Below are 54987 nucleotides of genomic sequence, written 5' to 3' on the forward strand. Positions count from 1 at the left end.
ACTTTCCGACATTCGAGCCGGTACCGAGAATCATCAGGGCGGGGGTGGATTTGGGCGCGGCCATGGCGCTTGCTTAGGCGGCGCTCAGGGCGCGGGCAAGCAGGCGGCGATGGAGAGGGAGGGTCACCGGTTCACGCCAATATCCCGCAGCTCCAAAGGGGCGAAGAAACCGCGGGCGCCCGTCGTGAACCGGCGAAACGGAGATAAGCATTGACCGCTGATGAATGTCAACATTCATCATTCCATATTCTGTCAGGAGCATGAGGGCTTGCTTGAGCCGGTGCACAGGGCAGCGGGACATGGTAGAGGCCCAAGCTCTCTCGCACCCAAACTCGACAAGATTGCGATGAACCCGATCTTCTCCGCCCTTCAGACCAGCGTCTTCGAAGTGATGTCGCGGCTCGCGCGCGAGACCGGCGCCGTGAATCTCGGCCAGGGCTTTCCCGACGACCCGGGGCCCGAGGATGTGCGGCGAAAGGCCGCCGAGGCGGTGATGAACGGCTGGAACCAGTACCCGCCGATGATGGGCCTGCCGGAGCTGCGTCAGGCCTGCGCCACGCATTACAAGCACTGGCAGGGCCTTGATCTCGATCCGGACAGCGAGGTGATGATCACCTCGGGGGCAACCGAGGCGATCGCCGGCGCCCTGATGGCGTTGATCACGCCCGGTGACGAGGTCGTGCTGTTCGAGCCGATGTACGACGCCTATGTGCCGCTGGTGCGCCGGGCCGGCGGCATCCCGAAATTCGTGACCCTAACCCCGCCGGCTTTCGGCCTGAGCGAAGAGGCGCTGGCCAAGGCCTTTTCACCAAAGACCCGGGTCGTGCTGTTCAACAACCCGCTGAATCCGACCGCGACGATCTTCAGTGCTGCCGATCTCGATCTGCTCGCCGATTTCTGCATCCGGCATGACGCCGTCGCGATCTGCGACGAGGTCTGGGAGCATGTCGTCTTCGACGGCCGCAGGCATGTACCGCTGATGGCGCGGCCGGGCATGCGCGAGCGCACGGTGAAGATCTCGTCGGCCGGGAAGATCTTCTCGCTGACCGGGTGGAAGGTCGGGATGGTGATGGCGGCGCCCAATCTGATGCGCGTGCTCGCCAAGGCGCATCAATACATCACGTTTACCACCCCGCCGAACCTGCAGGTTGCAGTCGCCTATGGGCTCGGCAAGGATGATTCCTATTTCGACGGGATGCGCGCCGATTTCCAGCGCTCGCGCGATCGTTTCGCCAGCGGGTTGCAGGGTCTCGGTTTCAGCGTGCTGCCAAGCGTCGGCACCTACTTCCTCAATGTCGACATCGCGCCGCTCGGCGAGACCGACGACATCGCGTTCTGTCAGAGACTTGTCACGGAGAACGGTGTCGCCGCGATCCCGGTCAGCGCCTTCTATGCGGAGGGCGCCGTCAAGACGGTGGTGCGCTTCTGCTTTGCCAAGCATGACGCGACGCTCGATGCGGCACTTGAGCGGCTCGCGGACTGGAGGAAAGCGGCCTGAGCCGCGGAAGCCCCGCTCTCAGCTCTTGCGTAGTGTCTCGACCAGCCTGCCGGCCTTGATCAACGGCGCCTCGAGGCGCTTGGCATTCGCGGCGTGTCCACTGGCCCGCAAGGCTTCGATCGCGGACATGATCTGAGCGAGGGCCTGCTCGGCCAGGCCCCGATCACGGCGGCGTTCGGCGAGATGCAGGGAAGCCTGTCCGAGACTGGCCGTGGTTGCCGCCCAAAGGGAGGGGACGGTCTCGCGCCGGCGCTCCTCAAGCGCGGCAGCGAACAAGGCGATGGCCTCTTCGAGCACGACGGGCTCGCTATAGCGCTCGCCCATGGCCGCTAGCACCCCACCCATCTGATGCTGCAACTCGGCCCAGCGCAGAGGCTCCCGCGCCCTGTCGACGGTCTTGGCAACCCTGTTGAAGCCGTTGAAAGCCCGCTCGAGCAGGGCGAGGTCCTTCCGGCGCGAACCGAGATCGGCGCGCGCGCGAGAAATCAAGTGCTCGGCCTCGAGCCAACGCGCCTCATCGCGACTTCGATCCCAGCGAGCAAGGACATCGGCGAACGCTGCAACCGCTTCCTCCAGCAGATCATCGTCCGCGCTGGCCTCACCCAGCATCGAGGCAAGTCGGCCAAAGCGGACCTTCAATCCATGCCAGAGGGCCGGCGCTTCATCCCGGCGGAGGTCTTCTAATGCCGCCCGGCAACAGCCGAGCGCCTCGACGCGTAGTTTGCCATCGCCGGACATCTCCGCGAGGCTCTCGAGCACGGCAGCGAAAGCGTCCTGGGCCCCGGCAAAGGCGACCGTATCCTCGAGGCTGTCGAAGCCCTCGAGCAAACGGCGCAGCAAGCCAGTGGCCGCGTCATAGCCGTCTCGCCCACCGAAATCCTCGCTGATCCGCGCCAGCGCTTTCGCCTGGGCGAGAGCCAGATCCCGACTGCGATCGAGATCGGCCAGACCGATTAGCGCAGACGCTTCGCCATAGCGGGCAGCGGCCTCGCGATAGGCCTCCAACGTCATGCGCAGAAAGCTGATCGCCGCCCGGTCGGTGCGGTTCCCGCCGGCCGTGAGCCGCTGGGCGACCGTCAGCGCCGAAAGATCGGTCGAGCCGCCGATCACTTGGAGCTCGGCCTGAGCCAGCGCCTTGTCCGCATCGGCGAAGCGGCCGGCGGCAAGCGCTGCGGCCGCCTCGCTTCGCAGATGCCGGGTGGCCTCGTCGCCAAGTGGATCGCCGAGTCGACCTGCTACTGCGAGGAAATCCTGCGCCTTGCGGTCAAGCAGCGCTTCCCCAGGAAGCGCTGCGCCGGGTCGGCGCAGCCAATCGGCGACCATGGCCGGCAGCGCCACTGCCGGCAGGCCGTAGCGCACGGTGACGCGCACTAGGAGCGGCGCGATCTCCTCCGACCCGCTGATGGCATCCTCCCGTTCCAGATCAGCACTGGCGTCTCACTTCGCGGCGATGACCGCGATCTCGACCGTGAACTGCGGCGCGGCAAGCTTGGCTTCGACGGTGGCGCGACCGGGAGTCTGGCCGGCGACGACCCACTTGTCCCAGACGCCGTTCATCTCTGCGAAGGTCGACATGTCGGAGAGCCAGATATTGACCATCAGCAGCTTGGTCTTGTCGGTGCCGGCTTCGGCCAGCAGGCCGTCAATGATGCCGAGGATGTCGGCGGTCTGCTCGGCAACGCTCTTGCCGGCAGCCTTATCGGCGACCTGACCGGCGAGATAGACGGTGTTGCCATGCACGACGGCCTTGGACATGCGGGGGCCGATACCGATGCGCTGGATGCTCATGATCAGATCTCCTGAAGTAAGGGGCTTGCTGGTAGCCCGAGACATCCGCACACGCAAATCTCAAAATCCAAAAAGGTGAGGCAGCGCTCGCACATAAAACCGATACGCGTCTTGCCTGAGCCCAAGGCTATGACGCTGCGACCCAGCCGGCCCAGAGCGCAGCGTAGCGTGCAGCCTTGCCGATGAAGACGAGCAGCGTGAAGCGGCCGAGTGGGTAATTCAAAGTGCCGGCGACGACCGTCAGCGGGTCGCCGACAATCGGCAGCCAGGCAAGAAGCAAGGACGGCCAGCCAAAACGACCGAACCAGGCCTGGGCGCTGCCGAGTTTCGCAGGGTCCGGGCGCAGCCTGGCCGGCAATCTCCCCAGCCCGCCTCGCGTGATCAATCGACCGATCCACCAGTTGAGGACCGAACCCGCGGTGTTCGCGAGGCTCGCGACCAGGAACAGCGTCAGCGGTTCGGCACTCCCTGCCGCGAGCAGGCCGACAAAGACGGCTTCCGACTGCGCCGGAAGGATCGAGGCCGCAACGAAGGCGGCGCCCGCCATCACCGCGAGCGCGGACAAAGCCTCCATGCCGGTTTCTCAGAGGCGGCGCAGCGCGACCTGCTGGATGCGATGGCTCGCGCCCTTGGTCAGGATCAGGCTGGCGCGCTGGCGCGTCGGCAGGATGTTCTCCTGCAGGTTCGGCATGTTGATCCCGGTCCATAGATTCTCGGCGATCGACAGGGCCTCCTCCTCACCGATCTCGGCATATTTGCGGAAGAAGGAGCGAGGATCGCGGAAGGCGGTCTGGCGCAACGTCATGAAGCGGTTGACGTACCAGCGGTGCAGGTCGTCCTCATGCGCGTCGAGATAGACCGAGAAATCGAAATAGTCGGAGACGAAGGGGATGACCTTGCCGTCCTTCGGCATCCGGCTCGGCTGCAGAACGTTGAGGCCTTCGAGGATCAGGATATCCGGCCGCTCGACAGTGACCTGCTCACCGGGAACGACATCGTAGACAAGATGCGAATAGACCGGCGCCAAGACCGCAGGCCTGCCGGCTTTGACATCGGAGAGGAAACGCAGGATCGCGGAACTGTCATAGCTTTCCGGAAAACCCTTGCGCTGCATCAACCCGCGCCGCTCGAGTTCGGCATTGGGCAGCAGGAAGCCGTCCGTGGTGACGAGTTCGACCTTGGGCGTGTTCGGCCAGCGCGAGAGCAGCGCCTTCAATACGCGTGCCGTGGTCGACTTGCCGACTGCGACCGAGCCGGCGACGCCGATGATATAGGGAACCTTGACCTCGGCTTCTGCCAGCAGAAAACGCTGCGTCGCCTTGAACAGGCCTTGCGTGGCCGCAACGTAGAGCGACAGCAGCCGCGACAGCGGCAGGTAGATCGCGACGATCTCGTCCAGCGAGATCGGATCATTGATCGATTGCAGCTTGGTCAGGTCGTCGACCGAAAGCGTCAGCGGCGTATCGGCGCGCAGATGCGCCCACTCGTCCCGCGTGAAGGTCCGATAGGGTGAAACCAGATCGGGATCGGCCGCGGCCGGGATCAGACGTTGGTCCATGCTGCCGCGATCCGCATTCCAGACTTCGAGATTCAAGGCTCGGATATCCTCGACTGGACTCTGAGCATGCCGCCTTTTCGAAAGCCGGATCCGGCCTTCGGCAACATGGCTCAGGGTTTCCTCGCCGCCTTCTCAGCCAGACCGGACCGGGCGGTACGGGCCTCAAGCTGGCTCAACACATCTTGCAATGCAACATCGCGCGACGAAAGCACGACCAAGAGATGATAGAGCAAATCGGCACTTTCGGCGATCAAAGCCTGCTTGTCGCCTTGCACAGCTGCAATCACGGTTTCGACAGCCTCTTCGCCGAGCTTCTTGGCGGCGCGCTCCGGCCCGCCAGCCAGGAGCTTGGCGGTCCAGGACTCTTCGGGGGAGGCCCTTCCCCGCTCGGCGACGATCTTTTCGAGATCGGACAGTGTAAAGCCGCTCATCGCTCAATCCAGCCGCATCGCCAGCCCTGCCGCCGCCATATGGGCTTTGGCCTGGGGGATGGTGAAAGTCCCGAAGTGGAAGATCGAGGCCGCCAGCACGGCACTGGCATGGCCCTCCCGCACGCCGTCGACGAGATGGTCGAGCGTGCCGACACCGCCGGACGCGATGACGGGCACGGAAACCGCATCGGCAATCCGGCTGGTCAGGTCAAGATCGAAGCCTGCCCCGGTGCCGTCGCGGTCCATCGAGGTCAGCAGCAGCTCGCCGGCGCCGAGCGAGACCACCTCGCGGGCATAGGCGACGGCATCGAGCCCGGTCGCATTGCGGCCGCCATGGGTGAAGATCTCCCAGCGCTCCGGCGCCACCTTCTTGGCGTCGATCGCGACGACGATGCACTGATCGCCGAACTTTTCCGCCGCTTCCTTGACGAAGGCACGCCGCTGCACGGCCGCCGTCATGATCGCGACCTTGTCGGCCCCGGCCAAGAGCAGCTTGCGGATATCGTCGACCGTTCGGACGCCGCCGCCCACGGTGAGCGGCATGAAGCAGGCCTCTGCGGTGCGCGTCACCACATCGAACAGGATGCCGCGATCCTCATGGCTCGCCGTGATGTCGAGGAAGCAGAGTTCGTCCGCGCCGGCTGCGTCATAGGCCTTGGCGGCCTCGACCGGATCACCGGCATCGACGAGATCGACGAATTTCACGCCCTTGACGACACGGCCGTCCTTGACGTCGAGGCAGGGAATGATGCGGGTCTTCAGGCTCATGCCGCCTTCCCCTTGTCCGCCTGAGCGATCCGCGCCAGCGCTGCGGCCGGATCGATGCGCCCATCATAGAGCGCGCGGCCCGTGATCGCGCCTTCCAGGATGGCGGCGTCGGGGGCACAGAGGCGCTCAATATCGGCCATCGAGGCGAGCCCGCCCGACGCGATCACCGGAATGGTCAGCGCCCCGGCGAGCGCGATCGTGCCGTCCCAGTTGATGCCCTGGAGCATGCCGTCGCGCGCGATGTCGGTGTAGATGATCGCCGCGACACCCACGTCCTCGAAGCGGCGGCCAAGATCAACCGCGGCAAGCGAAGAGGTTTCGGCCCAGCCTTCGACCGCGACGAAGCCGTCGCGCGCATCGATGCCGACGGCGACCTGGCCCGGAAAGGCCTTCGCCGCTTCGCGCACGAAAGCCGGATCCCGCACCGCGGCCGTGCCGATAATGACGCGGCGCACGCCCTTGGTGAGCCAGCCCTCGACGGTCGCGATGTCGCGAATGCCGCCGCCGAGCTGCACCGGAAACGCGACCCGGCCGAGGATGGCCTCGACAGCTGCAGCATTCATCGGCTTACCGGCAAAGGCGCCGTCGAGATCGACGACATGGAGCCATTCGAAACCCTGCGCCTCGAATTCCGCGGCTTGCGCAGCCGGATCGTCATTGAAGACGGTCGCCTGGGCCATGTCGCCTTGCTTCAGGCGAACGCAGCGACCGTCCTTGAGATCGATGGCGGGGAACAGAATCACGGTGTCCATCCCAAGAAATTGGCAATCAGCTTCAGTCCGAGCTTCTGGCTTTTCTCGGGGTGGAACTGCGTACCGGCGATGTTGCCGCGCACCACCATGGCGGTGACGGGCCCGCCATACTCGGTCAGCGCCAGCACGTCCTCGGCCCGCTCCGGCGTCAGCGCGTAGGAATGCACGAAATAGGCATGCAGGCCGCCCGGGCCGGTCTCGATGCCGGCGAGCAACGGATGCTCGTCCTGCGCATGCAGATTGTTCCAGCCCATATGCGGGATCTTGAGGCTCTCGTCGGTCGGCCTGATCAGGGCGACATCGCCCGGAATCCAGCCGAGGCCGTCGGTCACCGTGTATTCGAGCCCACGGCTTGCGAGGAGCTGCATGCCGACGCAGATGCCGAGAAAGGGGCGCTGCTTGCCGCGGACGACGTCCTCCAGAACCTCGACCATACCGGAGACGGCATCGAGCCCGCGGCGACAATCGGCGAAGGCGCCGACGCCCGGCAGGACGATGCGATCGGCCGCACGCACGACCGCCGGATCACTGGTGACGCGAATAGTGGAGGCAATGCCGGACTCGGCCGCCGCACGCTCAAAGGCCTTGGCGGCCGAATGCAGATTGCCGGATCCGTAATCGATGATGGCGACGGACTGGGTCATCGGCCTTGCGCCTCAGGAAAGAGTCCGATCACCGGGACTGCGCTTGAAGACTGGAAACGCGCAGGAACCGGCGCGGCTTCGCGCGGAGCCGGCGCGGGCCGGCTTTCGAGAGCCCGCTCGAAATAGCGTCGTTCGGCGCTCGCGAGATCGGGGGCCTCGATCACATCGGCAAGCCGCCAGCCTTTCCGCAGCAGCTTGCGCGCGATCAGGTTCCGGCCTTCGAGCCCGAGGAAGAGCCCGATGACGAATTGCGCCAGCAGCGCCGCACCGCTGGCGAGCCCGAGATCGCTCTGCGCGTAATACACGGCAGCCCAGACCAGCGCGAAGACGAGCGTCGCCAGCCAGAGCCGCTTCGCCAGCAGCCAGAAGCCCGTGAAGAGGAAGGCTGCCCAGGAGAATGTCTCGGGCAGGAGCCGCGCCTGCTCGATATCGTCGCGCTCGCTGCCGGAACCGGGCGGCGGAATCAGGACCGTATAGAACGCCATGTCATGGCCCCTTATAGCGCGCCCTTGGTGGACGGCACGCGGCCGCCTTCGCGCGGATCGACCTCGAGCGCGTGACGCAACGCCCGCGCCAACCCCTTGAAGCAGCTCTCGGCGATATGATGGGCATTGTCGCCGTAGAGTGTCTCGACATGCAGGGTCAGGCCCGCATTGATCGCGAAGGCCTGGAAGAACTCGCGCACCAGCTCGGTATCGAACGTGCCGATCTTCTCGGCCTTGAAGCTCGTGCGGAACACCAGAAAGGGCCGGCCGGAGACGTCGACGGCGACGCGGGTCAGCGTCTCGTCCATCGGCAGATGCACGTCGGCGTAGCGGCGGATGCCCTTCTTGTCGCCGAGCGCCTGCTTTACCGCCTCGCCGAGCGCGATGCCCGCATCCTCGACCGAGTGGTGATCATCGATATGGGTGTCGCCTTTCACCGTGACCGCAAGATCGATCAGCGAATGGCGGGCAAAGAGATCGAGCATATGGTCGAAGAAGCCGACGCCTGTCGCGATCTCGGCCTTGCCCGTGCCGTCGAGCGAGAGCTTGACCGAGATATCGGTTTCATTGGTGCGGCGCTTCACTTCGCCCGAACGCATTTGAAAAGCCCTTGTGACCTTGCTGGCCGGTGCTTTAGCGCGCTTTCCGCTCGACTGAAATCAGCCGAGCGACAAGAATTCGCGCCAAAGTGGCTGCTGAAGCATGTTCTCGTCGCAAAAGTGCATCCCACTTTTGCGGGACATGCTCTAGCAGCGCGTTGACGCTCACGCCACCCGGCCGATTGTGCAGCGCCTGAAAAGCCCTACATCTGGCGGACGGCCGGAAACACTGGAAGACGCTCTGATGGATAACGACAACAAGGCCCCCGTGATGCACGCCACCACCATCCTGATGGTGCGCAAGGGCGGGCGCGTGGTGATCGGCGGCGACGGGCAGGTCTCGCTCGGCCCGACCATCATGAAGGGTAACGCCAAGAAGGTGCGCCGCCTCGCCAAGGGTGCGGTGATCGCCGGCTTCGCGGGCGCAACAGCCGATGCCTTCACCCTGTTCGAACGGCTGGAGACCAAGCTCGAGCAATACCCGACGCAATTGCTGCGCGCCTGCGTCGAGCTCGCCAAGGATTGGCGCACCGACCGCTATCTGCGCCGGCTGGAAGCGATGCTGCTGGTCGCCGACAAGGAGGTCAGCCTGCTGATCTCCGGCACGGGCGACGTGCTGGAGCCGGAAGCGGGCGAACATGGCTCGGTGATGGCCATCGGCTCCGGCGGCAACTTCGCCCTGGCAGCGGCGCGCGCGCTGGTCGATGTCGAGCCCGACGCCGAGACGATCGTGCGCAAAGCGATGAAGATCGCCGGCGACATCTGCGTCTACACCAACCACAGCCTCGTCATCGAGAGCCTCGACATCGCCTGATGTCCGCTGACGCCCAATCGGAAGTATCCATGACCTCTTTTTCCCCCCGTGAGATCGTCTCCGAGCTCGACCGCTTCATCGTCGGCCAGAAGGATGCCAAGCGTGCCGTCGCCATCGCGCTGCGCAACCGCTGGCGCCGTCAGCAGCTCGAAGGGCCGCTGCGCGAAGAGGTCGCGCCCAAGAACATCCTGATGATCGGGCCGACCGGCTGCGGCAAGACCGAGATCGCGCGCCGGCTGGCGCGCCTCGCCAATGCGCCCTTCCTCAAGGTCGAGGCGACCAAGTTCACCGAGGTCGGCTATGTCGGCCGCGACGTCGAATCGATCATTCGCGATCTCGTCGAGATCGGCATCAGCCTCGTCCGCGAGGCCCGGCGCAAGGACGTCCAGGCCAAGGCGCATCTTGCGGCCGAGGAGCGCGTGCTCGACGCGCTGGTGGGGTCGACGGCCAGCCCGGCGACCCGCGATTCCTTCCGTCGCAAGCTGCGCGCAAACGAACTCGACGAAAAGGAGATCGAGGTCGAGATCGCCTCTGGCGCGAGCTCGACCCCGATGTTCGAATTGCCCGGCATGCCCGGCGCCTCGATCGGCGCGATCTCGCTCGGCGACATGTTCGGCAAGGCTTTCGGCCAGAAGGGCAAGCCGCGGCGCATCCTCGTCAAGGATGCCTATGGCCCGCTGATCGCCGAGGAGAGCGACAAGCTGATCGACCAGGACGCCATCGTCCAGGATGCCATCCGCGAGGTCGAGAATAACGGCATCGTCTTCCTCGACGAGATCGACAAGATCTGCGCGCGCGACGGCCGAGCCGGCGCAGATGTTTCGCGTGAAGGCGTACAGCGCGACCTGCTGCCGCTGATCGAGGGCACCACCGTTGCCACTAAACACGGGCCGGTGAAGAGCGACCACGTCCTGTTCATCGCGTCGGGTGCCTTCCATGTCTCGCGCCCGTCCGACCTGCTGCCCGAGCTGCAGGGACGCCTGCCGATCCGCGTCGAATTGCAGCCGCTCGATGTCGAGGATTTCAAGCGCATCCTGACCGAGACCGAGGCGAGCCTGATCAAGCAGACGGTCGCACTGATGGCGACCGAGGAGGTCACGGTCGACTTCACCCCGGACGCGATCGACGCCATTGCCCGCATCGCCGTCGCGGTAAACTCCACCGTCGAGAATATTGGCGCGCGGCGGCTCCAGACTGTGATCGAGCGGATTCTCGACGAGATTTCATTCACGGCCACAGACCGCTCGGGCGAGACCGTCACGATCGACGCGCCCTATGTCGAAGCGCGGATCGGCGACCTCGCCAAAAATGCGGATCTGAGCCGGTTCATCCTGTGATGCAGCCACCGGCGGAGCCGAGTCCTACCGGGTCGCGCCTTGCGCGCGATTCGGCGGTGGTCGGCGCTGCCACGGTGCTGTCGCGCCTGCTCGGCTTCGCCAGAGATGTGCTGATCGCGCGCCTGCTCGGTGCCGGTCCGGTCGCGGATGCCTTCCTGGCAGCCCTGCGCCTGCCCAATCTGGTCCGGCGCGTGCTCGGCGAAGGCGGACTGAATGCGCCCTTCGTACCGCTCTATCTCGACATCAAGGCTTCGCGCGGCGAAGCGGCGGCTCGTGGCTTCGCCGGAGAAGCCACGGCGCATCTCGGCCTGCTGCTGCTGGTGCTGATCGCATTCGGCGAAATGTTCACGCCCTGGCTGGTGCTGGGGCTGGCCGGCGGCTTTGCGAACGAGCCCGAAACGCTGGCGCTGGCCACCCATTTTACGCGGCTGATGCTGCCCTTCCTGCTGCTGACGACGCTCGCCGCATTGCTGGCTGCACTGCTCAACGCCGAGCGCCGGTTCACGACGGCGGCTCTCGCGCCGGCATTGATGAACGCCATCCTGCTCGGCGTGCTGCTGGTCCAGCTCTCGCGGGGCGCAGAGGCCATGGTGAGTGCCAGCCTGCTCGCCATCTTCGTCAGCCTGACCGGGTTCGCCCATCTCGGCCTGATCCTGCTCCGATTGCGCAAGATCGGGCTGCCGCGCCTCAGTCTGCGCTGGTCGCCTGACATGAGCCGCCTCGTGCGCACAGGCGGCGCGACCCTGCTCGCGGCATCGAGCGCACAACTCGTCCTGCTGGTTGCGATGCAGATCGCCTCGACAGAAGGCGGAGCGGTCGCGGCGCTCTATTACGCCGATCGCATCTTCCAGCTGCCGCTCGGCTTCGTCGGCGTCGCGATGGGCACCGTCGTGCTTTCCGAAATGGCGAGCCATGAGAGTGCGCGGGACGATGCCATGCTCGGTCGTGCGCTGGGGCTCGGGTTGGCACTTGCCGTGCCGGCGGCCGTCGCGTTGGCCGCGCTGGCCGAGCCGATCGTATCGGTGCTGTTCGAGCATGGCCGATTCGGCGCCGAAGATCGGGCGCGCACAGCAGGAGCCCTGGTAGCTTTCGCGCTCGGACTTCCGTTCGCGGTGATGGCAAAGGTCTTCGGTCAGGTCTATTTCGTTCGGCGCATGCCACGTATCCCGCTGCTTGCTGGACTTGCCGCCGTCCTGGTGGCCGTTTTCTCCGGCTATGGCGCTGCGCCCGGCAAGGATGCGGCGACCGTCGCCGCCCTCGCGGCAAGCCTCGCCTTTGTTGCCCAGGCCGTTCTGCTGTCGCTCCATCTGCGGCGCCAGGGCCTGTGGCAGCCGAGCCTTGCAAGCCTGCGGCCGATCATCGCCATACTGGGTGCCAGCGCCACCATGCTGGGCGCGCTCCTCCTCCTTCTGCCGGCGCTGACGACCTCGCTCGCCCCGGGCGAGCCCCTGCTGTTGCGGATTGCGTCCCTGGCCGCGCTTTGTCTCGGCGGCCTCGCGGTCTATGGCCTTACTGGCGCCCTCTTCGGCGCTTTCGGCCTCCCGCACTTGCGCCTTGCCCGCGCTTCCGCCAGAACGCCGCGTTCCTGATACCCGCTCGCGACAATGGAGCGCCTGATGGCCGAATTTCCCCAGCGCGTCTTTTCCGGCATGCAGCCGACCTCGACGCTTCACCTCGGCAATTATCTCGGCGCGCTCACGAACTGGGTCGCGATGCAGGAGAGCTATGACTGCGTGTATTGCGTGGTCGACATGCACGCTATCACCGTCTGGCAGGACCCTGCCGAGCTGACGCGTGCCATCCGCGAGGTCACAGCGGCCTATCTCGCCGCCGGCGTCGACCCGAAGAAGAGCATCATCTTCAACCAGAGCCAGGTCGCGCAGCACGCCGAACTTGCCTGGGTGTTCAACTGCGTTGCCCGCCTCGGATGGCTCAATCGCATGACCCAGTTCAAGGAAAAGGCCGGAAAGGACCGCGAGAACGCCTCGGTCGGACTCTACGCCTATCCGAATCTGATGGCGGCCGACATCCTGCTCTACAAGGCAACACATGTGCCGGTCGGCGAGGACCAGAAGCAGCATCTCGAACTGGCGCGCGATATCGCGCAGAAGTTCAACAATGACTTCGCCGAGCAGATCGCCGCTCGCGGCCTCGGCACCGGCGAGCTCGGCTTCTTCCCGCTGCCCGAGCCGATGATCCAGGGCCCGGCGCCGCGTGTGATGAGCCTGCGCGACGGCACCAAGAAGATGTCCAAGTCGGACGCATCCGACTATTCCCGAATCAATCTGACCGATGACGCCGAAACCATCGCGCAGAAGGTGCGTAAGGCGAAGACCGATCCCGAGGCCTTGCCATCCGAGGAGAAGGGCCTTGAAGGCCGGCCCGAGGCCGAAAATCTCGTCGGCATCTATGCCGGCCTGAGCGGCGAAAGCAGGGCAAAGGTGCTCGGACAGTTTGGCGGCGGACAGTTCTCGGCCTTCAAGGCCGCGCTCGTCGATCTCGCCGTGACGAAGCTGGCGCCGATCGCTGGCGAGATGCGCCACCTGCTCGCTGATCCCTCCCATATCGATGGTATTCTCGGGCAAGGCGCCGAGCGCGCAGCAGAGATTGCCGCTCCGATCATGCGCGACGTCAAGGACGTGGTCGGCTTCGTCCGCGGCCGGTGACGCAGGTGGGCTTGCGCTGACGTTGCGGCGCAGGCCACCATGGGCTCTCCCGAAGCGGCGGCAGGTTTGAATCGATGGTGACGCGACGGCGGTCCTATGAAACGGGCCATCGCCCGAAATTCCTCGCGGTGGTCGACGATAGCGAAGAATGCGCCAAGGCCGTGCGCTTCGCCGCGCGGCGGTGCGCGCGTATCGGCGCCTCGATCGTGCTGCTCGGCGTCATCACTCCGCCCGAGCACGAGACCTGGCTCGGTGTCGGTGAGGTGATGCAGGCCGAGGCGGAAGCGGAAGCCGAACGGCTACTGGACGATGCGGCGGCAACCGTCCGCGCGCTCGCCGGGCTCGAGCCCGAGAAGGTTGTCCGCACCGGCGTGAAGTCGGACGAACTCGTCAAACTGATCGAGGCCGACGAGGACATCTCGCTGCTGGTGCTCGCCGCCGGCACCGGGCGCGACGGTCCAGGCCCACTGGTCAGCGCTCTTGCCGGCAAATCGGCCGGCACCTTCCCGATCCCGGTCGCAATCGTGCCCGGCCATCTCGAGGACGAGGAGATCGACGCGCTGGCCTGACCCGCAAGGCCGGGTTGGCGCTGGAATGATTCCAGCAACGCGCCTATATCGGGCTCAGGAACGGCGGCCTTGACCCGCCGGCACCGGAGGCCACCATGTTCATCCAGACTGAAGCCACGCCGAACCCGGCGACATTGAAATTCCTGCCCGGGCGCACCGTCATGCCGGACGGCACCCTCGAGCTGCGCGACGCCGAGCAGGCCGACCGTTCGCCGCTGGCCTTGCGTCTCTTCGCCGTCACCGGCGTCTCCGGCGTCTTCCTCGGTTCCGACTTCATCACGGTCACCAAGTCGGGCGGCGAATGGCCGCATCTCAAGCCCGCGATCCTCGGTGCCATCATGGAGCACTTCATGTCGGGCGCGCCGGTCCTCTCGGACGGCTCGAAGGCCGATGTCACCGACGAAGGCGAATTCTTCGCGCCGGAGGACGCCGCCACCGTCGAGACGATCAAGGATCTGCTGGAGACACGCATCCGCCCTGCGGTCGCCGGCGATGGCGGAGACATCACCTTCCGCGGGTTCAAGGATGGCGTCGTCTATCTCGCGATGAAGGGATCCTGCTCGGGCTGCCCGTCCTCGACTGCGACGCTGAAGCACGGCATCCAGAATCTGCTGCGCCACTTCCTTCCGGATGTGCGCGAAGTCGAGGCCGTCTGATATTATTCGCCTGGGCATGATCTTGTCCGAACGCCGTTCTGCATTCCTCAGGATCGTGACCTGATGCGCATTCTCGCCATCGACACCGCGCTTGGCGCCTGTTCCGCCTGTGTCCTCGACATGGGCGAAACCACGCCCCTCGCACGCGAACAGATTGCGATGGATCGCGGACATGCCGAGGCATTGATGCCGCTGATCGAGCGGGTGATGAACACCGTCGACGGTGGGTTCGCCTCGCTTGACCGCGTCGCCGTGACCATCGGGCCGGGCAGCTACACCGGCCTGCGCGTCGGAATCAGCGCCGCACGCGCCATCGCGCTGGCTGCGGGAATCCCCGCCGTCGGCGTGACCACGCTGGCGGCAACCGCCGCGCCCCTCATTGGCAGGGAGTCGGGCCGCGTCGTCGCCGCCGCGCTGGACGCCAAGCATGGCCAGGTCTGGTTCCAGGCGCTGAGCTCGCAGGGCAAGCAGCTCGTTTCGATTCGGCAGGTCAATTATCGGGATGCGGCGCGCGCGATCGGTGCCGGTCCGGTCAGCCTCGTCGGCTCCTCGGCGCTCGCCGTTGCGAATGAGGCCTGGGCGATCGGGCTCGACGCGCTGGTCATCGACGATGCCAAGGCTCCGGATGTGACCTGGGTCGCACGGCTGGGCCTTCTCGCCGACCCTGCCGCCGCGCCGCCGCGCCCGCTCTACCTCAAGGAGCCGGAGACGACACCGCAGGATCGCGCCCGCTTGCCGCGGCGCTGACGGCGTCGATTTCGACGTTTTGCCGGCTCCCGGGAACATGCGATCAAGCGGCATGGATTGGCTGCGTAAACTCCTGCACCCTCACGCTGCGCCGGCGCGAACAGCGCGCCTCGACGTGCGGCATGCACGCCATGTTGCGGCACTTCATCATCTCGGCGGCTTCGCCCGCGGCTGGGAGCCCGGAGAATGCGCGGGGCTTCTGGTGGACAGCGCCGTCGTCGCCGACGGCGTGTTCGCCGGCAACGAGCCTAACCCCGCCGGCTTCGTGATGTCTCGACGGGCCGTGGACGAGGCCGAGATCCTGAGCATCGTCGTCTCGCCCCGCCAACGCGGCAGCGGACTTGGTCGCGCATTGCTCTCGGCCCATCTCAGCCAACTCGCTGGCATGGGCGTCGCCCATGTCTATCTCGAGGTGGAAGACGGCAACGCCGCTGCCGACCGGCTCTACCGGCATTTCGGCTTTCGCGAGGTCGGGCGGCGCAAGGGCTACTATCCCAAGGCCGACGGCACGCGCGCCACCGCCATCACCATGCGGCTCGATCTCGCGTGACAGCGGCAGCCACGTCGTCCATGAAGCGCGCCGGATATCTGTCCTTCACACTTTCGCGATCCACGCGACGGGAGCCACGCCCCGCATGAATGGTCTACGGCCCGGCGCGATCCTGCGGCTCGTCCTGCTCGGTCTCGGCACTGTCGCGCTTGTCCCGGTGCAGCTCGTCGCATTGCGCCTTGGGCCTCGGCATGGCTGGACCGTGCCGCTGTGGTTTCATCGGCTGGCGTGCACCTGCCTCGGCGTCCGGCGTCATGTCCGCGGCACCCCGCCGCCGAAGGGCGCAGGCGGACTGATCGTCGCCAACCATGTCTCCTGGCTCGACATTCCGGTGATCGGCGCCGCGCAGCCGCTTTCCTTTGTTGCCAAGGCCGAGGTTGCGACCTGGCCGGTGATCGGCTTCCTGGCCGCAGTGCAGCGCACGCTGTTCATCGACCGAACGCGCAAGACCGCAACCGCCGGCATCACCGCCGAGATGGGCAAGCGAATTTCCGACGGGCAGGCCGTGGTGCTCTTTGCCGAAGGCACCACGGGCGACGGCACGAGAACATTGCCGCTGCGGTCTTCCCTGCTCGGCGCCGTTCACGAAGCGCTCGGCCGCAATGACAATAACGGCGACATCACCGTCTATCCGCTCTCGATCACCTATACCGGCTTTCACGGGATGGCGGGCGGACGCGTCGAGCGTTCGTCGCTGGCGTGGTATGGCGATACGGAGCTCGCACCCCATCTTAAAGCCATGCTCAACTCCGGTGCGATCGACGTTGAGCTCGCATGGGGCGAGCCGATCCGCATGGGCCACGAGACCTCGCGGAAGGTCGCGACCCGGCGGGCGGAGCAGGCGATCCGCCGCGCTCGTCGCGAGGCGGTGACAGGACGGCCGGTCTCGTGAAGGTCATTGCGCGTATTGGCGCGGATGTTGCTTTGTGAAGGACGCATAGCGCGAGGTCATTTTCACGGCGCGCGATCCAGAGTAAGGAGACGGTTTGGAGACCCGATCCGAAACGATGAAGAAAGTCCACATCAAGTCCTTCGGCTGCCAGATGAACGTCTATGACGGGCAGCGCATGGCCGACATCCTTGCCGCGCAAGGCTACGAGGAGACGGCGGCGCCGGAAGGCGCGGACCTCATCCTGCTCAACACCTGTCATATCCGCGACCGCGCGGTGCAGAAGGTCTATACGGAGCTCGGCAAGCTGCGCGACCTGAAGAACGGCCAGAACGCCGCCGGCCAGGAGACGAGAATCGTCGTCGCCGGCTGCGTTGCCCAGGCTGAAGGCGCGGAAATCCAGCGCCGGCAGCCTGCCGTGGACCTCGTCGTCGGCCCGCAAGCCTATCACCGGCTGCCGGAGCTGCTGGCGGAGGCGAAGCGCAAGCGCGTCGTCGACACGGACCTGCCGATCGACGACAAGTTTGGCTTTCTGCCAGCGCCGAAACCTGCGGCCATCCGCGGCCGCGGCATCTCGGCTTTCGTCACCATCCAGGAAGGCTGCGACAAGTTCTGCGCCTTCTGCGTCGTCCCCTATACGCGGGGCGCCGAATTCTCGCGGCCGGTCACGGCACTCGTCAGTGAGATCGAGCGGCTGGCGGATGCCGGCGTACGCGACGTCACGCTGATCGGCCAGAACGTCAATGCCTATCATGGCGAAGGCCCAGACGGGCAGATCTGGGGCCTGGCGCGGCTGATGCACCGCGTCGCCGAGATCGCAGGCATTGCCCGCATTCGCTATACGACGAGCCACCCGCGCGACATGGACGACGATCTGATCGCCGCCCATCGCGACCTGCCGCAGGTCATGCCGTTCCTGCACCTGCCGGTGCAGGCGGGCTCGGACCGCATCCTAGCAGCCATGAATCGCAAGCACACGGCGGACGAGTATCGCCTGTTGATCGAGCGCGTGCGCAAGGCGCGGCCCGATATCGCGTTGTCCTCCGACTTCATCGTCGGCTTCCCCGGCGAGACCGAGGCGGATTTCGCCGAGACGCTGCGGCTGGTCGAGGATATCGGCTTCGCTTCGAGCTACACCTTCAAATACTCGCCCCGTCCGGGCACGCCCGCGGCCGAGCTGGAGCACCAGATCGCCCCGGAAGAGATGAGCGAACGGCTACAGCGCCTGCAGGAGCGCGTCGAGCATCACCGGCAGGCCTTCAACCACGCCATGGTCGGCCGCACCGTCGATGTCCTGTTGGAACGTGCCGGACGTCACCCGGGACAGCTTGCAGGGAAATCGCCATACCTTCAGGCTGTGCAGATCGACACCAAGGCGAATCAGATTGGCGACATGGTGAAGGTGCTGATCGAACGGGCTGGCTCCAATTCGCTGTTCGGCCGCGAGGCCGGGCCAGAGGAGCTCGCCGCGTGAGCGCCAGATCACCAGGCCCAGCTTTCGAGCCAGCTCTCAATGCCTGTCATCAGGATGAGATCGACGCGTCCGGATATGCCGAAGGACTACCCGGCCTCACGCCCCTGTTCGGCCGGGCACGCGCGCCAGGGAGACGACTCTATTGGCACAGACTGACCAGGTGACCCCGAGATCCGATCGAGAGCCGCGCCGCGAGGGCGCATCGCCACGTGTCGAGAGCCTGACACGCGACGGGGTCCCCGCCACGGAAGTCGTGTTGTCCTTCGAGGATAACCGGCTGGCCAGTCTGGTCTTCGGTCAATACGACCAGAATCTGGCTCATCTTGAGCGCCGGCTCGGTGTCGTGATCAGCCCGAACGGCAACCATGTCACCGTCAAGGGCCCGCGCGAGACGGCCGAGCAGGCCGGGCGCGTGCTGAAGACGCTCTATACCCGCGCCAAGGCGGGCGCTCCGCTCAATCTCGGCGAGGTCGACGGAGCCATCGAGGAAAGCAACGTCCAGCGTTCGCTGTTCCCGGCGGAAAATACCGGCAAGGCCTCGTTCGAAGCGATCGTCACCCGCAAGCGCGGGCCGGTGCGGGCCCGGAATGCGGCACAGGATGCATATCTGCGCCAGCTCAAGCGCCACGAGCTCGTGCTGGCGGAGGGGCCGGCCGGCACCGGCAAGACCTGGCTCGCGGTCGGGCATGCCGTCTCGCTGATCGAGCAGGGCGTGGTCGAGCGCATGGTGCTGTCACGTCCGGCCGTCGAGGCCGGCGAGCGCCTCGGCTTCCTGCCCGGCGACATGCGCGAGAAGGTCGATCCCTATCTGCGCCCGATCTATGACGCGCTGAACGACTTCATGGAGGCGCGGCATGTCGAGCGCGCCCTGCAGACCGGCATGATCGAGATCGCTCCGCTCGCTTTCATGCGCGGACGGACCCTGACCAATGCGGTCGTGCTGCTCGACGAGGCTCAGAATGCGACCTCCGTGCAGATGAAGATGTTCCTCACCCGGCTCGGCGAGGGCTCGCGTATGATCATCACGGGCGATCCGAGCCAGATCGATCTGCCGTCGGGACAGCGCTCGGGATTGGTCGAGGCCGTGAGGCTCTTGGCCGGTGTGGAGGGCGTCGGCCATGCCCGCTTCGAGGAAGGCGACGTGGTCCGGCACGATCTCGTGCGCCGCATCGTGATGGCTTACGAGGATGCTTCCCGCCGAGAGCGGGATGAGCGCGAGGAGCGTGCCCGGTCCGTCGTCGCCGAGGCGGCGCCTGAAGACCACAGCGAGGGTCTGCGGCGCACATTGTCGCGGGAGAGGCCGCGATGAACGATCGACCTCGTTCGCGGCGCGCAGCGCCGCGAACGCAAAGCCTCGCGATCGACATCCGCCTGCAGTCGCGCCGCTGGCGCGAGCTCGCGGACCTGCGCGAGCGCGTCGCCCGGGCAACGGAGGCGGCGCTCACCGTCGCCGCCATCAAGCCGCTGGCCGAAGCAGAGCTCAGCCTTCTCTTCACCGACGACAAGCGCATCCGCATCGTCAATCGCGACTGGCGTGGCTTCGACAAGGCGACGAATGTGCTCTCCTTTCCCGCCGCCACGCCGGAGCGCATAGGCTCGAGCCCCGTCCTCGGCGATATCGTGCTGGCCTATGAAACCGTTGCGCGCGAAGCCGAGAGCGAAGGCAAGAGCATGGGCGACCATCTCAGCCATCTCGTCATCCACGGCCTCCTGCACGTGCTGGGCGAGGATCACGAGACCGAAGCCGAAGCGACGCGGATGGAAGGGCTCGAGATCGCCGCGCTCGCGAGCCTCGGCATCGCCAATCCCTATGCCGGCACCGAACCAGAAGCCGCTCCAGCGGCACAGACCAAGGCAGATCACCCCGTACCATGAGCGACGACAGTAGACCCTCCCCAAGTGAACCTCCCAGTCGCGGCCTGGCACAATGGCTGAGCCATTTCCTCGACCGGCTGGGCCTGCGGAACGGGGCAACGATTCGCGAGGACATCACCGAAGCGCTCGCCCAGGGGAGCGGGCAGCTCGCCGATCTGAGCCCGCAGGAGCGGGCCATGCTCTCCAATGTTCTGAGCCTGCGCGAGCGCCGCATCGCCGATGTCATGGTCCCGCGCGCCGACATCATCGCGGTCCAGTCCGAGGCAACACTCGGCGAATTGCTGGCCCTGTTCCGCACCGCCGGCCATTCGCGCCTCCCGGTCTATGGCGAGACGCTCGATGACCCCCGCGGCATGGTCCATATCCGCGATTTTCTCGATTTCATCGCAGCCCGGGCCAAACCCGGTCGCCGCGGCGCGCAGCCCGGAACGGCCGGCCCCAATCTCGGCGCGATCGATCTTTCCGTCACTCTGGCTTCGGCCAAGATCCTGCGGCCCGTGCTCTATGTGCCGCCGTCGATGCCTGCCGTCGATCTGCTGGTCAGGATGCAGGCCACCCGCACACATATCGCCCTCGTCATCGATGAATATGGCGGCACCGATGGCCTGGTCTCGATCGAGGACCTGGTCGAGATCGTGGTCGGCGATATCGAGGACGAGCATGATCTCGACACCGCGCCGACGATCGCGGTGGCTGGCGAGAACCGTTTCACCGCCGATGCCCGCGCGACACTCGAAGACCTGAAGGACGCAACCGGGATCGACCTTTCCGAGACTGACGTCGCCGAGGACGTCGACACGCTCGGCGGGCTCATCGTCACGCTCGCCGGGCACGTCCCGGCACGGGGCGAGCTGATCCAGGGGCCCGAGGGGCTCGCCTTCGAGATTCTCGACGCCGACCCGCGCCGCATCAAGCGGCTGCGCATCCATCGGAATGTTCCCACCGTCTCCGAGGCTCCTGCGACGACGGATCCCGGCTGATGCGCCTTGCCGCCCTGGCCGACAGGGTCATCCTCGCCTGGGGCTGGCCCAAGCGCCTGATCGCGCTCGTCGCCGGCGCCAGCGGCGCCCTCGCCCTGCCGCCCCTCGATCTCTGGCCACTGATCGTCGTGCCGATGACCGTTGCGGTCTGGCTGATCGACGGCGCAGTCGGCACAAGCCGCGGGGCGCGCTTCCGCGCTGCCATGGCGGCCGGCTGGTGGTGGGGTTTTGGTTTCTTCCTCGCGGGACTGTGGTGGCTTGGTGCTGCCTTTCTCGTCGAGGCCGACAAATTCGCCTGGGCCATGCCGCTCGGCGTCATTGCCCTGCCCGCCTTCCTCGCCGTCTTTCCGGCCCTGGCCTTCGGTGCCGCCCGCCTGGTCTGGCCACATGGCGGCGGCCGCATCCTCATCCTCGCCGTCGCGCTCGCCTTGAGCGAGTGGCTGCGCGGGCATCTGCTGACGGGCTTCCCCTGGAACGTCTACGGCATGATGCTGGCCGGTCAGCCATGGATTGCGCAGTTCGCCTCGGTCGCCGGCCTTTACGGCCTGACCTTGGTGGCGGTCGCGCTCGGCGCAGCGCCGGCGATGCTCGTCACCGGCAAGGCGGGCCCGGAGCGCTGGCAGGCGCCAGTTCTGGCGCTCGCGGTCCTGTGCGGGCTGCTCGGCTTTGGTGCTTGGCGCATTCCCGCCGCGCCATCGCCCACCGTCCCCGGCGTGAAACTTCGCCTGATGCAGCCCAATCTGCCGCAGGACGCCAAGTTCAATCCGCGCAACGGCGAAGCGATCCTCAACCGCTATCTTGCGCTCAGCGACCGGGCGACAAGTCCCACGACTCTGGGCGTCCAGGACGTCACCCATCTGATCTGGCCGGAATCGGCCTTCCCTTTCCTGCTCGGACGAACCCCGGGCGCGCTGTCGCGGATCGCGGCCCTGCTGCCGCCGAACACAACCTTGATCACCGGCGCAGCCCGCGCCGGCGAAACGCTGCCGGGCGAAAGTCGGCCGCCGATCTTCAATTCGGTCCAGGTTGTCGACGATCAGGGCATGATCGTCGCGAGCTATGACAAGGTCCATCTCGTGCCGTTCGGGGAGTACCTGCCCGCGTTCCTCGAGACGCTGATCCGCAGTGTCGGACTGTCCGAATTCGTCGCCGTTCCCGGCGGTTTCACGGCCGGCGCACGCCGGACACCGCTCACCGTGCGCGGCTTGCCGCCGGTCGCATCGCTGATCTGCTATGAGGCCGTGTTTCCCGGCGAGGTGATGCCGCAGGGCCCCAGACCCGGCTTCATGCTCAATCTCACGAATGACGGCTGGTTCGGTCAGACGAGCGGTCCTTACCAGCATCTCGCCCAGGCCCGGTTGCGGGCCGTCGAGCAGGGATTGCCCCTGGTGCGCGTCGCCAATACCGGCATATCCGCCGTGATCGACGCCTATGGCCGGATCACCGGCAGCCTGCCGCTGGGGAGCGAGGGGGTGCTCGACTCGGCCCTGCCCAGTCACGCCTCTGTTACGCCTTACGCACAGCTCGGGGATGTCATTTTTGCAGGCCTTGTTGTAATATTCTTGCTCATCTCGCGGTTGCGACTTTCAAAATAATTCCAACTGGAACTATTCCCAGCGCAGAAGATGTCGTTTAAGAAGCAATTCAGTTGAAACTAGTGTATTGTGTTTGACCATAGGACACTGCCGGATTGCGGCTTCGGCAGAATGCCCCTGATCCGAGGCCCGTCGATCCATGCTGAAGAAAATTCCCAATCCGATCGATCGCCATGTTGGCAGCCGCGTCCGGATGCGCCGCATGCTTGCCGGCGTCAGCCAGGAAAAGCTTGGTGAAGCACTTGGGCTGACCTTCCAGCAGGTTCAGAAATACGAGAAGGGCGCAAACCGCATCAGCGCCAGCCGCTTGCAGCAAATCGCCAAGATGCTGGATGTGCCGGTCTCCTTTTTCTTCGAGGGCGCCCCGTCCGGCGACATGCCGTCGGGAGGCTTCTCGGACGCCGCCTCCACGACCTATATTTCGGATTTCCTGGCGACCAGCGAAGGCGTGCAACTCACCAAGGCCTTCGTGCGCATTAAAAATGGGCAGGTTCGACGCCGGGTTATCGATCTGGTTGAGGCCATTGCCGAGGAACACGCTGAAAAGCCCTGATTGAAGCGTCTCGGCGTTCGTCTTGACGAACGTTTCTCCCGATAAACGGATTTGAGCGCTTGACGGCGAACACGTTCGCTGCAAGAACGCTGCGCCCCGCACCGGCAGGGTCCGTGCTGGCGGCCACCAGCTTGTCCGTGCATGAAGGATCCTTCGTCCGTGTCACGCCAGAACTATCTCTTCACCAGCGAGTCCGTTTCCGAAGGTCATCCTGACAAGGTTTGCGACCGGATTTCCGACGAGGTCGTCGATCTGTTCTTCAAGGAGGCCGTCAAGGCCGGGATGGATCCGGCCCAGGTGCGCGTCGCTTGCGAGACCCTGGCCACGACGAACCGCGTCGTCATCGCCGGTGAGGTCCGCACCTCGCTCGACGAGAAGGCGCTGAAGAGCAAGGTCAAGTCGGCGGCCCGCAAGGCGATCCGCGCGATCGGCTACGAGCAGGACGGCTTCCACTGGAAGAAGTGCAAGATCGACGTGCTGCTGCACTCGCAATCGGCCGACATTGCCCAGGGCGTCGACGCCGCCGGCAACAAGGAAGAAGGCGCGGGCGATCAGGGCATCATGTTCGGCTACGCCTGCCGCGAGACGCCCGAGCTGATGCCGGCGCCGATCTACTACGCCCACAAGATCCTCGAAGTCCTCGCCAAGGCCCGCCATGCGGGTGAAGGGCCGGCCGCCAAGCTCGGCCCCGATGCCAAGAGCCAGGTCACCGTCAAGTACGAGAACGGCAAACCGGTCGGCGTCACGCAGATCGTGCTCTCGACCCAGCATCTCGACGACTCGCTGAGCTCGGCGGATGTCCGCAAGATCGTCGAGCCGCATATCCGCGAGACGCTGCCTGAGGGCTGGATCTCGAAGGACACCGTCTGGCACGTCAATCCGACCGGCAAGTTCGTGATCGGCGGTCCTGATGGCGATGCCGGCCTGACCGGCCGCAAGATCATCGTCGACACCTATGGCGGCGCTGCCCCGCATGGCGGCGGCGCGTTCTCCGGCAAGGACCCGACCAAGGTCGATCGTTCGGCTGCCTATGCCGCGCGCTACCTCGCCAAGAACGTGGTTGCCGCCAAGCTCGCCGAGCGCTGCACGATCCAGCTCTCCTACGCCATCGGCGTTGCCAAGCCGCTCTCGATCTATGTCGACCTGCATGGCACCGGCAAGGTCGACGAGGCCAAGCTCGAAAAGGCTCTGGGCGAGGTGATGGATCTCAGCCCGCGCGGCATCCGGACCCATCTCAACCTCAACAAGCCGATCTACGCGAAGTCTGCCTCCTATGGCCATTTCGGCCGGAAGGCCGGTCGCGACGGCAGCTTCTCCTGGGAGAAGACCGACCTGATCGACACGCTGAAGAAGGCCGTAGCCTGATCCAGCGCGGATGTTATGTCGGGGTTCGGTCTACCGGATCCCGGAGAGGCCGGAGCGATCTCGCTCCGGCCTTTTGCTTTCGCCGGTGACGACGGGGTTTTGGGATCATGAGCGAAGAACGAGACCTGGAGAGAGATCTCGAACGAGCCTTCTTCGGCCGGCGCAAGGGCAAGCCTCTACGCGAAGGTCAGAGCGTGCTGATCGAGGGCACCCTGCCACGGCTGCGCCTGCCCGAAGGCGAGATCCTGGATCTGAAGGCATTGTTTCCCAAGCCGGTCGAGGCGGTGCGGCTGGAGATCGGCTTTGGCGGCGGCGAGCATCTGCTCTCCCGCATGCGAGAGAGCCCGGAGATCGGCTTCATCGGCTGCGAGCCCTTCGTCAATGGCATGGCGAAGTTCCTGGCGGTGATCGAGCGGGAAGGCCTCACCAACGTCCGGCTCTGGGATGGCGATGCCGCGCTGATGCTGCCGCGCCTGCCGGAAGGCGGCCTCGATGCGATCGACCTGCTCTATCCCGATCCCTGGCCGAAGCGCAGGCAACGCAAGCGCCGTTTCGTCTCGGAGCGGACGCTCGCCCTGTTCGCGCGGGCGCTGAGGAAGGGTGGGCGTTTCCGCTTCGCCAGCGATATCGACGACTATGTCGGCTGGACCTTGTCGCGGCTGCTGCACTCACCGGATTTCGACTGGGCCGACGAGCGCGCCGACGACTGGCGCCAACCCTATCCGGGCTGGATCCGCACGCGTTACGAGGCCAAGGCCATCGCTGCCGGGCGCGTACCGAGCTATCTCACTGCACGCCGTCGCGCATCCTGAGGAAGCCGAGGACCCGCTGCGCCGTCACCGGCGTCAGGTTGCGGAAGTTCTGGCGGGCCCGCTCGACCGCAGGTGCCGATTTGCCATCGCCCTTGCGCAGGGTGATCAGGGCGCGAGTAGTCTCCCAGGACCAGCCAAGCCCCCGGCCAACGAGCAGCACCGCGTCGCGATCCGGGCCGAGGATGATCTGCTCAGTCGCCTGCAGGCCGAGCCTCGCCAGGATGGCGACGCCGCAGATGGCGTGTTCGATGGCGCCCGAAGCGGCGAGCTCGGCGACCTTGGCCTCGTCGAGTCTGCCCTCATCATGGAAGGCCTTGATATCGGCCAGCGCAGCGCTGAATTTGCCGAGATCGTCCTGAAGCTGGTCTTGTGCGGCGACCGCATCGGCGCTGCGCTCGACCGCGCGGTCGACGGCTCCGCCCATCGCCGGCTCGAACGTCGCAGCGAGCCTGCGGCGCGCCGAATTCTTCGCAGCCAGCGTCAATTGCTCGACCAGCTCTGCCGGGATGTCGCTCCGGGTTCCCAGCGTCGCCTGCAAGCCGTCATCCTGGACCGCACGCATCACCAGCACGCCCATGCCATGCCGCGAGAACCGGGCGGATTGGTTGGCCGCAACCGCGTGGGTCACGACACGACCGCCCCGCAGGATCAGGAAATCCGTCACCGGCTCGGCGAGATACGGACGCTCGGTGATCGCGAGCATATGGTCGCGCCCCTTTGCGGCGGAGATCGCAACCAGATCCTGATCGGACAGCACGGGTGAGCCGACCAGAACCGGCCGCGCAACCGCGATCTCGTCGAGCGCAAGCTGGCGCACCACGCCGCCTGGCGCATTCGGCACGATGGACAGCCGCTCGGACAATTCGACCCGCGCGCGGGTTTCAATGGCGCGGGCAAGCCTGCCGATCACCACGTCGAAGACGCTGATCTGGTCATCGCCCATCGTCGCGGCCGTGCTGACGAAGAGATCGGTCAGACGCATCAGGATCTGGACGCGCTCATCGCCCGAGCCTCGCGACATCGTCGCTTCAAGATCACGCAACAGCGCGCTGACCGAACTCATTACGCAACCTCTTTACGCACCATTGGCCGACGCTAGACGAGAAGAATGACCAGCCGGTTAGCGCAATTGCATAAAGCCGGGCGCGGAATGGAAGCACCATTGCCGTTACATGGCGTTCCTTTCGACACCCTGCTCCCTGCCAGGGCAGCTTTGATCTTGCATGCCCGGCCGTTGCGGACTAAATAGCGACGCAACAGCTCTGGTTTCGGTGTAAGCCGATGATCAAGAGCGGGCCGGCCGGCCCGCTCTTTTTTGTTGGCCGCAAGCCCTGCCGGAGCGAAGGCAGGCAGTCCGAACATGAACGAGCCGACAGCAGCAGATCAGGACAGGCGCGTAGTGACCGAAAGCGGTGTGGCCGCGCGTGTCGCTGCCATCATCGAGCCGGCGATCATCGATCTCGGCTACAGGCTGGTGCGCGTGCGCGTCTCCGGCCAGAACGGTTGCACCGTGCAGATCATGGCCGAACTCCCGGACGGCACGATGACCGTCGAGGGTTGCGAGGCGGTGAGCCAGGCGGTTTCGCCGGCGCTCGACGTCGACGATCCCATCCAGGCCGCGTATCATCTCGAGGTGTCGTCGCCGGGGATCGACCGGCCGCTGGTGCGCCCGAGCGATTTTGCGCGCTGGTCCGGTCACCTTGCCAAGATCGACACGCACGAGCTGGTCGGCGGCCGCAAGCGCTTCCGCGGCATCCTGCGCGGCGTCGAGGGCGATACGGCCCTGCTCTCGCGCGACGATGCGAAGACCGAGGAAGAGCGCGACGTCGCGATTCCGATGAACGCCATTGGCGAAGCGCGGCTTGTTCTGACCGACGCCCTGGTCACCGAATCACTGCGGCGGGGCAAGTCTGGCCTGCCGCCCGAGATGCCGCCGGCGGACGAGATCGCCAGCCCGAAGAAGGGCAGGGGCAAATCACTGGGACCGCGCCCGGGCACACAGCCCAAGCCGGCTCCGCAGAACGACAACGAAGAGGAGTGAGCGTCATGGCTGTTAGCGCCAACAGGCTCGAACTGCTGCAGATCGCGGATGCCGTCGCCCGCGAGAAATCGATCGATCGGCAGATCGTCGTCGACGCGATGCAGGACGCCATCGCCAAGGCCGCTCGCTCGCGCTACGGCGCCGAGACCGACGTTCATGCCGAGATCAACACCAAGTCGGGCGAACTTCGCCTGGCGCGCCACCTGCAGGTCGTTGAGCAGGTCGAGAACACCTCGACCGAGATCACGCTCGCCGAAGCCAAGCGCCACAATCCGGCAGCCCAGGTCGGCGACGTCATCTCCGATCCGCTGCCGCCCTTCGATTTCGGCCGCATCGCCGCTCAATCGGCCAAGCAGGTCATCGTGCAGAAGGTGCGCGAGGCCGAGCGCGATCGCCAGTATGACGAGTACAAGGATCGCATCGGCGAGATCGTCAACGGCGCAGTGAAGCGCGTCGAGTACGGCAATGTCTTCGTCGATCTCGGCCGCGGTGAAGCCATCATCCGTCGCGACGAGATGATCCCGCGCGAGACCTTCAAGGTCGGCGACCGCGCCCGCGCCTATGTCTACGACGTGCGCCGCGAGCCGCGTGGCCCGCAGATCTTCCTGTCGCGCACGCATCCGCAGTTCATGGCCAAGCTGTTCGGCCAGGAAGTGCCGGAGATCTATGACGGCATCGTCGAGGTGAAGGCTGTCGCCCGCGACCCAGGCTCGCGTGCCAAGATCGCCGTGATCAGCCGCGATTCCTCGATCGATCCCGTCGGCGCCTGCGTCGGCATGAGGGGCTCGCGCGTGCAGGCCGTCGTCGGCGAGCTGCAGGGCGAGAAGATCGACATCATTCCGTGGTCGCCGGATGTCGCGACATTTGTCGTCAATGCACTGCAGCCGGCTGAAGTCGCGAAGGTCGTGCTCGACGAAGAGGCCGACAAGATCGAGGTCGTGGTTCCCGACGAGCAGCTCTCGCTCGCCATCGGCCGCCGCGGTCAGAATGTTCGCCTCGCCTCGCAGCTGACCGGCTGGGATATCGACATCCTGACCGAGGCCGAGGAATCGGAGCGCCGCCAGAAGGAATTCCTGCAGCGCACCGAGACCTTCATGAACGCGCTGAATGTCGACGAGACCGTCGGCCAGCTGCTGGCCTCGGAAGGCTTCCGTTCGGTCGAGGAGGTCGCTTACGTCGACCTCGCCGAACTGGCCACGATCGAAGGCTTCGACGAGGAAACGGCGGGCGAGATCCAGTCACGCGCTCAGGAATACCTGGCGACGGTCGAAGCCGAGCTCGACGACAAGCGTCGTGCTCTGGGTGTCGAGGACGCATTGCGCGAAGTCGAGGGCATCACCACATCGATGATGGTCGCGCTCGGCGAGAACGATGTGAAGTCCGTCGAGGATCTGGCGGGCTGCGCGACTGACGATCTCGTCGGCTGGACCGAACGCAAGGATGGCGAGAGCACACGCCATTCCGGCTATCTCGACGGGTTCGACCTGTCGCGACAGGATGCAGAGGCCATCATCATGGCCGCGCGCATCAAGGCGGGCTGGGTCGAAGCTCCCGCTGAGGAGCCCGAGGCCGACAGCGAAGCGGCCGAGGCCTGAGTCAGGCGCGCGTGATGAAAAGGCCGGAATCGGCGCGGCCCGCGCACAAGGACGGCCCTGAGCGCAGCTGCGTCGTGACCCGCATGGTCAAGGCGCCGGAGGATCTGATCCGGTTCGTAGTCAGCCCCGACGGGGTTCTCACGCCGGATTTGCGCCGCAAGCTTCCGGGCCGCGGCGTCTGGACGAGTCTCAGCGCGGCCACGGTCGCCGAGGCGATCAAGCGCAAGGCCTTCGAGCGCTCGCTCAAGACCAAGGTCATGATACCGCCTGATCTTGCCGCTATGATCGATGGCTTGATGCATCGCGACGCCGTCCAGGCGCTGGCCATGGCCAACAAGGCGGGACTGGTTTCGTCCGGCTTTGCCAAGGTCGAGGCCTCTATCGGATCGGGGCGTCTCGCCGCGGTGATCGAAGCCAGCGATGGCGCCGAGGATGGCCGACGCAAGATAGGACAGGCTCTCAAGCGGGTCGCGGCAGCGCGAGCCGAGGATGGGCTGAAGGTCCGAAACACACCTGTCGTCGCGGAATTCGCGGCGGCTGATTTGGAATTGGCGTTGGGGCGGTCACATGTGATACATGCGGCCCTTGCTCCGGGACCGGCGGCCGAGGGTTTCCTCTCCCGCTGGCGTCGGCTCGTCCGTTACCGGATGGGCGATGCCGGTGCGTTGGGCCCGGAAAGCCCGACGGATTTCGACGAGACAGACGAACACACGACCGAACCGGCAGGACCGAAAGCGGAATGAGCGATACCAAAAACCCGGGCGACAAGACTTTGACGGTCAGCCCTCCGAAGACCCTAACGCTGAAGCGGCCGATCGAGCAGAGCACGGTTCGGCAAAGCTTCTCGCATGGGCGCTCGAAGCAGGTCGTCGTCGAGGTCAAGCGCCGCGTCGGTGGGCCCGAAGTCAAGGAAGCGCCGGTGGCTCGTGCGCCGCAGCCCGCGGTGCAGCCCGCTGCCCCGCGTCCGGTCGTACCCCAGCCGGCTCCCGCAGCTCCGAAGCCAGGCGGCATGCTGCTGCGCACCCTCTCGGACGACGAGAAGGATGCGCGTCAGCGCGCCCTGTCCGACTCTCGAGCCCGTGAGCTCGACGAGCGCCGTCAGGCCGAAGAGGAAGCCCGCCAGCGTGCGCTTGTTGCAGAACGCGAACGGGCCGAGCGCGAGGCAGCTCTTGCTCGCCAGCGCGAGGAAGAAGAGCGCCGTCGTCAGGAAGACGAGCAGAAGCGTCGCGCCGAAGTCGCCGCTCGTCAGCGCGATGATGCCCAGGCCGCCCGTCCGGCAGCCCCCCAGCAGCCGCGTGAGCAGGTCTCGGCCCCGGCTCCATCCGCTCCGCCGCAGCAGCAGGCGCAGCCGCCCCAGCCTTCAACCTATGCTCCCGCCGCACGGCCCGCATCCGGCCCGCGCGAGTTCGGTGGTGCACGTCCGCAGATGCGCGACGTCGGTGCACGTCCGCCGCGGCTCGACTCGCGTCCTGCCCGGGTCGACGCACCGCGTCCCCCCCGTGCCGGTGATCCGAGCGCTCCCGCAGAGCCGGCCGTCGTCCGCCCGGCCCGTCAGGCCCCTTCGGCCGGCGCCCCGCGCAGCCGCCCCGATGATGGTGAGGCCCGGCCCGCGTTCCGTCGCCCCGGCGGCGCTCCCGGCACTGCCAATCGCGGCGCGCCGGCTCCCGCCCCGAAGACGCCCAAGGCCGGTGAGAAGCCGCGTGGCCGCCTGACGCTCTCGACCGCTACCGGCGGTGATGACGAGCGGACACGGTCGGTTGCAGCCTTCCGCCGTCGCGTCCAGCGCATGACCGGGCACCGTGCCTCGGACGTCGCCAAGGAACGCGTGATGCGCGAGGTGATCATCCCCGAGACGATCACCATCCAGGAACTCGCCAACCGCATGACCGAGCGTGGCGTCGACGTCATCCGCCTGCTGATGAAGCAGGGCGCGATGCACAAGATCACCGACGTGATCGACGCCGACACTGCTCAGCTAGTGGCCGAGGAAATGGGCCACACCGTCAAGCGCGTTGCCGAATCCGACGTCGAAGAAGGCCTGTTCGATACGCCCGACACCGATGAGATGCTGATCCAGCGTCCCCCGGTCGTGACCATCATGGGCCATGTCGACCACGGCAAGACCTCGCTGCTCGATGCGATCCGCCAGACCCATGTCGTGACCGGCGAGGCCGGTGGCATCACCCAGCATATCGGCGCCTATCAGGTGACGACGCCGACCGGCTCGAAGGTGACCTTCATCGATACCCCGGGCCACGCCGCCTTCACGGCGATGCGTGCACGTGGTGCCAAGGTGACGGATATCGTCGTTCTCGTGGTGGCGGCCGACGACGGCGTGATGCCGCAGACGGTCGAGGCCATCAACCACGCCAAGGCGGCCAAGGTTCCGCTGATCGTGGCGATCAACAAGATCGACAAGCCCGACGCAAACCCGGACCGCGTGCGGTCCGAGCTGCTGCAATACGAGATCCAGGTCGAGACGCTGGGCGGCGAGACGCTGGAAATCGAGGTTTCGGCCAAGACCGGCCAGAACCTCGACAAGCTTCTCGAGGCTATCTCGCTGCAGGCTGAACTGCTCGATCTCAAGGCCAATCCCGATCGCGCTGCCGAAGGCACCGTGATCGAGGCGAAGCTCGATCGTGGCCGCGGCCCGGTCGCGACCGTGCTCGTCCAGCGCGGCACGCTGCGCACCGGCGACATCGTCGTGGCGGGCTCGGAATGGGGCCGGGTGCGCGCCCTGATCGGAGACACCGGTGCCCAGATCAAGGAGGCGCCCCCGTCGCTGCCGGTCGAGGTTCTCGGATTCAACGGCACGCCTGAGGCCGGCGACCGCGTCGCGGTGGTCGAATCCGAAGCGCGTGCCCGCGAGGTCACCGATTACCGTGAGCGCCAGAAGCGCGACCGGATCGCAGCTCGTGGCGGTGGATCGGCAGCGGGCCGCTCGCTCGCGGAGATGATGCGCGACCTCAAGGAAGGCGCTGGCCGCAAGGAATTCCCGCTCGTCGTCAAGGGCGACGTGCAGGGTTCGGTCGAGGCCATCGTCGGCACGCTCGAGAAGGTCGGCAACGACGAGGTGCGCGCACGCGTGCTGCAGTCGGGTGTCGGCGGCATCACCGAATCCGATATCACGCTCGCCCAGGCTTCCGGCGCGGCTGTGATCGGCTTCAACGTGCGTGCCCACAAGGAAGCGCGCGAGGCGGCCGAACGGGCCGGCGTCGAAATCCGCTACTACAACATCATCTACAACCTCGTGGATGACGTGAAGGCGGCGATGTCGGGCCTGCTGGCTCCGACCCTGCGCGAGACGATGCTCGGCAATGCCCAGATCCTCGAGATCTTCAACGTCTCGAAGGTCGGCAAGATCGCCGGCTGCCGCGTCACCGACGGCACGATCGAACGCGGCGCCAATGTCCGCCTGATCCGCGACAATGTCGTGGTCCACGAGGGCAAGCTCTCGCAGCTCAAGCGCTTCAAGGACGACGCCAAGGAAGTGGTTGCCGGCCAGGAATGCGGCATGTCCTTCGAGAATTATCAGGACATGCGCGCTGGCGACGTGATCGAGTGCTATCGCGTCGAGGAGATCAAGCGGACGCTGTGATCCGTCGTGGCCGGGCTTGTCCCGACCACCTGACGGGGACGAGCGCGCGCTCCTTCGCAGAACCTTGACGTGATGGCCGGGCCAAGCCCGGCCATCACGTTTCTACGACCCACGCTCATCCGGTCCGAGTCCGGAGATCGAGAACCATGGCAAGACCAGCAAAACCCAGCGGCCCCTCGCAGCGACAACTGCGCGTCGGCGAACTCATCCGTCACGCACTGGCCGAGATGCTCGCCCGCGGCGACATTCACGACGACGTGCTGGCGAAGCATGTCATCACCGTGCCGGAGGTGCGCCTCTCGCCCGATCTCAAGCTCGCGACGGCCTACATCATGCCGCTCGGCGGCAATGACATCGCGCCGGTCCTGAAGGCGCTCGATGGCCACAAGCGCTATATCCGGGGCGAGATCGCCCATCGGGTGAACCTGAAATACGCGCCCGATATCCGCTTCCGCCAGGATGAGAGCTTCTCGGAGGCCGAACGCATCGATGCGCTGCTCGATTCCGATTCGGTGCGCCGCGACACGCTGCGCCAGCCCCTGAAGATCGACCAAGACGACCATCATGACGACGAATAGCGAGACAGTGGCGCCTCCGCACGCGCAGCAGCCGCGCCCGAAGAAGCGCGACGTGCATGGTTGGGTGGTGCTCGACAAGCCCGTAGGCATGACCTCGACCCATGCGGTCAGCGTGGTGAAGCGCGCCTTCAGCGCCAAGAAGGCCGGCCATGCGGGCACACTCGACCCGCTCGCTTCAGGCCTGCTGCCGATCGCGCTGGGCGAGGCGACCAAGACCGTCCCCTTCGTCATGGATGGCCGGAAGGCCTATCAGTTTACCGTCGCCTGGGGTTCGCAGACCGAGACCGACGATACCGAAGGCCGCGTGATTGCGACCTCGGAGCTACGCCCGCAGGAAGACGCCATCGCGGCCCTGCTGCCGCGCTTCACGGGCACGATCCTGCAAACGCCCCCCAAATACTCAGCCATCAAGATCGCCGGCGAGCGCGCCTATGACCTCGCCCGGGATGGCGAAGAGGTGGTGCTGCAGCCCCGCCCGGTCGAGATCGATGCGCTGTCGATCGTCAGCCATGACGGCGCGACGACGACGTTCGAGGCCGAATGTGGCAAGGGAACCTATGTACGCGCCATCGCCCGCGATCTCGGCGTTGCGCTCGGCTGCCTCGGGCATGTCGCCCATCTCAGGCGCACCCGCGTCGGCCCCTTCACGGTGACCGAGGCGACGACCGTCGAGACGTTGCGCAGCAGCCAGGAAGAGGCCGAGGGCGCACTCCGGCCGGTCGCAGCAGCGCTTGAGCTCATTCCGGAGATCGTGGTCCATCGCGATGCGGCCCTGCGGCTGAAGCGTGGCCAGAGCGCACTATTGCGCGGTCGCGATGCGCCGATCGAAGCCGAGGCTGTCTATGCGACCAGCGGCGGCGTGCTCATCGCCACTGGCTCGATCAGCAATGGCGAGCTGGTACCGCACCGGGTCTTCAATCTCTAATCCATGGGGTCGGATCCCGTATCCAATCCCATGATTCAACCCCCTGGGTTTGCGTCGGCCTTTCCGAAAGCCGCAATCCACTTTTCGGGCCGATGCTTCAGGCCGGGACGAGACTGAACTGCGTGGCGCGCAAGCGTGCAGCGTCACGCAGGGGCGGTGCTCCGAACAGGCGACTTGTACTTCCAGCTGAACTGCGACGGGCTTTCATAGCCCGCCCTGAAGCCCGCCGAGGCGGCATCGAACAACTCCGGCCTAGCCGGGTCCGGCATCATGCCGGAGCCAGGCGGCGGCCTGCATCTCGGCCGCCGCCGCTACCAGAAAGCCTGAATTGCTCGCGATGGTTTAGTAACCGACCGTGAAGCGCTGGCGCGAGTGGGCAGGCTTCTCCAGTTCGTCGACCAATGCGATCGCGTAGTCCTCGGCCGAAATCGCGCTCTTGCCCTGGGCATCGACCAGAAGCTGATCCCTGCCGAGGCGGAACTTGCCGGTGCGCTGGCCGGGCTGGATCAGCGCCGAGGGTGACAGGAACGTCCAGTCCAGTTTGCTCTCACCCTTGAGTAGCTCGAGGAAGGCGCCGCCCTTCTTCGCCTCCGCCAGATAGATCGCCGGGAACTCCGGCGTGTCGAACAGCTGCTTGCCTGGCGCGACCTCGAGACTGCCCGCGCCACCGACGACGAGATAGCGCTTCACCCCGGATTGCTTGACGGCGGCCAGCAGAACCGCCGGGTCGCTCGCGGTGAAATGCACGGCGCTGATCACCGCGTCATGGCCAGCGAGCACGCTGGCCAGCCCGTCGCGATCGAAGACGTCGCCTTTCAACGGCGTCACACCAGTCGCCGCTGCGACCTTTCCGGGGTTGCGGGTGATCGCCGAAACCGCGTGTTCGCGGGCGTACAGCTCGGCCAGCAGGCGCGAGCCGATGAAGCCGGTAGCGCCGATGAGAGCGATTTTCATGAGATCTGCCTTTGGCTAGTATCTTTCAGGAACCAACATCCTGTGCGATACTAGATGGAGGCAGCGTGGAGCCTCGTAAAGAAGGCACTTTCACGCGACATGGTCACCTGAGGGAAACCACGATGCTGCAACGCCCGGACGCCTTCAACGCCCAATGCCCGACCCGCCAGGTCCTCGACCGCATCGGCGATAAATGGGCGGTGCTGATCCTGATTCTGCTCGGAGAGGGGACGTTGCGCTTCAACGAGCTGCGCCGACGCATCGACAACATCTCGCAGAAGATGCTGTCGCAGACATTGCGGAGCCTGGAGCGCGATGGGTTGATCAGCCGCGAGGCGTTCCCCACCGTGCCCGTAACTGTCGAGTATTCGCTGACCGAACTCGGCCGCACGCTTGCAGCAACCGTGCACGGATTGACGCGCTGGGCCGAGACCCATATCGGCGAGGTCGAGGAAGCGCAGAGGCGCTACGACCACGGTCTGCCCCGGCCTGCCTCGTCGCCGCGCTAGCGTTTTACCCAGATTCGTGTATATCCCGCGCCAACCGGCCTTGCGGCTGGCTGCGCATCTCCTCCGTGATGAGGTGGATTGCGGGTTCCGGACCTTGCTGGACGACATCCCGGCCTGGCCCGCCAGATCAACATCCAACTGAAGGATCACACGATGTCGATTACGCCGGAGCGCAAGACCGCGCTCGTGAAGGAACATGCCACCAAGCCGAATGACACCGGTTCGCCGGAGGTCCAGGTCGCGATCCTGACGGAGCGCATCAACAACCTGACCGGTCACTTCAAGTCGCATGTCAAGGACAACCACTCGCGTCGCGGCCTGCTGAAGCTGGTTTCGCAGCGCCGTTCGTTGCTCGACTATCTCAAGGGCAAGAGCGAAGCGCGCTACAGGACGCTGATCGAGAAGCTCGGCATCCGCCGCTGATCGATCGCAAGAGCTTCCCGCCCGGCACCGATCGGTTCCGGGCGGTTTTTCCAGAGCATGATGCCGAAAGGTGGGAACCATCTTTCGGGCGACATGATGCTCCTACTCCAGGGTCTGGCCGCAATGGTGCGGCGCCCTGACTCCAACGCGGCGGCCGCATGGGTGGCTTAGCCGCAGGCCTCCGCCGGACGCCCCGACGTCCATGGCAGGATCGCCGAGCGCTCGGGCGCAATGCTCACCGTCTCCCGAGCTTTCCGCCGTCTTGCCCATGGGCTTGAGACGTCCGGACGTGTGCCACATCCGATCCGAAAGAGAACCATGTTCGACATCCAAACCGAAGAGCTGATCTGGGGCGGGCGCAAGCTCGTGCTCGAAACCGGCAAGGTCGCCCGCCAGGCCGACGGCGCCGTGCTCGCCACCTATGGTGAGACCGTCGTGCTCGCCACCGTCGTCTCGGCCAAGGAGCCGAAGCCGGGCTTCGACTTCTTCCCGCTGACCGTGAACTACCAGGAAAAGACCTTCGCGGCCGGCCGCATCCCGGGCGGCTACTTCAAGCGCGAAGGCCGCCCGAGCGAGAAGGAGACCCTGGTCTCCCGCCTGATCGACCGGCCGATCCGCCCGCTTTTCGCCGACGGCTACAAGAACGACACCCAGGTGGTCTGCACCGTGCTCCAGCATGACCTGGAGAACGACCCCGACATCGTTGCGATGGTCGCAGCTTCGGCCGCACTGACCCTGTCCGGCGTGCCCTTCATGGGCCCGGTCGGCGCCGCCCGCGTCGGTTATTTCGACGGTGCCTACAAGCTCAACCCGCTGGTCGACGAGATCAAGGAATCGGGCCTCGACCTCGTCGTCGCCGGTACCCAGGACGCCGTCCTGATGGTCGAGTCGGAAGCCAAGGAACTCTCCGAAGAGATCATGCTCGGCGCCGTGATGTTCGGCCACAAGCATTTCCAGCCGGTGATCGACGCCATCATCCGTCTGGCTGAAAAGGCCGCCAAGGAGCCGCGCGACTACCAGCCGGCCGACCAGTCGGCGATCCTCGACGCCGTGCTCAAGGTTGGCGAAGCCGAGCTCCGCGTCGCCTACAAGATCACCGCCAAGGCCGAGCGCTATAAGGCTGTCGACGCCGTCAAGGCGAAGGTCGTCGAGGCGCTGGTCTCGGCCGAGCCGGATGGCGTGAAGACCTTCACCAAGGAACAGGTCGCCGGCCAGTTCAAGGAAGCCCAGGCCAAGATCGTGCGCTGGAACATCCTCGACGACGGCATCCGCATCGACGGTCGCGACGTCAAGACGGTCCGCAAGATCGTGGCGGAAGCTGGCATCCTGCCGCGCACCCACGGCTCGTCGCTGTTCACCCGCGGCGAAACCCAGGCGCTGGTCGTGACCACGCTCGGCACCGGCGACGACGAGCAGTTCATCGACTCGCTGGAAGGCACCTACAAGGAAACCTTCCTGCTGCACTACAACTTCCCTCCCTACTCCGTCGGCGAGACCGGCCGGATGGGTTCGCCCGGCCGCCGCGAGATCGGCCATGGCAAGCTCGCCTGGCGCGCGATCCGTCCGATGCTGCCGGCCAAGGGCGAGTTCCCCTACACGATCCGCGTCGTCTCGGAGATCACCGAGTCGAACGGCTCCTCCTCGATGGCCACCGTCTGCGGCACCTCGCTGGCGCTGATGGATGCCGGCGTGCCGCTGAAGGCTCCGGTTGCGGGCATCGCCATGGGCCTGATCCTGGAAGGTGAGCGCTTCGCGGTGCTCTCCGACATCCTCGGCGACGAGGATCATCTCGGCGACATGGACTTCAAAGTGGCCGGTACCGCTGCGGGCATCACCTCGCTGCAGATGGACATCAAGATCGCCGGCATCACCGAGGAGATCATGCAGGTCGCGCTTGGCCAGGCCAAGGGCGGTCGTGACCACATCCTCGGCGAGATGTCCAAGGCGCTCTCCACCTCGCGCGCCCAGCTCGGCGAATATGCCCCGCGCATCGAGACGATGAAGATCCCGGTCGACAAGATCCGCGAAGTCATCGGTTCGGGCGGCAAGGTCATCCGCGAGATCGTCGAGAAGACCGGCGCCAAGGTGAACATCGAGGACGACGGCACCATCAAGATCGCCTCGGCCGACGGCAAGTCGATCGAAGCCGCGATCAAGTGGATCAAGTCGATCGTCTCGGAAGCCGAGCCGGGCATGATCTATGACGGCACCGTGGTGAAGATCATGGAGTTCGGCGCCTTCGTGAACTTCTTCGGCGCCAAGGACGGCCTCGTTCACATTTCCGAACTGGCCGCCCAGCGTGTCCAGAAGGTCTCGGACGTCGTCAAGGAAGGCGACAAGGTCAAGGTCAAGTTCCTCGGCCAGGATGAGCGCGGCAAGATCCGCCTCTCGATGAAGGTCGTCGACCAGGAGACGGGCGAGGATCTGACCGAGAAGCTCAAGGCTGCCCGCGACGCCGAGAAGGCCCGCGAGAAGCAGCCCGCCAGCGAGTAAGCTCCGGCTTCATCGCCAGACCACAGGCGCCCCGCATCTCACGATGCGGGGCGTTTTCTTTTTTGCGGTGCGAAGGGGCTGGCGCTCACGCCTGTCTCCCAATAGTCTAGACTTATTGGTTCTTGGAGATCGGCATGACCGACCACAGCATCACTTCGCTCGAGACGCTCGCCGCCCGGTATCCGAACCCCGTCGCGCCCGCCTCGGTCGCCAAGGAGATCGACCATGTCGACGAGAACTATGCTGCGCTGATCGCCGCCTCGCCCTTCATGGTGCTCGCGACCAACGGTCCGGAGGGCCTGGATTGTTCGCCGCGCGGGGATCTGCCGGGCTTTGTCACGGTCCGGGACGCGAAAACGCTCCTGATTCCAGACAGAAAAGGCAATAACCGTCTGGATTCATTAAGAAATATTCTGTTCGATCCGAGAATCGGAATGCTCTTCCTGGTCCCCGGATACGGCGAAACCCTGCGGGTGAACGGCACAGCGACGCTTTCGACCGACCCCGAGCTCTGCGCGCGCTTCGAGATGGCGGGAAAGCTGCCGGCCTGCGTGATCGTGGTCGATGTGGAACAAGTCTACTTCCAGTGCTCGCGCGCCGTGGTCCGGGCCGACCTTTGGAACCCGGCCAAACATGCCGACAGGCGTGAGTTGCCAAGCGCCGGACAGATCCTGCGTGACATCACTGCGCGGAACGAGGCGATCGAGACCTTTGACGGTGCTGCCTATGACAAGGCGCTGCCGGAGCGCGTGAAGGCGACGCTGTACTGAATCGTCGTGCGCGGCTGCACTGCCGGGCCGCCGCGTCTTGCGACGCGGCTCGTGAAAAGGCGTGCCATGATCGAGACCCGCCCGACCATGACACGCCGAACCTGAAACCCGATCAGGTCACAGCAAGCCGTTATCGCCCGCCAGCACCTTCAGGTTCACATCCGGCCTTGCACCGACATGGCTGATGATCTCGGCGGCGGCCAGCGCGCCGAGCCGCAGCGAGTCCCGCACCTCGCGGCCCGAGGTCAGGCCGAAGAGGAAGCCCGCGGCGAAGAGGTCGCCCGCGCCGGTTGAATCGACGATGCGCTCCACCGGGAAGACCGGTTCGGCGACGATGCCGTCAGGCGTCACCGCCAGAGCGCCCTTCTCCGAGCGCGTCACCGCCGCAATGATATTCTCCGCGCGCAACGCAGCGAGCGCGCTGTCGAAATCGCCGGTCTGGTAGAGGCTCTTCAGCTCGTGCTCATTGGCGAAGACGATATCGACCAGCCGGTTGCGGATCAGCCCGAGGAACTCGTCGCGATAACGATCCACGCAGAAGGAATCCGACAGGGTGATCGCGACACGGCCGCCAGCTGCATGGGCAAACTCCGAGGCCTTGCGGAAGGCTTCCTTGGCCGCCGGCGGATCCCAGAGATAGCCCTCGAGATAGATGATGTCGGCGTTCTGGACCGTATCCTTGTCGACATCCGCGACAGTGAGGCCCTGGCAGGCGCCGAGATAGGTGTTCATCGTGCGCTCGCCATCAGGCGTGACGAAGATGAAGGAACGGGCGGTCGCCGGACCATCGGCCGCGAAAGCCGTATCGAAGCTGACGCCCTGCGAGGTCAGGTCATGCCGGTAGAGCTTGCCGAGCTCGTCCTGCTTCACCTTGCCGATGAAGGCGCCCTTGCCGCCAAAGGAGGCAAGGCCCGCGATGGTGTTGGCGGCGGAACCACCCGAGATGACCTTGGCCGGGCCCATCGCCGCGTAGAGCGTCTCGGCACGGGGCTCGTCGATCAGCATCATCGCGCCCTTGGTCAGCTCATGCGCGACCAGAAAATCCTCTTCCGCGCGAGCGATGACATCGACGATGGCGTTGCCGAGCGCCAGGACATCATAACGGGCATTTTTCATGAAGGAGTTCCGTGGGTTGGCGAGGATGGGACGAATGATGGGCGTTTCGCATCAGGACCCGATGCGGTCAAGCACGGCCGCGCCGGCGACTGGCCTGGTCAAGCACGGCGCGCAGCGCGGCGAGTTCGTCGGGGCCGAGTTCGGCGATCTCAAGGGCAAGCCGGTTGGCGACCAGCGTCGCCTCCGGTGCCAGTCCCGCAGTATCGACCGTGATGCGGGGGTGGGAGAGCTCGGCGAGACGAACGAGTTCGTCAGCCTCGTCCCAGATCACGCCGAGCAAATGGATCACGCCCTGGATCAGCGCAAAGGTCGGCTGGCCGCGCTTGCCATGCTCAAGGGCCGAGAGATAGGCCGGCGTGACGCCCAGCGCCGCGGCCATTCCGGCCAGCGTCACGCCGCGAGCTGCGCGCAGCTCCCGAACGCGCTGGCCAAAGGGTGTCACGCGCCGCTCTCACGGTGCCGGCGCAGACGGATATAGAGCGCGCCGGCGCCGCCATGGCGCTGCTCGGCCTCCTCGAAGCCGACGACGAAAGGGCGCAGATCAGGTAGCCGCAGCCAGTGCGGCACGCTGCGGCGCAGGACGCCACGCTCTTCGCCGAAAATCGCATCGCCCGCGGCGCCCTTGCCCGTCACGACCAGCGCCAGCCTGGTGCCGCGCGCCTGCTCGCGGCGCAGAAAGGCACATAGCGCCGCATGAGCGGCATCCTGCCGCAGGCCGTGCAGGTCGATCACCGCCTCGACGGATTGGGTTCCGCGACGCAACTGGGTGCGCAGGCGGCGCTCGAGCGGCGCCAGCGGCGGCGGGGTGATCCTGGCCGGTTTGACGGCAACCACCAGAACAGGGGCGGCAGCCTCAGTTGGAGGTGGCGCCGGGGCCGCTGCAGGCTCCTCAGGCGGCGGTGCGGCGCGCCCCCGCAGTGGCGTCACCGAACGTGCAACCTGCCGCCACAGGGCAATCTCGGCCTCCGACAGGGTCTTCTCGCGACGGCGGCGCATTCCTCAGCGCGCCTCCGCCCGCGGCCAGAGCACCGTGAAGTCAAAGGAATGGCGGACCAGCCCGGCGCGATGACCCGCCGCCTGGCCGGAACCGACGAACAGGTCGACCCGCGACGGTCCGACGATGGCGGATCCCGTATCCTGCGCAATCATCAAGCGCGACAGCCGCTCCATGTCGCCGCTGCCGGTGGGAATTGTCGCATCGATCCAGGCCGGCAGTCCGTAGGGCCAGATGGCGCGGTCGACGGCGATGCTACGCAGCGGCGTCAGGGGCAAACCCGCACCACCGATCGGCCCCGACTCGGCCGGCAAGTCGTCCTTGCGGGCGAAGAAGACGAAGGAGCGGTTCAGGCGGATCAGGTCCCGGGCAAAACCGGCATCGGCCTTCAACCGAGCGACCAGCTTGTCCATAGTCATCTCGGCCGGCGGGATGTTCTCGCGCTCGCTGAGCACCCGGCCGAGTGAGGTATAGGCGTGGCCGTTGCGGCCGGAATAGACCAGCCGGACGACCCTGCCGTCCTGCAACCGAACCCGGCCGGAGCCCTGCACCTGCAACACGAAGCGGTCGACCGGATCGCGCAGCCAGGCGATTTCCAGGCCCTGCCCGTCGAGTGCGCCACTCTCGATCGCCGTCCGATCGGGATAGGGCTCTAGGCCCCGGGGAGTGCGGCGGGCGGCGGACAAGGCAGGTTCCAGCCCTGGCCAAGCGTCGCCTGCAAGGCGCGTCACCAGATCGGCAGGGCGGGCATAGAGCGGCGTTGGGAACTGGACGGAGGGGGTGAGCGAGCCTTCGAACTCCGGCTCGAAATAGCCGGTCATGAAGCCGCCCTCGGCGCCACTCGGCCGGATGCGCCAGAAACTGAAACGCTCCTCGAAGAAGCGACGCGCCGCCGTCCGGTCGACCGGCCCGCGAGCCGTCAGCCTGCCGGCTTCGGCGCAGACAGCGGTGAGCGCAGCGGGGATCGGGACGCCTTGCCGAAGCGGGGGATCGGCAGCGCAGCCAGCTGCGAAAATCGTCAGCGCAATGCGGTGATCGTCATCCGGCCATCCCGGTATTGCGCCGGGAGAGATGACCTCTGCGCGGGCGCCGGGCGGCAAGTTCGGACCGGCGGGCGCTTGTGTCATTGCAGCGGACAACATGGCGGCCACCAGCGCAATGCGCCCGAGGCCACGGGTCACGCGCCGGCTTCGGTCGCGACCAAAAGCCAATTCGGGTCGCGGCTGCCGAGCTGACGCGAGAAGGTCCAGATATCGTTGACCTCCGAAACCGCCTCGGCGCTGCCGTCGACCACGACGCCCTGTGCATCACGGACAACACTGATCAGCTGCGAAACGAATGCGATCGTCACCTGAGCGGTCTTGCCCTTGACGTCGACGGCGGTGATCTCGGCCTTGTCGATCGAGACGAAGGAGGATTCCGCCTTCTCGCCGCGCTTCTCGCGGTCGGTAATCGCCTGCTCGAAGCCATCATAGACTTCCTTGGCGAGGAGGCCCTTCAGGACCTTGCGGTCGCCGCGGGCGAAGGCGGTGACGATTGTCTCGTAAGCGGATTTCGCACCCTGCAGGAAACCCTTCGGGTCGAAATCCTGCTCCTGGCGAACGATGGCCTCGATGCCGGCAATGATCGGCGAATCCGCAGGCGCAATGTCCTTCCAGCGCTCGGCCGCAGGAACGGCTGTCGCAGCGGGATCATTGGCTGCGCCCGGCAGGCGAATGACATTGTCGCGCTTGGCCTCGGGAGCGCCGGCCTGATCAGGTCGCATCGGCGGCGTCTCACGCCGCGCGAAGGGATCCTTAGGCGGCTGCTCGCTGCCGGTCTTCTGGCCAAGCACGGAGCGAAGCTTCCAGGCGACGAAAACGGCCAGAGCCAGGAAGACCAAAGTCGTCATGTCGAAGGAATTTTGCATCGAACGCTGATCCGGAACCCCAGTGACCGCCTCGCATCAACGGCGGCGGTCGGCCGGCCGCCGCATGCGATATGGTGATCAAGGCTCGTAACATCCACCCCCGAGCTTGTGAAGGCGGCTTCTTGTGCCTGAGGAAGCTCCATGATAGCCGACGCAAGCATTGCACCGGGGAGCGGTGCGCAGTCCCGGGCGCCGGCAAGGCGTGGGATTTCCCGATTAAAGCCTGCCAGACGATGATGGGACCGATGGCCAACGACATCCCCAACGGCAACGGCGCGAGCGAGGCGAACGCTCAGCCGAGCATGAATGCCCTGATCCAGTACACCAAGGACTTCTCCTTCGAGAATCCGAAGGCGCCCCGCGCGCTCGGCCAGCAGAACGAGCAGGGCCCGCAGATGTCCCTGCAGGTCAATGTCTCGACCACCGCGCTGTCGGAGACCGATTACGAGACCGTGCTCCAGCTCGAGGGCAAGGCCGTCCTGAACAACGAGACGCTGTTTGCGTTCGATCTCAGCTATGCCGGCGTGTTCCGGCTGCTGAACATCCCCCAGGAGCATATTCACCCCGTTCTGGTAATCGACTGCGCGCGGCTGCTGTTCCCGTTCGCCCGCCAGATCATCGCGGACGCGGTCCAGACCGGCGGCTTCCCGCCTTTCTATGTTCCGCAGATCGATTTCGCGATGCTGTATCAACAGCGCATGCAGGAGCTTCAGGCCCAGCAGCCACAGGCGCCCAACGCCTGAGCGAGCCTGCCGCCTCCGCAAGCCGACGATATCGAAAGGGCCCTCGCGGGCCCTTTCTTGCATTTCAATCAATAATCGCGCGCATTTCGCAACGCCTTGCGCATCGGCAAGGCAAACTCCATCTCCCACATTCATTGAAGCGGGCGCCAATCCGGCGTCCGCATTTTGCTATGTGGAGACCCGATGGACCATCTGATGACGCTTGCTGCCGACCCCGCCGTATGGGCGGCTCTCGGGGCACTGATCGCCATGGAGGTTGTCCTCGGCATCGACAATCTGATCTTCATCTCGATCCTGACCAACAAGCTGCCTGAGGAGCAACGTTCGCTCGGCCGCAAGATCGGCATCGGGCTTGCCCTGTTCATGCGGCTCGCGCTGCTCGGTACCGTCGCCTTCATCGTGCAATTGACGGAGCCGATCGTCTCGCTCTTCGGCAAGGCCTTCTCCTGGCGCGATTTCATCCTGATCGCCGGCGGCCTTTTTCTGGTCTGGAAGGCGACGACCGAAATCCATCACAAGGTCGACGTCAATCACGGGCCCGATGTGTTCGACGGCGGCCGTGCGGCAACCGTGACCTTCGGCGCTGCGATCTTCCAGATCCTGCTGCTCGATCTGGTCTTCTCGATCGACAGCATCATCACGGCCGTCGGCATGACCGAGCATGTCCCGGTGATGATGATTGCGGTGATCGTCGCCGTGCTGGTGATGCTGCTGGCCGCCGACCCGCTGGCGAAGTTCATCGAAAAGAACCCGACGATCGTGATGCTGGCCCTCGGCTTCCTGCTGATGATCGGCGCCACGCTGATCGGCGAGGGTTTCGGCGCCCATATCCCGAAGGGCTACATCTACGCCGCCATGGCCTTCTCGGCGCTGATCGAGGGTCTCAACATGATGTCCCGGCGCGCCGATCGTAGCCGCGGCCGACCGACCCGAAGCTGAGCCGCCACAAGCGGCTCAGCTTTCCTTGGCCAGACCGAGATAGCCGCTCCAGAGCGGTGTCTTCAGGGTCAGGATGAAGCTCTCATGAGCGGCCATTGCCGCCTCGTCGAGGCAGGGGGCGAGCGGGCGCTGGCGCTGCGGCCGCTCGGAAAGATCGGCGAGACCGTTGCCGGGACCGGAAGCGCTGACCACGCCAAGTCCGAGATCGGCCTGTTTGCCTCCGATCAGCTCGATATAGACCTCGGCGAGAATCTCCGAATCGAGCAGCGCGCCGTGCTGGGTGCGCCTCGTATTGTCGATGCCGTAGCGCTGGCAGAGCGCATCGAGACTGTTCGAGGCTCCGGGATGCTTGCGTCGCGCCATCGCCAGCGTATCGACGACCAGCGACGGATCGATCGGGCCACGGCCGACACGCTTCATCTCCATGTTCAGGAAGCCGACATCGAAGGACGCGTTGTGGATGACGAGCCGCGCGCCATCGATGAAGGCTGCAAACTCCTCGGCAATGGCCGCGAAGACGGGCTTGTCCGACAGGAAGGCATCGGACAGTCCGTGGACCTTGAAGGCGCCTTCCGCCATCGCCCGCTCGGGGTTGATGTATTGATGGAAGGTACGGCCGGATGGGCAGTGATTGACCAGTTCGACGCAGCCGATTTCAACGACGCGATCGCCGCCATTGGCTTCGACGCCGGTCGTCTCGGTATCGAGAACGATCTCACGCATGCCTGGACGCCTTTTCTTGCCGGCTCCGGCCAGGACGGCCGGCCAATGCCTGGAGGATAGAGCGGACCTGCCTCTGTGCCACCAGCAAGCCATGCGAGGTGTCCACAAGGAAGTGGGCGTGCCGGCGCTTCTCGGCATCCGGCATCTGGCGCGCAAGGATCGCGTCCAGCTTCTCCGCCGTCATCTGCGGACGCGCCAAAACGCGGGCGCGCTGCACTTCGGCTGATGCCGTGATCACGACGACGGCGTCACAGCGATACCCTCCTCCAACCTCAAGCAGGAGCGGCACATCGAGGACCGCGATATCGCTCCCCGCTGCAATGCAGTTCTTGATGAAAGCGATCTCCTCCTCCCGCACCAGAGGATGAATGATCGCCTCCAGCGCGCGCAGGGCGTCGGGCTTGCCCACAACCATCGAGGAGAGTCGGGCACGATCGACGGCCCCGTTCACCACTGCGCCCGGAAAGGCCGCCGCGATCGGTGCGACCGCCCTGCCCCGGTAGAGCGCATGGACGGTGGCATCGGCATCATGGACAGGCACGCCGTGGGCCCGGAACATCTCCGAGGTGGTCGACTTTCCCATGCCGATCGAGCCGGTCAGTCCCAGGATGAAGGTCATGCGGCACCCAGCGAATCAGGCGCCCAGGATATCGGCTTCGAGCCGGGCCCGCAGCGCCGGCGTGACCTTCGGGGTCACACCGAACCAGCGCGCGAAACCGGGGACGGCCTGATGCAGCAGCATGCCGAGCCCATCGACCGGAACACCGCCGCGACGTTCCGCCTCTTCGAGCAGGGGCGTCCGCAACGGCACGTACACGATGTCGTCAACGATCGTGCCGGGGCGCAGCCTGGTGAGATCGAGATCGAGCGGCGGCTTGCCGTTCATCCCAAGCGCCGTCGTGTTGACGATCAGATCGGCCGATCCGACCAGCTCATGACGCCTTGACCAAGCTTGTGCCTCCACCGGCGCTCCGAGTGCCCGGGCAAGTTCCATGGCTCGGTCGGCGCTGCGGTTGACGAGGATGATCCGCTCGAGGCCGCGGGCCTTCAGTCCAAAACCGATCGCCCGCGCCGCGCCGCCCGAGCCAAGAATGAGAGCCGTTGCGACCCGCTCGCTCCAGCCGGGAACGCTGGCGTCGAGATGGGCGAGGAAGCCGGCAGCATCGGTGTTGTCGCCGAACAGGCGACCATCGTCACGCCAGATCGTGTTCACCGCACCCATCGCGCGGGCGACGGGGCTGAGTTCATCGACCAGCAGCAGCGACGCCTCCTTGTGGGGAACTGTGACGTTGCCGCCCACGAATTCGCCGCTCCGCACCCGGGCCATGAACGACGAGAGTGCAGCCGGTGCGACATCGATGCGTTCATAGGATCCATCGAGCCCATGCTCGGCGATCCAGCTGCCGTGAATGAGCGGCGAGCGTGAATGGGCGATCGGGTGACCGATGACGAAACAGCGACGGGTCATGGAATTCAGATGTCCGGATCAATCGACGAGAGCGCCCTGCTCGCGCAGGGCCTCGAGTACGGCAAGGAGCGGGAGGCCGAGAATGGTGAAATGGTCGCCCTCGACGGCAGCGAAGAGCTGGGAACCAAGGCCTTCGAGCTGGTAGCCGCCAACGCTGGTCAGGATCGCCGGGCCAGCAAGTTCGACATAGGTCGCGATGAAATCGAGCTCGAGCCGCCGCATCGTCAGTCGTGCGGTCTGCCCGCCTTCAGCCAGGATCTCGCCGTCGCGCGCCAGCACAAAGGCGGAATGAAGCTCATGCGTGCGCCCAGCCAATGTCGCGATCTGCGCGGCGGCGCCAGGGAGATTCTCGGGCTTGTGAAAGATCTGGCCCTCGCAGGTCAACGTCTGGTCGGCGCCGAGCACGAAGCGGCCGGGCTTCATCACGGAGACATGCAGCGCCTTCGCGCAGGCAAGCGCGGCCGCGATCGCCTCGCCTTCGACACCCTGTGCGAGGAGCGGCGCCTCGGCGGCTCGCTCGTCGATGTCGGGCTTCAGGGTGTCCACCGGGATCCCGGCTGCGCGCAGCATCCCAGCCCGGGTCGTACTGCCGGAAGCAAGCAGCAGCGGCGCCGCTGCACGCCAGAGAGAGGGCCTCTTCGTCATGTCGCGATGAACTTCATGCGATGGTCGCGCAGCAGGTCGAGGATCGCTGCCGCCGTCTCCTCGATCGAGCGCCGGGTGACATCGATCACCGGCCAGCCCCTGCGGGCGCAAAGCTTGCGCGACTGCGCGATCTCGTCGGCCACGGCTGTAGGGTCGACATAGGGCGTCTCATCATCCGCCTTCATCGAGAGCAACCGGTTCTGTCGAATCTGGACGATGCGCTCGGCGCTGGCGACCAGCCCGACGATCAACGGCTTTCTCAGCCGCTCAAGTTCGACCGGCAAAGGCACATGGGGGACCAGCGGTACGTTGGCGGTCTTGATACCGCGATTGGCGAGATAGATGCTGGTCGGTGTCTTCGAGGTGCGGCTGATGCCGACGAGGATGATATCCGCGCTTTCCAGATCGCCTCCAAGCTGCCCGTCATCATGCATCAGCGTGTAGTTCATCGCGTCGATGCGGCGGAAATATTCGGCGTTGAGGACATGCTGCGCGCCCGGCCGCGGCGACCCCGCCTGGCCGAGATAAGACTGGAACAGGGACAGCACCGGGTTCAGCACCGACAGACAGGGGCAGCCGAGTTCCTGGCAGAATTTCTCGAGCCGCTCGGCCCATTCCGCTTCGACGAGCGTGTAGAGCACGACCCCCGGCGAGGATTCGATCTCCGCCAGGACCCGGGCAAGCTGCGCCTCGGAGCGGACCAGCGGATAGACATGCTCGATGGCCGAGACCGATTCATATTGGGCGGCGGCGGCCCGGCTGACCGCAATCAGGGTCTCGCCGGTGGCATCGGACACCAGATGCAAATGAAAATAGTTGCGCGCCACGTGGGCTCCCGGGGCTTAACGAAGTTGCAACCTCTAGCGCGCCATATCCGCAATGCAAATTGTCGTCCTGGACCGGGACCCCCAGCGCTGACCGCGATGAGGGGTCACGCTGGTCATGGGGACTGCTGTGGACAACCGTACATCCGAGCGGAGCGCGGGACCGCGACTGTATAACTCCCTCTTTCCATCAACAGGCTGGTCCCTGGGGACACGTGGAGGGATGTTTCACGTGAATCATTTTAACGATCGGCAGCCCCGGCCGCGATTCTGATTTCTTACTAATCAGTTAAGGCGCCCCACCCCCCGGGCGATTCCACCCTGCGACATCGGCTCGCCCTGTGGACCGGTTGTGGACAAAGTTGGGCCGGGCTATTTGCCCCTGACCAAGAGTCAAAACAAAAGAATATCTCTCTAAGATTCTTTTAAGATTCAGACCTGAACGGCTGACCGGAGTGGGCATGGCGAACGAAGATCCGGTTTTCCTGCGGAGCCTTTCGGGCGAGGTGATGGCAAGGCCGCCGATCTGGCTGATGCGCCAGGCCGGACGCTATCTGCCGGAGTACCGCGAGGTCCGGGCCAAGGCAGGTGGCTTTCTCGAGCTCTGCTACAATCCCGCCTTTGCTACCGAAGTGACCCTTCAGCCAATCCGCCGTTTCGGTTTCGATGCAGCGATCCTGTTCTGCGACATCCTCGTCGTGCCGCATGCGCTTGGCCAGAAGCTCTGGTTCGTCCAGGGCGAAGGTCCGCGGTTGGAGCCCGTGGGCGATGCGAAGAGGCTTGGCGAGATCCACGAGGAGATCGACCAGGACGTGCTGGCGCCGGTCTACGAAACGGTTGGCAAGGTCAAGGCTGCCCTGCCAGGCAACACCGCCTTCGTCGGCTTCTGCGGGGCGCCTTGGACGGTCGCGACCTACATGGTGGCTGGGCGGGGCACGCCGGATCAGGGTCCCGCGAAGGAACTCTTCACACGAGACCCGGAGCTGTTCGCCCGGCTGATCGACCGGATCGTGATGGCGTCCATCGCTCATCTCAACGCTCAGCTCGATGGCGGCGTCGATGCGGTGCAGATTTTCGACAGCTGGGCTGGCTCGCTTGGCGAAGATGATTTCATGCGTTGGTGCATTGCGCCGACCAAGCGGATCGTCGACGGAGTGCGGGCGCGTCATCCCAAGGCAAAGATCATCGGCTTTCCCCGGGGGGCCGGCCGCCTGATTCCGAGCTATGTCAAAGCGACCGGGGTTGATGCTGTCGGGCTCGAGACGGACATCGATCGCGAATTTGCGCGGACGCAGATCCAATCGCTGGCGCCGATCCAGGGTCACCTTGACCCGCAACTTCTCCGGGCAGGTGGTACCGAGCTGGAACGGGAGGTCGACGCGATCCGTACCTCCTTCGGCGCCGGTCCCTTCGTCTTCAATCTCGGGCATGGCATCCTGCCGGATACGCCGATCGCTCATGTCGAACGCTTGATTGCGGCCGTCAGGTCATGATGAGGATGCAGTGATGCTGATCGACTGGATCAAGGCTTTTCACGTGATGGCGGTCATCTCCTGGATGGCCGGCATGCTCTATTTGCCCAGGCTGATGGTTTATCACGCGGAGGCGCAGACCGGCTCGGTGCAGTCCGAAACCTTCAAGATCATGGAACGCCGGCTCCTCAAGGGCATCATCAATCCGGCGATGATCGTGACCTGGGTGCTGGGTCTGTACCTCGCCTGGGCGATCTATGGCTTCAAGGGTGGCTGGCTGCACGGCAAGATTCTGCTCGTGGTCATCCTCTCCGCCATCCATGGCATCCTGGTCGGACGGGTCAGGGCCTTTGCCGAAGATCGCAACGACAAGTCGGCGCGCTATTACCGGATCATCAACGAAGTGCCGGCACTGCTGATGGTCGGAATCGTAATCCTGGTCGTCGTCAAACCGTTCTGAGCGACGCCGACGTTTCCGGCTTGAGAGTCCACGGGAAACCAGCTATCAAGCGCAACGCGACTTTTTGCGTCCTCCCTGTTGTCGATGGTTCGTGAGCTGGCTGCCGGTGCAGACGCTCATGGTGCGCATCCCCTGCGCACTGGTCCTTCCAGGCCCTGTCGAGCCCTCCACTGAGTCCCTGACCTCCGCCATTCGTGTGGGGGCGTTTACGATCCGGGTGCCCCATGCGGGAAATCAAGCTTCACGAACTCAAGGTCAAATCGCCGACCGAGCTTCTTGCCTTCGCCGAAGGCATGGAGGTCGAGAACGCCAGCACGATGCGCAAGCAGGAGCTGATGTTCGCCATCCTCAAGCAGTTGGCCGCCAAGGAAACCGAGATTCTCGGCGAGGGCGTGGTCGAGGTGCTGCAGGACGGGTTCGGCTTCCTGCGCTCCTCCGACTCGAACTATCTGCCGGGTCCCGACGACATCTACGTTTCGCCGTCGCAGATCCGCAAGTTCGGCCTGCGCACGGGTGATACGGTTGAAGGGCCGATCCGTGGACCCAAGGATGGCGAGCGCTATTTTGCGCTGCTCAAGGTCAACACGATCAATTTTGAGGACCCGGAGAAGATCCGGCACAAGATCCATTTCGACAACCTGACGCCGCTGTATCCGGACGAGCGTCTGCGGCTGGAAGTTCAGGATCCGACCAAGAAGGACTTCTCGCCCCGCGTCATCGACATCGTCGCTCCGATCGGCAAAGGCCAGCGCGCCCTGATCGTGGCGCCGCCGCGCACCGGTAAGACGGTTCTGCTGCAGAACATCGCGCAGTCGATCACCAACAATCATCCCGAGTGCTATCTGATCGTGCTGCTGATCGACGAGCGGCCCGAGGAAGTCACCGACATGCAGCGTTCGGTGAAGGGTGAGGTTGTGTCCTCGACCTTCGACGAGCCGGCCACGCGCCACGTCCAGGTCGCGGAGATGGTCATCGAGAAGGCCAAGCGCCTGGTGGAGCATGGCCGCGATGTCGTGATCCTGCTCGACTCGATTACGCGCCTCGGCCGTGCCTACAACACCGTGGTCCCCTCTTCCGGCAAGGTGCTGACCGGTGGTGTCGATGCCAACGCGCTGCAGCGGCCGAAGCGCTTCTTCGGCGCGGCCCGCAATATCGAGGAAGGCGGCTCGCTGACCATCGTCGCGACTGCGCTGATCGATACCGGCAGCCGCATGGACGAAGTCATCTTCGAAGAGTTCAAGGGCACCGGTAACTCGGAAATCGTGCTTGACCGCAAGGTGGCCGACAAGCGCATCTTCCCGGCGATCGACATCCTGAAGTCGGGCACCCGCAAGGAAGAGCTGATCACGCCGAAGGATGTGCTGCAGAAGACCTATGTGCTGCGCCGCATCCTGAATCCAATGGGACCGCAGGATGCGATCGAGTTCCTGATCGACAAGCTGCGGCAGACCAAGCAGAACTCCGAGTTCTTCGACTCGATGAACACCTGATCGGATCGGGAATCGCCACGCCGCACGAAGCTGCAGCGTCGGAGATCCAATACTTTCAGCGAGGCGGATCGGCAGTCATGCCGACCCGCCTTTCTTGTTTGGATCCGGGGTCACCGGCCAGCAGAAACGGCATCCTGCAATTGATTCGGATCCGTTACGGGAGGCAGGCAACGCCCGGCGAAACAGATGAAGGCGGCACCGATGCCTGCAAGACGCGCCATGGAAGCGGCTGGGTGGTCCGATGGTAGCGCGCTGGGATCGGGGCAGTCGACGATCATCGTCGTCGTGTAGGGCAATGCCAGCGCAGCCGCGCGAAGACGTTCGCGTTCGGGTCCAGCCAGGATGATCTCGATGCCGTGCCGCGCCAGATCATAAGCATTGAGTACGGAGCCATGGGCGACCGGCGCGCGCTCGGCAGCGGCCAATGCTGCTGCGAGAAACCGTTCGGCCTGGGCCCTATCGGTCGGGGCTCCGCTCTTGGCCGCCAGACGAAGCAGGTTCCCTGCATGCACGCCATTAGCGTTCTGGACTGCGTCGTCGTGAGTCGGCCTCGGTACGACCGGAAGAACGGCGCTATCGCGTTGAGTCATACCAAGTAGACTCGTATCGACGTGGCGGTAGTACCGCCAGAGATGGGCGGACCAGCGCAGGGCGTGGTCAAGGAAATGCCGTTCCGATGTGGCGTCGTGGAGTGCCAGGGCCGCTTCGATCATCGCCGCGTGATCGAGGGCAAAGCCCGGGGTGATCAACCGGCCCGCGCGGTAGGAGTGAGCGAGGCCGTTTCCATGCTTCATTGATTCGGCGACGAAATGGTAGGCTCGCCGAGCAAGGGCCAGCCAGGCGGGCTCCGCGAGTAGACCGGAGGCTCGCACGAGCGCCGCGATCATCAGCCCATTCCAGTCGGCCAGGATTTTGTCGTCGCGGGCCGGAGGAACCCGGCGAGCGCGCAACGCCAGGAGATCCCGCCGGATGTTGGCCAATTGCTGCTCGAATGCCGGATCCGGATCGGGCGTGTCGAGCCGGTTGAGGATTGTGACGCCTTCCCAGTTGCCATGGGCGGTGACGTCATAGTGCCGGGCGAAGAGTTCTGCGTCGGCTGGCGTGAGATGGCTGGCCAGCTCCGATGCAGTCCAGACATAGAATTTGCCTTCGACCCCCTCGGAATCGGCATCGAGGCTGGAGGCGAAAGCGCCCTCCTGTAGCAGCATGTCCCGCTCAAGCCAGGTGACGATGCCCTGGGCCGCGCTGTGCGCCAGTGGATTGCCGCTGCGCTTCGCCTCGAGCGCATAGAGCCCGAGTAGCTGGGCATTGTCATAAAGCATCTTCTCGAAATGCGGCACGAGCCAGCGCTCGTCGACCGAGTATCGGGCGAAGCCGCCGCCGAGGTGATCGTGAATGCCGCCACGCGCCATGCGTTCCAGGGTGCGGGTCGCCGGCAGGAGTGTGGTCGCGTTCCCAGTGCGGCTGCCGTGACGCCAGAGCAGCTCGATCAGGCCAGGATTGGGGAATTTTGGTGCGCCGCGCAGCCCGCCATGCTGCGGATCGAAGGATTGGGCGATCTCGCTGGCGATCTGGTCGAGGTCAGGTTTGTATCGGGCTTCCGGGCTTGCTGCAGCCTCACTCTGCTCGAGTGCAGCCTTGATCGCGGCGGCATTGCGCGCGACCCGCTCGGGCTCTTGTGCGTGGACGGCCGCGATCAGCTGCAGCACCTGGCTGAAGGAGGGCCGTCCATAGCGCGCCGTTGGCGGAAAATAGGTGCCGCCCCAGAATGGCTGACGGTCGGCGGTGAGGAACATGGTCAGCGGCCAGCCCCCCTGTTCGCCCAGGCTGTGCAGCGCGTTCATGTAGACCTGATCGATATCGGGTCGCTCCTCCCGGTCGACCTTGATGTTGACGAAGCGCGCGTTCATCAGCGCCGCGGTTGCCAAGTCCTCAAAGCTCTCATGGGCCATGACATGGCACCAGTGGCAGGCGGCATAGCCGACCGAGAGCAGGACCGGGCGACCGCTTGACTTTGCCTCGGCAAAGGCTTCCTCGCTCCATTCCCACCAATGGACGGGATTGTCCTTGTGCTGCAGGAGATAGGGGCTGGCGGCGGCCCCGAGACGATTCATCGACGGATCTCCCAGGCGGATCAGCGTCGCAACGGAAAGATGTGCTGCCTATGACGACCGGACAGGATTACCCAACGATTGTGGCGCTATCGTCGGCCAATGGCCGCGCCGGGGTGGCTGTCCTGCGGGTGTCCGGGCCGCAAGTTCGATTCGTCCTCGAAACAATTTCGGGCGTTATCCCCAACCCGCGGCATGCGGTGCTTCGACACCTGCGCCACCCCGTCTCCCACGAGGTGATCGATTCGGCTCTGGTCCTGTTCTTCCCGGGACCAGCGAGCTTCACCGGCGAGGATGTCGCCGAGTTCCATGTCCATGGTTCGCGTGCGGTGATGGCGGCCCTGCTCTCGGCATTGACCGGGCTACCAGGGCTTCGATTGGCGGAGGCCGGCGAATTCACCCGGCGGGCCTTTGAGGCGGGAAAGCTGGATCTTGCAGCGGTCGAGGGCCTGGCTGACCTGATCGATTCGGAGACGGAATGGCAGCGTCGACAGGCGCTCCGGCAGATGGAGGGAGCGCTTGGTCATGCGGCCGGGCTGTGGCGAGATCAGTTGATCGGTGCCATGTCGCTGTTGGAGGCCGAGATCGATTTCTCGGATGAAGGCGATGTTTCCGGAGCGCTTGTGGAGAACGCCATTGTGTCCGTCACGGACGTGCTGACGAGCCTGCGCGATGCCCTTGGATCGTTTCGGATGGGCGAGCGCGTTCGTGAGGGATTTGTCGTCGTGCTGGCGGGACCGCCCAATGCGGGAAAGTCGAGTCTGCTGAACGCCCTCGCCCGCCGCGACGTGGCGATCGTCTC

58 protein-coding genes (2 of these 58 running past the window's edge) are annotated in these 54987 nt (G+C 65.4%); 34 read left to right on the forward strand and 24 right to left on the reverse strand.

Annotated features, from left to right (window positions below; translation table 11 throughout):
- Positions 1-64 carry the 5' end (the start) of a cobyric acid synthase gene (locus AB4118_RS23495; RefSeq protein WP_441492000.1) on the reverse strand. It extends 1424 nt beyond the left edge of the window, so 64 of the gene's 1488 nt are visible here — the first part of the coding sequence; the start codon lies at positions 62-64; its stop codon lies off the left edge, out of view.
- 282 nt (positions 65-346) lie between these two features.
- Between AB4118_RS23495 and AB4118_RS23500 the strand changes: the two genes are divergently transcribed.
- Positions 347-1498, forward strand: coding sequence for an aminotransferase (locus tag AB4118_RS23500; protein ID WP_441492001.1), 1152 nt, complete (start codon positions 347-349; stop codon positions 1496-1498).
- 18 nt (positions 1499-1516) lie between these two features.
- Here AB4118_RS23500 and AB4118_RS23505 read toward each other — a convergent pair whose 3' ends face one another.
- The 10 genes from AB4118_RS23505 to hisB form a co-directional block, all read right to left on the reverse strand.
- The gene (locus AB4118_RS23505; protein WP_441492002.1) at positions 1517-2869 is read right to left on the reverse strand and encodes a hypothetical protein; all 1353 of its coding nucleotides are present in this window, start codon (positions 2867-2869) and stop codon (positions 1517-1519) included.
- A gap of 66 nt (positions 2870-2935) precedes the next feature.
- Positions 2936-3286, reverse strand: coding sequence for a RidA family protein (locus AB4118_RS23510; protein WP_069878549.1), 351 nt, complete (start codon positions 3284-3286; stop codon positions 2936-2938).
- A gap of 127 nt (positions 3287-3413) precedes the next feature.
- The gene (locus AB4118_RS23515; protein ID WP_441492003.1) at positions 3414-3860 is read right to left on the reverse strand and encodes a YqaA family protein; all 447 of its coding nucleotides are present in this window, start codon (positions 3858-3860) and stop codon (positions 3414-3416) included.
- A gap of 9 nt (positions 3861-3869) precedes the next feature.
- Positions 3870-4844 (reverse strand): type I pantothenate kinase, encoded by a 975-nt coding sequence (gene coaA, locus AB4118_RS23520; RefSeq protein ID WP_441492004.1) that lies wholly within the window; start codon positions 4842-4844, stop codon positions 3870-3872.
- 110 nt (positions 4845-4954) lie between these two features.
- Complete coding sequence (locus AB4118_RS23525) at positions 4955-5275, reverse strand: phosphoribosyl-ATP diphosphatase (RefSeq protein ID WP_441492005.1); 321 nt, start codon at positions 5273-5275, stop codon at positions 4955-4957.
- A 3-nt stretch (positions 5276-5278) separates the two neighbouring features.
- Positions 5279-6043, reverse strand: a complete 765-nt coding sequence (gene hisF, locus AB4118_RS23530; protein ID WP_113515679.1) for an imidazole glycerol phosphate synthase subunit HisF — start codon at positions 6041-6043, stop codon at positions 5279-5281.
- Complete coding sequence (gene hisA, locus AB4118_RS23535) at positions 6040-6795, reverse strand: 1-(5-phosphoribosyl)-5-[(5-phosphoribosylamino)methylideneamino]imidazole-4-carboxamide isomerase (protein WP_441492006.1); 756 nt, start codon at positions 6793-6795, stop codon at positions 6040-6042. The genes hisF and hisA overlap by 4 nt, the downstream gene beginning before the upstream one ends.
- Positions 6783-7439 (reverse strand): imidazole glycerol phosphate synthase subunit HisH, encoded by a 657-nt coding sequence (gene hisH / locus AB4118_RS23540; protein ID WP_441492007.1) that lies wholly within the window; start codon positions 7437-7439, stop codon positions 6783-6785. Before hisH ends, hisA begins: the two co-directional genes overlap by 13 nt.
- The gene (locus AB4118_RS23545; protein ID WP_441492008.1) at positions 7436-7924 is read right to left on the reverse strand and encodes a DUF2628 domain-containing protein; all 489 of its coding nucleotides are present in this window, start codon (positions 7922-7924) and stop codon (positions 7436-7438) included. Before AB4118_RS23545 ends, hisH begins: the two co-directional genes overlap by 4 nt.
- A gap of 11 nt (positions 7925-7935) precedes the next feature.
- On the reverse strand, positions 7936-8523 hold the full coding sequence (gene hisB, locus AB4118_RS23550; protein WP_113515683.1) for an imidazoleglycerol-phosphate dehydratase HisB: 588 nt from the start codon (positions 8521-8523) through the stop codon (positions 7936-7938).
- 244 nt (positions 8524-8767) lie between these two features.
- Here hisB and hslV point away from each other — a divergent pair, with 244 nt between their 5' ends.
- The 17 genes from hslV to trmB all read left to right on the forward strand — a co-directional run bounded on the left by hslV (position 8768) and on the right by trmB (position 25405).
- A complete protein-coding gene (hslV, locus tag AB4118_RS23555) occupies positions 8768-9337 on the forward strand; it encodes an ATP-dependent protease subunit HslV (RefSeq protein WP_113515684.1) in 570 nt (189 codons plus the stop codon).
- A gap of 29 nt (positions 9338-9366) precedes the next feature.
- Positions 9367-10674 (forward strand): ATP-dependent protease ATPase subunit HslU, encoded by a 1308-nt coding sequence (gene hslU / locus AB4118_RS23560; RefSeq protein WP_441492009.1) that lies wholly within the window; start codon positions 9367-9369, stop codon positions 10672-10674.
- The gene (gene murJ, locus AB4118_RS23565) at positions 10674-12263 is read left to right on the forward strand and encodes a murein biosynthesis integral membrane protein MurJ (protein WP_441492061.1); all 1590 of its coding nucleotides are present in this window, start codon (positions 10674-10676) and stop codon (positions 12261-12263) included. Before hslU ends, murJ begins: the two co-directional genes overlap by 1 nt.
- A 27-nt stretch (positions 12264-12290) precedes the next feature.
- Positions 12291-13340 (forward strand): tryptophan--tRNA ligase, encoded by a 1050-nt coding sequence (gene trpS, locus AB4118_RS23570; RefSeq protein ID WP_441492010.1) that lies wholly within the window; start codon positions 12291-12293, stop codon positions 13338-13340.
- A 74-nt stretch (positions 13341-13414) separates the two neighbouring features.
- Positions 13415-13909: a universal stress protein gene (locus tag AB4118_RS23575; RefSeq protein WP_069878559.1), complete on the forward strand. Its 495-nt coding sequence runs from the start codon at positions 13415-13417 to the stop codon at positions 13907-13909.
- Positions 13910-14004: 95 nt separating this feature from the next.
- Entirely contained in the window at positions 14005-14565 is a 561-nt protein-coding gene (locus tag AB4118_RS23580) for a NifU family protein (protein ID WP_441492011.1), read from the forward strand.
- A 63-nt stretch (positions 14566-14628) separates the two neighbouring features.
- Entirely contained in the window at positions 14629-15312 is a 684-nt protein-coding gene (gene tsaB / locus AB4118_RS23585; protein WP_441492012.1) for a tRNA (adenosine(37)-N6)-threonylcarbamoyltransferase complex dimerization subunit type 1 TsaB, read from the forward strand.
- A gap of 52 nt (positions 15313-15364) precedes the next feature.
- Positions 15365-15862, forward strand: coding sequence for a GNAT family N-acetyltransferase (locus AB4118_RS23590; protein ID WP_441492013.1), 498 nt, complete (start codon positions 15365-15367; stop codon positions 15860-15862).
- 85 nt (positions 15863-15947) lie between these two features.
- Positions 15948-16754 carry a lysophospholipid acyltransferase family protein gene (locus tag AB4118_RS23595; protein ID WP_441492014.1) on the forward strand — a complete coding sequence of 269 codons (807 nt, stop codon included), beginning with the start codon at positions 15948-15950 and terminating at the stop codon, positions 16752-16754.
- 115 nt (positions 16755-16869) lie between these two features.
- Entirely contained in the window at positions 16870-18225 is a 1356-nt protein-coding gene (gene miaB / locus AB4118_RS23600; protein WP_441492015.1) for a tRNA (N6-isopentenyl adenosine(37)-C2)-methylthiotransferase MiaB, read from the forward strand.
- A gap of 220 nt (positions 18226-18445) precedes the next feature.
- Positions 18446-19534, forward strand: a complete 1089-nt coding sequence (locus AB4118_RS23605; protein WP_084652191.1) for a PhoH family protein — start codon at positions 18446-18448, stop codon at positions 19532-19534.
- Positions 19531-20100, forward strand: a complete 570-nt coding sequence (gene ybeY / locus AB4118_RS23610) for an rRNA maturation RNase YbeY (protein ID WP_441492016.1) — start codon at positions 19531-19533, stop codon at positions 20098-20100. Before AB4118_RS23605 ends, ybeY begins: the two co-directional genes overlap by 4 nt.
- Complete coding sequence (locus AB4118_RS23615; RefSeq protein ID WP_441492017.1) at positions 20097-21080, forward strand: hemolysin family protein; 984 nt, start codon at positions 20097-20099, stop codon at positions 21078-21080. Before ybeY ends, AB4118_RS23615 begins: the two co-directional genes overlap by 4 nt.
- On the forward strand, positions 21080-22675 hold the full coding sequence (lnt, locus tag AB4118_RS23620; RefSeq protein ID WP_441492018.1) for an apolipoprotein N-acyltransferase: 1596 nt from the start codon (positions 21080-21082) through the stop codon (positions 22673-22675). Before AB4118_RS23615 ends, lnt begins: the two co-directional genes overlap by 1 nt.
- A gap of 139 nt (positions 22676-22814) precedes the next feature.
- Positions 22815-23228 (forward strand): helix-turn-helix domain-containing protein, encoded by a 414-nt coding sequence (locus AB4118_RS23625; protein WP_069878567.1) that lies wholly within the window; start codon positions 22815-22817, stop codon positions 23226-23228.
- A gap of 159 nt (positions 23229-23387) precedes the next feature.
- Positions 23388-24593, forward strand: coding sequence for a methionine adenosyltransferase (metK, locus tag AB4118_RS23630; RefSeq protein ID WP_441492019.1), 1206 nt, complete (start codon positions 23388-23390; stop codon positions 24591-24593).
- 107 nt (positions 24594-24700) lie between these two features.
- Positions 24701-25405 (forward strand): tRNA (guanine(46)-N(7))-methyltransferase TrmB, encoded by a 705-nt coding sequence (gene trmB, locus AB4118_RS23635; protein ID WP_441492020.1) that lies wholly within the window; start codon positions 24701-24703, stop codon positions 25403-25405.
- On the opposite strand, the gene AB4118_RS23640 is transcribed toward trmB, so the two are convergent.
- Positions 25380-26468: a DUF2336 domain-containing protein gene (locus AB4118_RS23640; protein ID WP_441492021.1), complete on the reverse strand. Its 1089-nt coding sequence runs from the start codon at positions 26466-26468 to the stop codon at positions 25380-25382. The genes trmB and AB4118_RS23640 overlap by 26 nt on opposite strands.
- A 297-nt stretch (positions 26469-26765) precedes the next feature.
- On the opposite strand from AB4118_RS23640, the gene rimP reads away from it, so the two are divergent.
- From rimP to truB, 6 genes are all read left to right on the forward strand, one after another.
- A complete protein-coding gene (rimP, locus tag AB4118_RS23645) occupies positions 26766-27446 on the forward strand; it encodes a ribosome maturation factor RimP (RefSeq protein ID WP_441492022.1) in 681 nt (226 codons plus the stop codon).
- A 5-nt stretch (positions 27447-27451) separates the two neighbouring features.
- Positions 27452-29041 carry a transcription termination factor NusA gene (gene nusA / locus AB4118_RS23650; RefSeq protein WP_069878570.1) on the forward strand — a complete coding sequence of 530 codons (1590 nt, stop codon included), beginning with the start codon at positions 27452-27454 and terminating at the stop codon, positions 29039-29041.
- 14 nt (positions 29042-29055) lie between these two features.
- Positions 29056-29784: an RNA-binding protein gene (locus AB4118_RS23655; protein ID WP_441492023.1), complete on the forward strand. Its 729-nt coding sequence runs from the start codon at positions 29056-29058 to the stop codon at positions 29782-29784.
- Positions 29781-32639, forward strand: coding sequence for a translation initiation factor IF-2 (gene infB / locus AB4118_RS23660; protein WP_441492024.1), 2859 nt, complete (start codon positions 29781-29783; stop codon positions 32637-32639). Before AB4118_RS23655 ends, infB begins: the two co-directional genes overlap by 4 nt.
- A gap of 146 nt (positions 32640-32785) precedes the next feature.
- Positions 32786-33217 (forward strand): 30S ribosome-binding factor RbfA, encoded by a 432-nt coding sequence (gene rbfA / locus AB4118_RS23665; RefSeq protein ID WP_441492025.1) that lies wholly within the window; start codon positions 32786-32788, stop codon positions 33215-33217.
- Positions 33204-34142, forward strand: a complete 939-nt coding sequence (gene truB / locus AB4118_RS23670; protein WP_441492026.1) for a tRNA pseudouridine(55) synthase TruB — start codon at positions 33204-33206, stop codon at positions 34140-34142. Before rbfA ends, truB begins: the two co-directional genes overlap by 14 nt.
- Positions 34143-34484: 342 nt before the next feature.
- Here the strand turns inward: truB and AB4118_RS23675 are convergent, their stop codons facing one another.
- Complete coding sequence (locus AB4118_RS23675) at positions 34485-35096, reverse strand: NAD(P)-dependent oxidoreductase (protein WP_441492027.1); 612 nt, start codon at positions 35094-35096, stop codon at positions 34485-34487.
- A 122-nt stretch (positions 35097-35218) separates the two neighbouring features.
- Between AB4118_RS23675 and AB4118_RS23680 the strand changes: the two genes are divergently transcribed.
- The 4 genes from AB4118_RS23680 (at position 35219) to AB4118_RS23695 (ending at position 39291) form a co-directional block, all read left to right on the forward strand.
- Positions 35219-35605, forward strand: coding sequence for a winged helix-turn-helix transcriptional regulator (locus AB4118_RS23680; protein WP_441492028.1), 387 nt, complete (start codon positions 35219-35221; stop codon positions 35603-35605).
- A gap of 153 nt (positions 35606-35758) precedes the next feature.
- A complete protein-coding gene (gene rpsO, locus AB4118_RS23685; protein WP_043239192.1) occupies positions 35759-36028 on the forward strand; it encodes a 30S ribosomal protein S15 in 270 nt (89 codons plus the stop codon).
- A gap of 318 nt (positions 36029-36346) precedes the next feature.
- Positions 36347-38521 carry a polyribonucleotide nucleotidyltransferase gene (pnp, locus tag AB4118_RS23690; protein WP_441492029.1) on the forward strand — a complete coding sequence of 725 codons (2175 nt, stop codon included), beginning with the start codon at positions 36347-36349 and terminating at the stop codon, positions 38519-38521.
- A gap of 134 nt (positions 38522-38655) precedes the next feature.
- Positions 38656-39291, forward strand: a complete 636-nt coding sequence (locus AB4118_RS23695; RefSeq protein WP_441492062.1) for a pyridoxamine 5'-phosphate oxidase family protein — start codon at positions 38656-38658, stop codon at positions 39289-39291.
- Between the two features lie 117 nt (positions 39292-39408).
- On the opposite strand, the gene AB4118_RS23700 is transcribed toward AB4118_RS23695, so the two are convergent.
- The 5 genes from AB4118_RS23700 to AB4118_RS23720 form a co-directional block, all read right to left on the reverse strand.
- Positions 39409-40407, reverse strand: coding sequence for an adenosine kinase (locus AB4118_RS23700; protein ID WP_441492030.1), 999 nt, complete (start codon positions 40405-40407; stop codon positions 39409-39411).
- A 67-nt stretch (positions 40408-40474) separates the two neighbouring features.
- On the reverse strand, positions 40475-40849 hold the full coding sequence (locus AB4118_RS23705; protein ID WP_113515708.1) for a helix-turn-helix domain-containing protein: 375 nt from the start codon (positions 40847-40849) through the stop codon (positions 40475-40477).
- Positions 40846-41403 carry a Smr/MutS family protein gene (locus AB4118_RS23710; RefSeq protein ID WP_441492031.1) on the reverse strand — a complete coding sequence of 186 codons (558 nt, stop codon included), beginning with the start codon at positions 41401-41403 and terminating at the stop codon, positions 40846-40848. Before AB4118_RS23710 ends, AB4118_RS23705 begins: the two co-directional genes overlap by 4 nt.
- Before the next feature lie 3 nt (positions 41404-41406).
- Positions 41407-42582 (reverse strand): murein transglycosylase A, encoded by a 1176-nt coding sequence (gene mltA / locus AB4118_RS23715; RefSeq protein WP_441492032.1) that lies wholly within the window; start codon positions 42580-42582, stop codon positions 41407-41409.
- Entirely contained in the window at positions 42579-43310 is a 732-nt protein-coding gene (locus AB4118_RS23720) for a Tim44/TimA family putative adaptor protein (protein ID WP_069878579.1), read from the reverse strand. The genes mltA and AB4118_RS23720 overlap by 4 nt, the downstream gene beginning before the upstream one ends.
- Before the next feature lie 245 nt (positions 43311-43555).
- Between AB4118_RS23720 and secB the strand changes: the two genes are divergently transcribed.
- Together secB and AB4118_RS23730 are read left to right on the forward strand one after the other, a co-directional pair.
- A complete protein-coding gene (secB, locus tag AB4118_RS23725; protein ID WP_069878580.1) occupies positions 43556-44053 on the forward strand; it encodes a protein-export chaperone SecB in 498 nt (165 codons plus the stop codon).
- Positions 44054-44236: 183 nt separating this feature from the next.
- Positions 44237-44992 (forward strand): TerC family protein, encoded by a 756-nt coding sequence (locus AB4118_RS23730; RefSeq protein ID WP_441492033.1) that lies wholly within the window; start codon positions 44237-44239, stop codon positions 44990-44992.
- 15 nt (positions 44993-45007) lie between these two features.
- On the opposite strand, the gene dnaQ is transcribed toward AB4118_RS23730, so the two are convergent.
- From dnaQ to AB4118_RS23755, 5 genes are read right to left on the reverse strand one after another with little or no spacing between them, the layout of a single operon-like run.
- On the reverse strand, positions 45008-45715 hold the full coding sequence (dnaQ, locus tag AB4118_RS23735; protein WP_441492034.1) for a DNA polymerase III subunit epsilon: 708 nt from the start codon (positions 45713-45715) through the stop codon (positions 45008-45010).
- Positions 45708-46334: a dephospho-CoA kinase gene (gene coaE, locus AB4118_RS23740; RefSeq protein WP_441492035.1), complete on the reverse strand. Its 627-nt coding sequence runs from the start codon at positions 46332-46334 to the stop codon at positions 45708-45710. The genes dnaQ and coaE overlap by 8 nt, the downstream gene beginning before the upstream one ends.
- Before the next feature lie 15 nt (positions 46335-46349).
- Entirely contained in the window at positions 46350-47183 is an 834-nt protein-coding gene (locus AB4118_RS23745; RefSeq protein WP_441492036.1) for a shikimate dehydrogenase, read from the reverse strand.
- Between the two features lie 18 nt (positions 47184-47201).
- The gene (locus AB4118_RS23750; protein ID WP_441492037.1) at positions 47202-47828 is read right to left on the reverse strand and encodes a Maf family protein; all 627 of its coding nucleotides are present in this window, start codon (positions 47826-47828) and stop codon (positions 47202-47204) included.
- Positions 47825-48655 carry a pyruvate, water dikinase regulatory protein gene (locus AB4118_RS23755; RefSeq protein ID WP_441492038.1) on the reverse strand — a complete coding sequence of 277 codons (831 nt, stop codon included), beginning with the start codon at positions 48653-48655 and terminating at the stop codon, positions 47825-47827. The genes AB4118_RS23750 and AB4118_RS23755 overlap by 4 nt, the downstream gene beginning before the upstream one ends.
- Positions 48656-49113: 458 nt before the next feature.
- Between AB4118_RS23755 and hemE the strand changes: the two genes are divergently transcribed.
- The 3 genes from hemE (at position 49114) to rho (ending at position 52074) form a co-directional block, all read left to right on the forward strand.
- On the forward strand, positions 49114-50145 hold the full coding sequence (gene hemE, locus AB4118_RS23760; RefSeq protein ID WP_441492039.1) for a uroporphyrinogen decarboxylase: 1032 nt from the start codon (positions 49114-49116) through the stop codon (positions 50143-50145).
- A 13-nt stretch (positions 50146-50158) separates the two neighbouring features.
- Positions 50159-50584 (forward strand): protoporphyrinogen oxidase HemJ, encoded by a 426-nt coding sequence (gene hemJ / locus AB4118_RS23765; protein WP_441492040.1) that lies wholly within the window; start codon positions 50159-50161, stop codon positions 50582-50584.
- Positions 50585-50808: 224 nt separating this feature from the next.
- Positions 50809-52074 carry a transcription termination factor Rho gene (rho, locus tag AB4118_RS23770; RefSeq protein WP_069878589.1) on the forward strand — a complete coding sequence of 422 codons (1266 nt, stop codon included), beginning with the start codon at positions 50809-50811 and terminating at the stop codon, positions 52072-52074.
- Positions 52075-52184: 110 nt separating this feature from the next.
- Here the strand turns inward: rho and AB4118_RS23775 are convergent, their stop codons facing one another.
- The gene (locus AB4118_RS23775) at positions 52185-54188 is read right to left on the reverse strand and encodes a thioredoxin domain-containing protein (RefSeq protein ID WP_441492041.1); all 2004 of its coding nucleotides are present in this window, start codon (positions 54186-54188) and stop codon (positions 52185-52187) included.
- 50 nt (positions 54189-54238) lie between these two features.
- Here AB4118_RS23775 and mnmE point away from each other — a divergent pair, with 50 nt between their 5' ends.
- On the forward strand, positions 54239-54987 hold the 5' portion of the coding sequence (gene mnmE, locus AB4118_RS23780) for a tRNA uridine-5-carboxymethylaminomethyl(34) synthesis GTPase MnmE (protein WP_441492042.1). Its footprint extends 568 nt past the window's final position; the window shows 749 of its 1317 coding nt (coding positions 1-749); its start codon is at positions 54239-54241; its stop codon lies beyond the right edge, outside the window.

The organism is Allobosea sp. 2RAB26 (assembly GCF_052115465.1).
Classification (GTDB): Bacteria; Pseudomonadota; Alphaproteobacteria; order Rhizobiales; family Beijerinckiaceae; genus Allobosea.

Excerpts from the sequence above, each read along its gene's own strand:
- AB4118_RS23500 (WP_441492001.1), top strand. The coding sequence starts at position 347 with ATGAACCCGATCTTCTCCGCCCTTCAGACCAGCGTCTTCGAAGTGATG.
- AB4118_RS23510 (WP_069878549.1), bottom strand. The coding sequence starts at position 3,286 with ATGAGCATCCAGCGCATCGGTATCGGCCCCCGCATGTCCAAGGCCGTC.
- AB4118_RS23515 (WP_441492003.1), bottom strand. The coding sequence starts at position 3,860 with ATGGAGGCTTTGTCCGCGCTCGCGGTGATGGCGGGCGCCGCCTTCGTT.
- coaA (WP_441492004.1), bottom strand. The coding sequence starts at position 4,844 with ATGGACCAACGTCTGATCCCGGCCGCGGCCGATCCCGATCTGGTTTCA.
- AB4118_RS23525 (WP_441492005.1), bottom strand. The coding sequence starts at position 5,275 with ATGAGCGGCTTTACACTGTCCGATCTCGAAAAGATCGTCGCCGAGCGG.
- hisF (WP_113515679.1), bottom strand. The coding sequence starts at position 6,043 with ATGAGCCTGAAGACCCGCATCATTCCCTGCCTCGACGTCAAGGACGGC.
- hisA (WP_441492006.1), bottom strand. The coding sequence starts at position 6,795 with ATGGACACCGTGATTCTGTTCCCCGCCATCGATCTCAAGGACGGTCGC.
- hisH (WP_441492007.1), bottom strand. The coding sequence starts at position 7,439 with ATGACCCAGTCCGTCGCCATCATCGATTACGGATCCGGCAATCTGCAT.
- AB4118_RS23545 (WP_441492008.1), bottom strand. The coding sequence starts at position 7,924 with ATGGCGTTCTATACGGTCCTGATTCCGCCGCCCGGTTCCGGCAGCGAG.
- hisB (WP_113515683.1), bottom strand. The coding sequence starts at position 8,523 with ATGCGTTCGGGCGAAGTGAAGCGCCGCACCAATGAAACCGATATCTCG.
- hslV (WP_113515684.1), top strand. The coding sequence starts at position 8,768 with ATGGATAACGACAACAAGGCCCCCGTGATGCACGCCACCACCATCCTG.
- hslU (WP_441492009.1), top strand. The coding sequence starts at position 9,367 with ATGACCTCTTTTTCCCCCCGTGAGATCGTCTCCGAGCTCGACCGCTTC.
- murJ (WP_441492061.1), top strand. The coding sequence starts at position 10,674 with ATGCAGCCACCGGCGGAGCCGAGTCCTACCGGGTCGCGCCTTGCGCGC.
- trpS (WP_441492010.1), top strand. The coding sequence starts at position 12,291 with ATGGCCGAATTTCCCCAGCGCGTCTTTTCCGGCATGCAGCCGACCTCG.
- AB4118_RS23575 (WP_069878559.1), top strand. The coding sequence starts at position 13,415 with ATGGTGACGCGACGGCGGTCCTATGAAACGGGCCATCGCCCGAAATTC.
- AB4118_RS23580 (WP_441492011.1), top strand. The coding sequence starts at position 14,005 with ATGTTCATCCAGACTGAAGCCACGCCGAACCCGGCGACATTGAAATTC.
- tsaB (WP_441492012.1), top strand. The coding sequence starts at position 14,629 with ATGCGCATTCTCGCCATCGACACCGCGCTTGGCGCCTGTTCCGCCTGT.
- AB4118_RS23590 (WP_441492013.1), top strand. The coding sequence starts at position 15,365 with ATGGATTGGCTGCGTAAACTCCTGCACCCTCACGCTGCGCCGGCGCGA.
- AB4118_RS23595 (WP_441492014.1), top strand. The coding sequence starts at position 15,948 with ATGAATGGTCTACGGCCCGGCGCGATCCTGCGGCTCGTCCTGCTCGGT.
- miaB (WP_441492015.1), top strand. The coding sequence starts at position 16,870 with ATGAAGAAAGTCCACATCAAGTCCTTCGGCTGCCAGATGAACGTCTAT.
- ybeY (WP_441492016.1), top strand. The coding sequence starts at position 19,531 with ATGAACGATCGACCTCGTTCGCGGCGCGCAGCGCCGCGAACGCAAAGC.
- AB4118_RS23615 (WP_441492017.1), top strand. The coding sequence starts at position 20,097 with ATGAGCGACGACAGTAGACCCTCCCCAAGTGAACCTCCCAGTCGCGGC.
- lnt (WP_441492018.1), top strand. The coding sequence starts at position 21,080 with ATGCGCCTTGCCGCCCTGGCCGACAGGGTCATCCTCGCCTGGGGCTGG.
- AB4118_RS23625 (WP_069878567.1), top strand. The coding sequence starts at position 22,815 with ATGCTGAAGAAAATTCCCAATCCGATCGATCGCCATGTTGGCAGCCGC.
- trmB (WP_441492020.1), top strand. The coding sequence starts at position 24,701 with ATGAGCGAAGAACGAGACCTGGAGAGAGATCTCGAACGAGCCTTCTTC.
- AB4118_RS23640 (WP_441492021.1), bottom strand. The coding sequence starts at position 26,468 with ATGAGTTCGGTCAGCGCGCTGTTGCGTGATCTTGAAGCGACGATGTCG.
- rimP (WP_441492022.1), top strand. The coding sequence starts at position 26,766 with ATGAACGAGCCGACAGCAGCAGATCAGGACAGGCGCGTAGTGACCGAA.
- nusA (WP_069878570.1), top strand. The coding sequence starts at position 27,452 with ATGGCTGTTAGCGCCAACAGGCTCGAACTGCTGCAGATCGCGGATGCC.
- AB4118_RS23655 (WP_441492023.1), top strand. The coding sequence starts at position 29,056 with ATGAAAAGGCCGGAATCGGCGCGGCCCGCGCACAAGGACGGCCCTGAG.
- infB (WP_441492024.1), top strand. The coding sequence starts at position 29,781 with ATGAGCGATACCAAAAACCCGGGCGACAAGACTTTGACGGTCAGCCCT.
- rbfA (WP_441492025.1), top strand. The coding sequence starts at position 32,786 with ATGGCAAGACCAGCAAAACCCAGCGGCCCCTCGCAGCGACAACTGCGC.
- truB (WP_441492026.1), top strand. The coding sequence starts at position 33,204 with ATGACGACGAATAGCGAGACAGTGGCGCCTCCGCACGCGCAGCAGCCG.
- AB4118_RS23675 (WP_441492027.1), bottom strand. The coding sequence starts at position 35,096 with ATGAAAATCGCTCTCATCGGCGCTACCGGCTTCATCGGCTCGCGCCTG.
- AB4118_RS23680 (WP_441492028.1), top strand. The coding sequence starts at position 35,219 with ATGCTGCAACGCCCGGACGCCTTCAACGCCCAATGCCCGACCCGCCAG.
- rpsO (WP_043239192.1), top strand. The coding sequence starts at position 35,759 with ATGTCGATTACGCCGGAGCGCAAGACCGCGCTCGTGAAGGAACATGCC.
- pnp (WP_441492029.1), top strand. The coding sequence starts at position 36,347 with ATGTTCGACATCCAAACCGAAGAGCTGATCTGGGGCGGGCGCAAGCTC.
- AB4118_RS23695 (WP_441492062.1), top strand. The coding sequence starts at position 38,656 with ATGACCGACCACAGCATCACTTCGCTCGAGACGCTCGCCGCCCGGTAT.
- AB4118_RS23700 (WP_441492030.1), bottom strand. The coding sequence starts at position 40,407 with ATGAAAAATGCCCGTTATGATGTCCTGGCGCTCGGCAACGCCATCGTC.
- AB4118_RS23710 (WP_441492031.1), bottom strand. The coding sequence starts at position 41,403 with ATGCGCCGCCGTCGCGAGAAGACCCTGTCGGAGGCCGAGATTGCCCTG.
- AB4118_RS23720 (WP_069878579.1), bottom strand. The coding sequence starts at position 43,310 with ATGCAAAATTCCTTCGACATGACGACTTTGGTCTTCCTGGCTCTGGCC.
- secB (WP_069878580.1), top strand. The coding sequence starts at position 43,556 with ATGGCCAACGACATCCCCAACGGCAACGGCGCGAGCGAGGCGAACGCT.
- AB4118_RS23730 (WP_441492033.1), top strand. The coding sequence starts at position 44,237 with ATGGACCATCTGATGACGCTTGCTGCCGACCCCGCCGTATGGGCGGCT.
- dnaQ (WP_441492034.1), bottom strand. The coding sequence starts at position 45,715 with ATGCGTGAGATCGTTCTCGATACCGAGACGACCGGCGTCGAAGCCAAT.
- coaE (WP_441492035.1), bottom strand. The coding sequence starts at position 46,334 with ATGACCTTCATCCTGGGACTGACCGGCTCGATCGGCATGGGAAAGTCG.
- AB4118_RS23745 (WP_441492036.1), bottom strand. The coding sequence starts at position 47,183 with ATGACCCGTCGCTGTTTCGTCATCGGTCACCCGATCGCCCATTCACGC.
- AB4118_RS23750 (WP_441492037.1), bottom strand. The coding sequence starts at position 47,828 with ATGACGAAGAGGCCCTCTCTCTGGCGTGCAGCGGCGCCGCTGCTGCTT.
- hemE (WP_441492039.1), top strand. The coding sequence starts at position 49,114 with ATGGCGAACGAAGATCCGGTTTTCCTGCGGAGCCTTTCGGGCGAGGTG.
- hemJ (WP_441492040.1), top strand. The coding sequence starts at position 50,159 with ATGCTGATCGACTGGATCAAGGCTTTTCACGTGATGGCGGTCATCTCC.
- rho (WP_069878589.1), top strand. The coding sequence starts at position 50,809 with ATGCGGGAAATCAAGCTTCACGAACTCAAGGTCAAATCGCCGACCGAG.
- AB4118_RS23775 (WP_441492041.1), bottom strand. The coding sequence starts at position 54,188 with ATGAATCGTCTCGGGGCCGCCGCCAGCCCCTATCTCCTGCAGCACAAG.